Raw genomic sequence first — 42,811 nt, forward strand, 5'->3', positions numbered from 1 at the left:
AAACAGGCCTAGCCGCTGGCGGCCCGCGCGGCTGCGCCCTATACAGTGCCCATGTCCGATCTGTTCGCTGCCACGCAAAGCTCCGCCGATTATGATGCCAGCCATATCGAGGTGCTGGAGGGGCTCGAGCCCGTCCGCCGCCGCCCCGGCATGTATATCGGCGGCACCGACGAACGCGCGCTTCACCATCTCGCCGCCGAAGTGCTCGACAACGCCATGGACGAAGCGGTGGCCGGCCATGCCAGCCGGATCGAGGTGACGCTCGAGGCCGACAACAGCCTGACCATCACCGACAATGGCCGCGGCATCCCGGTCGATCCGCACCCGCGCTTTCCCGACAAATCGGCACTGGAAGTGATTCTGACCATGCTGCATTCCGGCGGAAAGTTCAGTGGCAAGGCCTATGCCACATCAGGCGGGCTGCACGGCGTGGGCATCAGCGTCGTCAACGCGCTATCGGACGATACGGAGGTGGAAGTCGCCCGCAACAAGCTGCTGTATCGCCAGCGTTATTCACGCGGGATCCCGCAAGGGCCGATCGAGGAACTGGGCGCCACCCAGAACCGCCGCGGCACCAGCGTCAAGTTCCACCCGGATGCCGAGATTTTTGGCGAGGATGCCCGCTTCAAGCCGGCGCGCCTGTACAAGCTGGCCCGGTCCAAGGCCTATCTGTTCGGCGGCGTCGAGATCCGCTGGCGCTGTGCACCGGAACTGGCGACGCCCGATGTGCCGGAAACGGCGGTGTTCACCTTCCCCGGCGGCCTGGCCGATCATCTGAAGGAACGGCTCGACAATCGCCCGCTGGTGGTGCCCGATCTGTTTGCCGGCCGCACCGATCTGCCGGCCGGTCCGGATGGCAAGCCGATGGGCGCAGTGGAATGGGCCTGCGCCTGGCCGCAATATGGCGAAGGTTCAGCCAGCTTCTATTGCAACACTATTCCCACCCCCGATGGCGGCACGCATGAGGCGGGCCTGCGGCTGGCGCTGACCCGCAGCCTGAAGAATTATGCCGGGCTGACCGGCAACAAGAAGGCCAGTGATCTGTCCGGCGAAGACGTGTTTGCCGGGGCTGAGATCATGCTCTCCCTGTTCATCCGCGATCCGCAGTTCCAGAGCCAGACCAAGGACCGGCTGACCAGCCCGGAAGCCACCCGCCTGGTGGAAGGCGCCATCAAGGATCATTTCGATCACTGGCTGGTGGCCAATGGTGAACGCGGCAAGGCGCTGCTCGCCTTCGTGGTGGAGCGCATGGAAGACCGGCTGCGCCGCCGCCAGGAAATGATGGTGAAGCGCAAGACCGCGACCAGCAAATCCAGTCTGCGCCTGCCCGGCAAACTCACCGATTGCGCCCGCAATGACGCGGTCGGCACGGAATTGTTCATCGTGGAAGGTGATTCGGCCGGCGGCAGCGCCAAACAAGCACGCGATCGCAACACCCAGGCGATCCTGCCCATCCGTGGCAAGATCCTCAACGTCGCTTCGGCCAACATGGCCAAGATCGGCGCCAACAATGAAATCGCCGATCTCACGCTCGCCATGGGCTGCGGCACGCGCGACAAATACAGCCCGGAAAATCTGCGCTACGAACGCATCGTCATCATGACCGATGCCGATGTCGACGGCGCCCATATCGCCACCCTGCTGATGACCTTCTTCTTCCGCGAGATGCCGGGCCTGGTGCGTGATGGCCGGCTTTATCTCGCGCAGCCGCCGCTCTATCGCTTGGCGGCTGGCGGCACGGTTGCCTATGCCCGCGATGATGCCCACCGCGCCGAGCTGATGAAGACGGTGTTCAGCGGCAAGTCTAAGGTGGAGGTGAGCCGCTTCAAGGGCCTGGGGGAAATGAACCCGTCGCAGTTGAAGGAAACCACCATGGATCCGGCCCGCCGCAGCCTGATCCGGGTGAAGCTGCCCGAGGATGTGGATGGCCGGGCCGATGTCGCCGATTTGGTGGAGCGACTGATGGGCCGCAACCCCGAACATCGTTTCCACTTCATCCAGAGCCACGCCACCTCGATCGAGGCCGACGCCATCGATGCCTGACGGACCGCCTTCGGGCTGGCGGGCGAACATCGCGCCGCTTCGCGCTCGATGCCGTCACTTTCAGCCAGCAGGCCTGCTCCTCACCGCTGGCGCTGTTCTGGCGCGGTGATGCTGCCAACGTGACCGCCGCGCAGGTGACCTTCTGGCCGCTGGTGGAATCCGCCATCGCCGCCGCTGGCGAGCCCTTCGCCGCCCGCGCCGCTGTGGACAAACTGGTCGCCGAACAGATGCTCGACGCCGCCGGCGCCGTGCATCACCGCGACACCAGCGATTATCGCCTGCGCGTGACCGAAACGCCCGACATGACACGCCTCACCCGGCTGGCCAGCGACGGCTTCTTCGTCGAACGCCGCATCGATCGCCTCGAAGACCTCGCCCCGCTTGTGCAGCGCGACTGGCAGACCATCGCCAGCCTTGGCGTCAGCGGCGGCGACTGGCGCACCATGCTGGCAGCCACCCGCCCGCACGGTATCGATCGCATCGTGCCCTTCGGTCAGGCGCTGGCGTTCGGCAATGTGTGGGACGGGGTGAACCTGCTCACCGAGCTCACCCGTATCGTTTCCATCGAGGTTTAAGGCGCCGCCACTGCCACGTCATAGGCCTCACTGGCCGCGGCCCACGCGTCCTCAGCGGCCGCAATACCGGCATCGAGCACGCCGCGCTTCTGCATAAGGGCAGTAATGTCGGCCGGCGCCTGGGTCATCTGCTCGTCCACCGCCTCGCGTTCGGCAATCAGCCTGTTCATCTGCGCTTCGGCCGCCAGCATCGCCTGGCGCAGCGGCTTGGCAGCTTCCCGGCGGGCCGCGGCCTGGCGCCGGGCTTCCTTGGGATCGATGCGTTGTGCCTTGGCGGCGGCAGGCGCAGCGGCGTTGGCGTTGGAGCCGGCCAGAATCAGCGTTTCATAATCGTCGATACTGCCGTCAAACGTGCCGGCACGACCAGCATCAACCAGCACAAGCCGATCGGCGCTGGCTTCGATCACGTGCCGATCGTGGCTGACCACCACCACAGCGCCTTCATAGCCGGCCAGCGCCTGCACCAGGGCTTCGCGGCAATCGATGTCGAGGTGGTTGGTCGGTTCATCGAGCACGATCAGGTGCGGCGCATCGCGGGTGACGAGCGCCAGCGCCAATCGCGCCTTTTCCCCGCCGCTCATCGTGCCGATGCGCTGTTCCGCGGTCGGGCCAGTAAAGCCGAAGCGGCCCAGTTGCGCCCGTACGGCGCTGGGGCTGGAGCCCTTCATGGCGCGGCCCATCATCAACACCGGCGTGGCGTCACCATCCAGTTCCTCGACCTGATACTGGGTGAAATAGCCCACTTTCAGCTTGCCCGATGCAAAGCGCGTGCCCGCCATGGTCGGCAACTGGCCGATCAACAGCCGGGCCAGCGTTGTCTTGCCGTTGCCGTTGCGGCCCACCAGCGCCAATCGGTCATCGGGATCCAGGCGGATATCGAGATTGTTCAGGATCGCGCGGCCGTCATAGCCGACATCGGCATGATCCAGCGTCACCAGCGGCGGGCGCAGCGGTTCCGGGCTGGGGAAATCGAACTTCATCGTCGGATCATTGGCCGCTTCGGCAACCGGCTGCATCTTGGCCAGCGCCTTCTGCCGGCTCTGCGCCTGCTTGGCGGTGGAGGCGCGGGCGCTGTTGCGCGCGATATAATCCTGCAGCTTGGCGCGCTGCGTGGCCTGGGCGGTGCGGGCGGCCTCCAGTTGCGCCAGCCGTTCGGCACGCTGCCGTTCGAAACTGTCGTAATTGCCGGTGTAAAGCTGCACCTTGCCGCCTTCGAGGTGCAGGATCATGCCCGCCACTCGGTTCAGCAGATCACGCTCGTGGCTGATCAGTACGATCAGGCCGGGATAGGATTTCAGGAAATTTTCCAGCCACAGGGCCGATTCCAGATCGAGATGGTTCGACGGTTCGTCGAGCAGCAGCACATCGGGCCGGGTGAACAGCAGCGCCGCCAGCGCCACACGCATGCGCCAACCACCGGAATAGCTGTCGAGCGGACGGCCCTGCATGTCCTCGTCAAAACCCAGGCCCACCAGGATTCGCGCAGCGCGAGCGGGGGCGGTGTGAGCATCAATAGCGATCAACCGCTCGTGAATATCGGCCACACGTTCCGGCGAAGCGCCGGCGTCTTCCTCGGCGATCAGCGCAGCGCGTTCGGTATCGGCGGCCAGCACGGTTTCAAACGGCGTGCCCTGCCCCATTGGGGCTTCCTGCTTCAGCCAGCCCAGCCTTGTGCCGCGCGGCCGTTCAATGCTGCCGCCATCCGGATCGATGGTGCCGGCCATCACCTTCATCATCGTGGATTTGCCAGCGCCGTTGCGGCCGATCAGGCCAACACAGCCGCGCGGCGGCAGCGTAGCGCTGGCGCCGTCGATGATGGCGCGCCCGCCAAGGCGAACGGTGAGGTTTTGAACAGACAACATGATGCGCGCCGCCTAGCAGGATAGGGCCGAGCCGGCTAGGCTGCTGGCATGATCAATCGCCGTATCCTGCTGGCCCTGCCGCTGTTGCTCGCCAACCCAGCGCGGGCAGAGCCTGCCGATCCGCTGGTGGCGGCGCTCATCACCTGCTGGCAAGCGCGCGGCGTGCGCTTCACGCCCGAACAGGTGGCGGCCCGCATCGGCGCCCGCACCGGCCGCGACGCGCTGCTGGCCGTTGCAGGCGCGTGGACCGATGCCAACGACGATGATCAGGAAACAATGGTTGAAATCGTCTGGGAAGCAGGCGCGCCACCTTCGCCGGCAGAGCCGCTGTTGACCGTCGATCTGGTGGCGGGCAGGCCGGCGCTGCTGCTCACCCGCGACGGCGAGTGGTGGCTGCTGCACGCGCGCAACCAGAATATGCTCGCCGTTCACCACCCGCTTACCGGACAAGCGCAGATGCTGGCGCCGGATGCGGCGGCGTTGATCGGTCGCCCGGTTATAGCCGGAGCTTGACCCATCACCTCACCCCGGCTTTCGCCGGGGTGACGGGAACAGCTTCAGGGCCGCGGTTGCGGCGACGGGAACGGCGGGTTGCTGATGAAGTTGCCGGCGTCGCCCGGATAGGCGATCGGGCTTTCGCTGCCATCGGCGGCCACGGCGGCAACGCCAAACAGCCAATCATCGATCGACACATGTTCCAGCACCAGCGACGTGGCAGCGGCCGCGGCGGTGCGGCTATATTGCCATTGCGGTGCGGTGGTGTCGCGCCACCAGATCTTGTAGCCGGCAGCGCCCTTCACCGGAGCCCAGCTCACCTTGGTATTGGAACCGGCGTCGCGCTGGATGGTGACGGCCGGCGGCATCGGCGCACGCGCCAGCGAGGCCAGGCCGGCCACGTTCAACCTGGTCACCTTGGCAAGATACTGGAAATCGACGCCGGGGATGAGATCACCATAGGCGCGGCCGTTTTCCACCCGAATATTCTGGTGCTGCCGGTCATAATGTTCCACGGACTCGGTTATGCGCACCGCCGGATAGCCGGCTTCGAGGAGGCGGGTCTGATCGCCGCCGCGGCCGAACCTGTCGGTGCGATAGATCATCTTCACATCCAGGCCATCGATGTTGTGGTCGGCAAGGCGGTCGAGGAAGCGCGCCACGTTACGGCTGGGCGAATCATTCTCACCCCCGTTGTAGCGGCGGCGGTTGGCCTGAGCGGCGCTTTCCACGGCCTTGGTGCCTTCCGAAAACACGCGGACATGGCCCGAATCCTTCATGCCGCCAATGCCGGTGCTGTTCCCAATGATGTCGTTGTTCAGGTCAGCTTCAACCACCCAGCCCTTAGCGCGGGCGTAATCGGCCAGCACCTTGCCGCCGTTCAGTCCCTGCTCCTCACCCGACAGCACAGCATAGACGACGGTGGCAGGGAACTTGTGCTGCGAAAGCACGCGCGCCGCTTCGATCACGGCGGCGGTGCCGCTGCCATCATCATTGGCGCCCGGCGCATCGCCCTTGGCATCGTTGGGATCGCTGTTGCGGCTGTCGATATGAGCGGAAATGATGATGAACCGGTCCGGATCGGTGGTGCCGCGCTGGATGGCCAGCACGTCCACGATCTCGGTCGGATTGGGCAGGCGATCACCGGTGAACACCTGTGCTGGCTTTTCAATAGTCAGGCAATTGCCACAGGCGGCGCTGAACGCCTGAAAGCGGCTCTCGGTCCAGCGGCGGGCGGCGCCAATGCCGCGGGTCGGGCTGGTGGTGTCGCTGGCCGAATGGCGGGTGCCGAAACCCACCAACGCGGTGATGCTGGCCTTCAATTCGGCCTCGCTCACGCCGGCGGCAAGCGCAGTGAGCGGCGCTTCGGCAGCCAGCACGGGCGACGTGCCCGCCAGCAAAGCCGCCACTGCCACCATCGATCGCACCGTCACCATCGCATCGCCCCTGTTTGTGCGTAGATCTGCTGCGATGGCGCGAGGCTGCCGCTTTGGCAAGACCTGCGCGTGCATGCCGCGCCCGAAGGCGGCAAGCCGCGACCACGAAAAAGGCCGGCCCCCGATTGGAGACCGGCCATTATTCGGTCAGCGCTTGATCAGGCCGAAACGCTCAGCGCGCCGCGACGACGGCGGGCGACAGCGCCCACCAAGCCGAAGCCGGCGATCAGCATGGCCCAAGTTGCCGGTTCCGGCACCTCGCCACCGCCTGGATCAAAGCCGCCGTCACCGGTGCCCATGCCGATGCCGGAGGTGCCCTGGAAATTACCGGCTACCGACTGCCAACGGAGAATGAAGTTGTTGATGGGGCTATTTCGGAGGGATGAGCGGGCCGTTTCCACCCGTTACGGATTACCGCAATCGCGCGTGCGAAACCGCCGCTGCCGGGCGGCGCGACGTGATCGAAAACCGCTGACGCGGCTTATTCAGTTGATCAGGAAGGCCACCAGCGCCCGCACCTTGGCCTGGCGCCATTGCGGCGTGGGCGCGGTGAGCCACCATGCGCCGGCGGCAGGCACACCCGCATCGAGCGCGATGATACGCCCCGAGGCGAGATCTGCGGCGGCCAGCAAGGCTGGCACCCGCGTCTTGCCCAGCCCGGCTGCGGCCGCATCGATAGCAAGGCCAGGGTCTGCCACCGTCAGCGCGCTTTCAACGCAGGGCGTTTCGGGATCGAGCGGGTGTGCGATGCACGACAAGATATTGGGCGCGTCTGGCCCGGTGCTGAGCGCCGCCACCGTGATCAAAAGTTCATCGCCCATGGTGCGGCCATGAATGCCCTCGGCCTGCGGCTCACCGCCGAAATGGATGGCCAGATCGTGATTGGCCTGGGTGAAATCCATCTCGCCGTCTTCATGGGCGGCGATGGAAAAGCGCAGTTCCGGGTGCTGCCGGCCATAGTCGGCCAGCCGGGCGGTGAGCCACTTGGCCACCAGTGCGCGCGGCGCCGCGATGGAGAGCACACGGCTGGATTGCCCGGCCTGCATCACCCGCACGGCCTCTTCAAAGGCCAGGAAGCCTTGTTGCAGCGCCGGCAGCGCCTGTTCGGCTTCGTGGGTGAGTTCAAGATTGCGGGTCAGCCGGCGAAACAGCACGACGCCCAGCGTTTCTTCCAGCGCGCGGATCTGCTGGCCCACGGCGGCCGGTGTGACCGCCAGTTCATCGGCAGCGCGGGTGAACGACAGGTGGCGCGCGGCTGCTTCGAACACGCGCAGGGCATTCATGGGCAGATGGGTGCGCTTCATGGGGAGAGAATGGCTGGCCTGCGCGCCGCAATCAATGCACTGGCGGGCGGCCGACTGGCACGTCCAGCGCAAAGGCCGGGATAACGACCGTGTAGCGCACGCCGTCTTCGCCCATCATCACATAACGGCCCTGCATGCGGCCCGACGCGGTGGCCAGCGGACAGCCCGAGACATAATCATAGGCGCCGCCCGGCGCGATCAGCGGCTGCACGCCCACAACGCCATCGCCTTCCACCTGTTCGGTGCGGCCATCGCCATCGGTGATCAGCCAGCGCCGCGCCATCAGCCGCACCGGCACCAGGCCGGCATTTTCCACCCGCACATGATAGGCCCAGACATAATAGCCGCGTTCGGGATCGGATTGATCGGGGAGATAATGGGGAGCGACACGCACGGTAATGCCGCCGGTGGTTTCGGCGTAGGGGAAGATCTGGCCGATCATCCCCGTCATAGGCCAGCCGATTTCAGCGCCTGATCAAGATCATCGATCAGATCGTCCACGTCTTCCAGGCCCACGCTCAGCCGCAACATGCCTTCGGTGATGCCCATTTCGGCACGCACCGCTTCCGAAACGCTGGCATGGGTGGTGCTGGCCGGATGCGTCATCAGGGTGCGGGAATCACCCAGATTGTTGGAAATATCGATGATGGTGAGCGCATCGAGCAGCGCCTGCGCCTGGGGCCGGCCGCCATCAAGATGCATGGCGACGATGGTGCCGCCCGCTGTCATCTGGCGCAGCGCCAGGGCGTGCTGCGGATGGCTGGGCAGGCCGGGATAGACCAGGCGCGGCACCCGGCTTTCCAGCCAGGCGGCCAGTTTCAGCGCATTGTCACACTGGCGGCGCACGCGCAGATCCAGCGTTTCAAGGCTCTTCAGTACCACCCAGGCGTTGAACGGGGACAGATTGGGCCCGGTGTGGCGCGCGAACGCCAGATAGGTGTCGTTGATCCACTTTTCGCTGCCGACCACGGCACCGGCCAGCACGCGGCCCTGCCCGTCCATCAACTTGGTGGCGCTGTAGGCGACGATATCGGCGCCATGCTCCAGCGGCTTCTGCACGATCGGCGAGGCAAAGGCATTGTCCACCATCACCAGGGCGCCGGCATCATGGGCAACATCGGCAATCGCGCGGATATCGCACAGGTCCAGCCCCGGATTGGTGGGCGTTTCGAGGAAGAACGCCTTGGTGTTCGGCCGCCGCGCCTTTGCCCACGCATCCACGTCGCGGGCGTCCACCGTGGTGGTTTCGATGCCGAAGCGCGGCAGGATGCTATCCACCAGCACCCGGCACGACCCAAACAGTGCACGCCCCGCGACCAGATGATCCCCGGCCGAAAGGGTGGAAAGCAACATGCCGCTCATCGCCGCCATGCCGGTGGCGGTGGCCCGCGCGGCTTCGGCACCTTCGATCAGGGCGATGCGCTTTTCCAGCATCTCCACCGTAGGGTTCTGCAGCCGGCTGTAGGTCATGCCCGGGCGCTCACCGCGGAAGCGCGCGGCGGCTTCTTCGGCATTGTCATAGCAATAGCCTGACGTCATGAAGATGGCTTCGGAGGTTTCGCCCACCTCTGTGCGCATGGTGCCGCCGCGCACCATCTGCGTGGCGGGCCGCCACTGCTTCACGAGCTCCAAGTCTTGTCCGGTGTTACGCTTCATGGCTCCCGCCATAAACCTGTGATGGCCCGGGCGCAATGAAGCGCTGCTTCAAATTGCCACAGTGTCACATGATCTTTGCCGTGACTGTCAATCTGGAATGGCCGTGCTGGCCTTGTCGCCCTGCACGATGAGCAGATACATCACCGGTGTGACAACGCGGGAGAGGACGGTGGATGATACCAGCCCGCCGATAATCACCCAGGCCAGCGGCGAATAGAGGCCGGAGCCGGACAAGGCCAGCGGCAGCAGGCCGCCGATCGCCGTCACGCTGGTCAACAACACAGGCAGGAAACGCACTTCGCCGGCTTCTTCGATGGCTTCGCGCAGCGGCCGGCCGGCTTCGCGCAGCTGGGTGGTGAAATCGACCAGCAGCAGGCTGTTCTTGATCTCAATACCAATCAGCGCGACGAAACCGATGACGGCGGTGTAGCTGAGACTGTTCCCGGTGAGAAACAGCGCCACCAGCCCGCCGAACAGACCGAGGGGGATGACGCCGGCCACCACGAGTGTTTCGCGGAAGCGGCCAAATTCGATCACCAGCACTGCCAAGATGCCGAACACAGCCAGCGCGATGATCGGACCCAGTCCGCCAAAGCTCTTCGCCGCCGTTTCCGCTTCGCCGCCAATGTCGAAACTATAGCCTTCGGGCAGCTTCACCTGGTCCTGCACGGCCTTCACCACCGCCGCATTCACCTTGGCCGTGAGATAACCCTCTGCGATCTGGGCATCGATATAGACAACGCGGCTCTGGCGTTCACGGCTGATGCGAGGCGGCGCGGAATCGAGATAGGGTTGGGCAATCTCGCGCAACGGCACTGCACCCCGGCTGCCCGGCATATAGATATCATCCAGTACCGTCACGTTATGGCGTTCGTCCAACGGCAGGCGCACGACAACATTATAGCTGTCGCCTTCCACATCGCGGAATCGCCCGGCATTCTCTCCGGCCAGCGCCAGCCGCAGGGCGCGGCGCGGCGCGCCTGGCGCGACACCCAGCAGGGCGGCCTTATCACTGTCCAACCCAAGGTTAAGACGCGGCGTGTTCACGGCCACCGGATTGCGCACATCGCGCGTGCCAGGCACGTTACGCATCACGGCTTCCGTTTCGGCGGCCAGACGTTTCAGCACATCCAGTTCCGGGCCAATGATGCGCATCTGGATCGGCGCGTCGATGGGCGGGCCGTTCTGGAAGATTTTCACCACATATTGCGCGTCAGGTGCTGCCGCCAACTTGGCCCGCAGTCGCTCCACCAGCGCCGGACCGCCCTTCTCGTCCCAACGCTTCAGCACCACCAACACTTCGCCGATGTTGCTGCGCTGATCGAAACTGCGCTGGTTATAGAAGATCTGCGGGTTACCGCGGCCGATGTTGCTCATCACCGCCTGCACCTCGGCTTCGCCTTTCAGGGCATTTTCAACCACGTCAACGGCGCGGGTGGTCGCGGGAATTGCGGTGCCTTCGCTCGCCGTCACCTGCACCAGGAAAGAGGGCGTTTCCGCCGGCGGAAACAGGCTGGAGCCAATCAGCGGCACCAAGCCAAAACCAGAGACGATCAAAAGTGTCGAAACGCCCATCGCCCGCCACGGATGGGTGAGGCCCCAGTGCAGCACCGGCTGATAGAAGCGGTGGATGCCCTTGTTCACTGCCTGCAGGAAGGCATTGCCGTGCTCGCTTTCCTCGCGCGGCAGGATGCGGCTGGCCAGGAACGGCACGATGGTGAGCGACACGAGCAGCGACGCAGCCACCGTGCCCAGCACGGCCACAGGCAGGCTGCGTGTGAACTTGCCAGCGCCTTCAGGGAGCATGGTCAGCGGCAGAAAAGCAAACAGCAGCACGAAGGTACAGCCGATCACGGCCACCGCAATCTGGCTGGTGCCGTCGATGGCGGCCTGTTGCCGAGGTTTGCCCATGCGCAGATGGCGGGCGATATTCTCCGTGACCACGATGCTGTCGTCCACCAGCAGGCCAAGCGCGATGATGAAGCCGGAAATCGCCAACTGGTTGAGCGTGAACCCGCTCCAGCCCAGCACGGCCACACCCATGGCGAGGCTCAACGGCACCGAGACCATCACCACGATGCTCGCCCTCCAACCAAGCGGCAGCAAAGTGATCAGCACCAAGCCCAGCGCGATGGCGAAATCCTGGCCCAATTGGCTCAGCTTGCGGGCGATGTCATCGCTTTGATCAAAGCCCACCACCATCTGCACATCGGGCGGCAACTGGCCGCGGTACGCGTCCGCCGCCTTTACTGCCGCATCGCGGATATCGAGCACATTGAGCCCATCCTTCTGGGTCAACGTCACCCACACCGCGCGCTTGTCATTGTAACGGCCGAAGTGCGGCTGCTCCTCATAGGCCCAGCCGACTTGTGCAACATCCTTCACCCGCACGATGCGGCCATCCTGCGCACGCACCGGTTCATCCGCCAGTTCGTCGATCGACTTGTAGGCGCCGCCGGCCTGCACGTTCAGCCGAGCATCGCCCGATTGCACTGCACCGGGCGGCAGATCCTGGCCGCCGCTGCGCAACGCATCCGTAACGGCAGTAACGGGAATGCCCAGTTGCGCCATGCGCCCGGTATCCAGCGCCACCCGCATCTCGGGCTGCGGCAGCGCCCACACCCGCGTTGCCCGCACGCCCGGCACCCGGATCAGCCGCTCGCGCAGGTCCTTGGCAATCTTTTCCAGCCGGCGATAGCTCGCTGTGTCCGAGACCAGGGCGAATTGCAGAACGGCCGCTTCGGTGGTGCGGGTCTTCTGAAATTCCAGGCGCGTCAACGCTGATGGCAGACTGGAACGGATAGCGTTCACCTCGCGCACCACCTCGTCGTAATTCTTCTCGGCATCGCCATCCCAGCTGAATTCGGCAGTGATCACGGCGGTTGAATCGGTAGAGCGCGATTGCACCTTCACGATGCCATCCAACCCCTGCACCACGTCCTCGATCGGCTTGGCGATGGTCGATTCCATGTCGGCCGGCTCGGCGCCCGGCACGGTGGCAACGATGTTGACGAACGGCGACGGGAAGTGCGGATCAACCGATCGCGGAATGGTGAAGAAGGCCGAAAGCCCCATCGCCGCCAGCGCCAGAAACACCACCAGGGTGATCTGCCAGCGCTGAATGGCAAAACGGATGATGCCGTTCACTTGGCGGTTGCCTGCGCCAGTTCGATCACCTGGCCATCACGCAGCCGGTCCACCCCGGTGGTCACCACCTGCTCGCCGGGCAGCAGGCCACCAGTCACCACCACGCCTTGCGGCCCGACAGCGCCCAGCGCCACCTGCCGCTGCCGCACCCGGCGCGTCACAGGTTCAAGGACATAAACAAACCCTTCATCGGCCCGGGCCGAAAACACCGCCGTTGTCGGCACACTGATCGGCGCACCGGGCTCGGTCGGGCCGAGCACCAGCCGGGCGCTGCCTATCTGGCCGGAGGCGAGGCGCCCATTGGCCGGCAACTTCACTTCCACCCGGAAGGTGCCGGTGCCATCATCGCCGCGCGCGCCCACTTCGCTGATCTGGCCTTGCAACGTGCCCGCCCCCAGCGCCGGGATACGCACAGTGGCGGGCATGCCCTGCCGCACCCGTGCCGCATCGCGATCTGCCAGCGGCAAGCGCAGCACAAAGCCTTGATTCATTTCACCTATCGTCAATATCGCCTGGCCTGGCTGGGCAATCTGGCCCGGTTCCCCCGGCCGCGCCAGCACGACACCGCTGGCGGGTGCGCGCAAACTGGCCAATGTCACGTCAAACCCGGCGGCCCGCGCCCGCGCTTGCGCCGCCGCCATCGTCGCCCGCGCCTGCTCAACGCGGGGCGCCGTCACCCAGCCCTTGGCAAACAGATCCTCAGCGCGCTTCACGTCCGCCCGCGCCCGCACCACGTCCGCCGCTGCAGCGTATTGGTTCGCCCCCAGCGCCGTGGTGTCGAGCCGCGCCAGCAACTGCCCGGCCTGCACCCGATCACCTTCGCGCACCAGGATCGCCGCGATGCGCCCCGGCGTGTTGAAGGCCAGCGGCGTTTCGCGCTTCAGCCGCACAGTGCCGGCCACATCAAGCTCGGTCACGCCGCTCACCGGCGCCACGCTCACCACCCGCACCGGTACGGCCGGCGCAGGGGCTGGCGGCGGCGTTTTGGTTTCGCCACAGGCCGCCAGCGTTGCGGCCATGCCCAGAATGGGGCCAAGAATGAAGATCGTGGATGCGCCGGCACTAGGCGCTGGCTGAACGGCCCTGTTGACCCTGTTCTTCACCATGTGCGTGCCTGCCGACCCTGTTGCTGCCAGTGGCGTCCGGCAGTTTTGATTGCTACTCACATCCTGCCCACGTCGGCTCGGGCTGGCAAGTGTTTTTGAGCGGCGCTCAAGTTTGTCGCAGGGGGGGGGCTGCCCGCCGTCAGCCAGCACTCCCCCCGGGTGCTGGCGCGACAGGCGATCGCCCGCTTGGTTCAGTCGTTGATCACCAGGGCACAGATGGTCATTGCCACTCCCTCGTCATCGGCGGTGCCGGGTTCCACCAAGGCTTCGGCCAGGATCTGCCCGGCAATGGTGATGGTTTCGTGGGCCAAGCGTTCACCCAGCGCGGCCAGCGCGGCTGCTGCACCCACCCCATCCAGCCGCACATCGAGTTCATGGCGCGTGCCGGTCAACGTCAGGCTCGCCCAATCGCGAGCACGCAGTCCCTCGATCACCACCCGCGCCCCGAACGGCGCCGCGATGGCAGCGCCATCCACATCATCGGACGCGTCGTCTGGGTGGGGCGCAAACTGACTTGATCACAGGCAAATTCCTTTCCTGAGATAGGAAGAATCGGGCCTCCGGCAGGCAGGGGATCGTCCCTGCACCCGTTTGTTTGGAGCGCCCCTCGCCAAAAAGCCGTCGTCATGCTGGCGTAGGCCAGAATCCACAGCACTGCTGGGGTCAACTTCGCTGCAGCGGGCGCACCGACCCACAAAGAAAAGCGGCGCGCCGAGGGCCGGCGCGCCGCTTGTTCGATCAGGTGGTAAATCCGGCGCTTACTCCGCGGCCACTCCGAGCAGCCCGCCCAGGGCGTCATCGGTGTTGGCCGGCTGGGCTTCGCTGGCAATCTTGGCGGCCTTGCGGCTGTCAAAGGCGGTCCACACTTCGTTCCAGTCGCCCTTGGTCGCGGCCTTGCTATACTCGGTCGAGCGGGCTTCGAAGAAGTTGGCGTGCTCCACCCCATTGAGCAGCGGCGTCAGCCACGGCAGCGGGTGTTCCTCGATCATATAGATCGGCTGCAGGCCGAGTTGCTTCAGGCGCCAATCGGCGATGTAACGGACGTAGCGCTTGATATCCTTGGGCGCCATGCCGGAAACCGGGCCCTGTTCGAAGGCAAGATCGATGAACGCATCTTCCAGGCGCACGGTACGCTGGCACACATCGGCGATATCGTCGCGGATTCGGCTGTTGAGCACGCCGGTTTCGGCGCAGAAAGCGTGGAACAGCTTCACGATGCCTTCGCAGTGCAGCGATTCATCGCGCACGCTCCACGAAACGATCTGGCCCATGCCCTTCATCTTGTTGAAGCGCGGGAAGTTCATCAGCATCGCGAACGAGGCGAATAGCTGCAGGCCCTCGGTGAAGCCGCCGAACATCGCCAGCGTCTTGGCAATATCCTCGTTGTTGCTCACGCCGAACGTGCTCATGTAATCATGCTTGTCGCGCATTTCCTTATAGTTGAGGAAGGCGCTGTATTCGCTTTCGGGCATCCCGATCGTGTCGAGCAGGTGGCTATAGGCGGCGATGTGGATCGTTTCCATGTTGGAGAACGACGTCAGCATCATCTTGACTTCGGTCGGCTTGAACACGCTGCCATATTTGTCGTGGTAGCAATCCTGCACCTCGACATCGGCCTGCGTGAAGAAACGGAAGATCTGGGTGAGCAGGTTGCGCTCGTGATCGGTCAGCTTCTGCGCCCAGTCACGGCAATCCTCACCCAACGGCACCTCTTCCGGCATCCAGTGGATCTGTTGTTGACGTTTCCAGAAGTCATATGCCCAAGGATATTCAAAGGGCTTGTACGACTTGGATGCCTGAAGCAACGGCATGGTTCAAAATCCTGCACTAATGATTGAAGAAACAACGGGATTACTGGGAGAAAAACTAGGCCTTCGGCGGACAAGGGCCAAACCCCTGCACCCGCCCTTCGCTTGCCTCCGGGCCATCAGTGGGTCGGCCCCGAACGCCTGCGAAAGCGAGGACAATGTTGCACGGCTGGTGCGCCTTGCACCCGCACCAGCCGTGGAACACGAGAACTTTGCCTGCAGCGCCGCGACACCCGTCGGCACCGTCGAACATCCACTGGAGGCGATACGCATCCCGACGAAGGCACGCCCACTCGCAACAACGGCCCCGGCTTGAACAACCATTTGGCCTACGGTTGGGAGGGGGTCGTGGCCACACGTCGTGGAATGCATCGCCACGACCCCCTCACCATCCAGCCGGGAAGCATCCCGGCCGGTGGATCGCCCCGCGGTATGGCAGGGCAAGCTGAAACGCTTCACTGACAAGCGATACACTCGTCGTAATCACGCCGCTCGACTTGGATGACCGGGGCTTCGCTCGTGTTGTCGGCTTCAACGCCGCCGCCGGCGAACCCAGCCCGCTGTACACTCATCGAACGCAGATAATAAAGCGATTTGATGCCCAGTTCCCAGGCGCGATAGTGGAGCATAAGCAAATCCCACTTTTCGACATCGGCCGGGATGAACAGGTTCAGCGATTGCGCCTGATCGATGAACGGCGTGCGATCGGCCGACAGCTCGATCAGCCAGCGCTGGTCGATCTCGAAGGCGGTGCGATAGGTGGCCTTTTCATCGGGAGTCAGGAACTCCAGGTGCTGCACCGAACCGCCGTGCTCTAGCATCGAATTCCACACCGCGTCGCTGCTCTTCGCCTTGTAAATCAGCAGCTTCTCAAGATATGGATTCTTGACGACAAAGCTGCCCGACAGCGTCTTGTGGGTATAGACGTTGGCCGGGATCGGCTCGACGCAGGCCGAGGTGCCGCCGCAGATGATGGAAATGCTAGCCGTCGGCGCGATCGCCATCTTGCAGCTGAACCGCTCCATCACGCCCATGTCGGCGGCGTCCGGGCACGGCCCGCGTTCAACCGCCAAGTTCATCGATGCCTGATCGACCTGGGCGCGGATATGCTTGAAGATCTTCTTGTTCCAGCTCTTGGCCAGCGCGCTTTCGAACGGCAGGCCGCGCGCCTGGAAGAAGCTGTGCAGGCCCATCACGCCCAAGCCCACAGACCGTTCGCGCATGGCTGCATAGGCGGCCCGCGCCATCGCCGGTTCGGACCGATCAATATAATCCTGCAGCACGTTATCAAGGAAGCGCATGCAATCCTCGATGAACTGCGGCTGGTCGTGCCACTGGTCCCAGGTTTCGATATTCAGCGACGACAGGCAGCACACCGCGGTGCGATCATTGCCCAGATGGTCCGGCCCGGTGGGCAGGGTGATTTCGGAACACAGGTTCGACGTCGACACCTTCAGCCCCAGATCACGCTGGTGCTTGGGCATGGTGCGGTTCACTTCATCGATGAAGATGATGTAGGGCTCACCGGTGGCCAGCCGTGTTTCCACAAGCTTGGTGAACAGCGCGCGGGCATCGACTTCTGCGCGCTTCTCGCCAGTCTTGGGGCTAACCAGATCGAACTTGTCGCCGTCGCGCACCGCTTCCATGAATTTGTCGGTGATCAGAACGCCATGGTGCAGGTTCAGCGCCTTGCGGTTGAAATCGCCCGACGGCTTGCGGATTTCGAGGAACTCCTCGATCTCCGGGTGCGACACGTCGAGATAGACCGCCGCCGAACCACGGCGCAGCGAACCCTGCGAAATGGCCAGCGTCAGGCTGTCCATCACGCGCACGAACGGGATGATGCCGCTGGTCTTGCCGTTGAGGCCAACCGGCTCGCCGATGCCGCGCACATTGCCCCAATAGGTGCCGATGCCGCCGCCGCGCGAGGCCAGCCATACATTCTCGTTCCAGGTGCCAACGATGCCATCCAGGCTGTCAGATACGCTGTTCAGATAGCAGCTGATCGGCAGGCCGCGCCCGGTGCCACCGTTGGACAGCACCGGAGTCGCAGGCATGAACCAGAGCCGACTGATGTAGTCATAGACGCGCTGGGCATGTTCGGCGTTGTCGGAATAGGCGGCCGCCACGCGGGCAAAAAGATCCTGATAGGATTCGCCCGGCAGCAGATAACGGTCGTCCAGCGTATCTTTGCCGAAATCAGTGAGCAGCGCGTCGCGGCTGCGATCCACCGTCACCGGGAATCGCCACGGCAGGACTTCGCTGCTGCCCAGCCGCGTGGTGGCTGCCGCCGCCGCAGAGGCCTGCGCCAGCACGCCAGCCGCCATGCTCGCGGCCAGCGCGGCGCCGGCATCGGCGGTGTGATCAGCTGTGGTCAAGCCGGCGCTGCTGTCTGTCATGCGAAACTCACTCATCTCTACTCGTGCCCCTCAATCATACGAGGGGAACAAATCGGGGTCACGCGCCTTCTTTGCCGCAGCAACACTTGTCCCCGATATCCACAGGCTGGCTCGCCCTGCCGCCCGGGAGTCCCCCGCCCGGAACTACCACGAATTGTGTCTGGCTGGTCCCGATACGCTACTGATAGTGCCACAGATGGATCGCGGCGCAAGCCCCATTGTTTGCTTGACGGCCCGAAACGCCATCCGAACCGGTTGAATCGGCAGCGATTCATCCACAGGCCACCGCCCTGTCCACCCCAGCGAGATTCGTTTCCTCAAGGGCTTGTGCAAGATTGCTGCAACAATCCGGGAAGCGCCCGCTGCGGCAAACTAGACGCGAAAGCCACCGCCGCCTATCGTTTCCCCATCAACACGTGACCAAAACGCAACAGGATTTGCCCCATGACCGTGATCCGCGAAGAGGATGTCATCACCTCCGTGGCCGATGCGCTGCAGTACATCAGCTATTTCCACCCGATGGATTATATTCGCGCCCTGGGCCGCGCCTATGAACTGGAAGAATCGCCGGCCGCGAAGGATGCCATCGCCCAGATCCTCACCAACAGCCGCATGTGCGCCGAAGGCCACCGCCCGATCTGCCAAGATACCGGAATCGTGGTGGCCTTCGTAAAAGTTGGCATGAACGTGTCCTGGCAAGCCACGAAAACCGTTCAGGAAATGGTGAACGAAGGCGTGCGCCGCGCCTATCTGCACCCCGAAAACAAGCTGCGCGCCTCCATCGTCGCCGATCCTGCCTTCACCCGGGTGAACACCCGCGACAACACGCCTGCCGTGGTCCACATCGAGCTGGTGCCGGGCGATCATGTCGAGATCACCGTGGCGGCCAAAGGCGGCGGCAGCGAGAACAAGGCCAAGTTCGCTATGCTCAACCCCAGCGATTCGATCCGCGATTGGGTGGTGAACACCGTGCCATTGATGGGCGCCGGCTGGTGCCCGCCTGGCATGCTGGGCATCGGCATCGGCGGCACGGCCGAGAAGGCGATGATCCTGGCCAAGGAAGCGCTCATGGAGCCGATCGACATGGCCGAACTGAAAGCGCGCGGGCCGAAGTCTTCGATCGAGGAACTGCGCATCGAACTGTATGATGCCGTCAATGATCTCGGCATCGGCGCACAGGGCCTGGGCGGGCTTTCGACCATCCTGGATGTGAAGATCCTCGAAACGCCAACGCACGCCGCCTCAAAACCCATCGGCATGATTCCCAATTGCGCCGCCACCCGCCACGCCCATATTACCCTCACCGGCAGTGGCCCGGCCTATATGGAACCGCCGAATCTTGCCGAATGGCCGCAGGTGCACTGGACGCCGGACAAGGCATCAAAGCCGGTCAATCTGGACGCGCTCACCCCGGCCGAAGTGGCGAGCTGGCAGCCGGGTGACCGATTGCTGCTCAGCGGCAAGATGCTCACCGGCCGCGATGCCGCCCACAAGCGGATGGCAGACATGCTGGCCCGCGGGGAAGCGCTGCCGGTCGAATTCACCAACCGCGTGATCTATTATGTCGGCCCGGTCGATCCGGTTGGCGATGAAGTGGTCGGCCCCGCCGGCCCGACCACGGCAACGCGCATGGACAAGTTCACCGAAACGATGCTGGCGCAGACCGGCCTGATCGCCATGATCGGCAAGGCCGAACGTGGACCGATGGGCATCGAGGCGATCCGGCGCCACAGGGCCGCCTATCTGATGGCGGTGGGCGGCGCCGCCTATCTGGTGGCCAAGGGGATCAAGGCCAGTCGCGTCGTGGCCTTCGAGGATCTGGGCATGGAAGCCATTTACGAGTTTGAGGTCAAGGACATGCCGGTGACTGTTGCGGTCGATTCCGAAGGCACCAGCGTCCATCAGACTGGCCCGGCCGACTGGAAAGCCCGCATCGCCCGCGCCAAACAGCCGACCTGACGGTCCAAAAATGATCAACGCCCGCCCGGCGGCCGTCCTCTTCGATATGGACGGCCTGCTGCTCGACACCGAACGACTGATCCGTGATGCCATGATCGCGGTGATCGCGGATTTCGGCTTTGCCATGAGCCGCGCCGATTATGCAGAACTGATCGGCCGGCCGGAACCGGCGAGCCGGGCCATCATTCAGGGGCGCTTTGGTACCGAGCTGGATTATGATGTGATGCGCGCCGAGGTGCGGCAGCGCATTCGCAGCGAATGGGGACCGATCCGGCCGCTAAAGCCGAGCGCGGCAGACCTTCTGGCCCAAGTGAACGCGGCTGGCATCCCGGCTGCCGTCGTCACCTCGTCCGAACAGGCGCTGGCCCGCGCGCATCTGGGCCAAGTCGGGCTGCTAGATGGGTTTGCCACCATCGTTGGCTGCGACGACGTTGCCAACGGCAAGCCACATCCCGAACCCTATCGCACCGCCGCCGCCCGCCTTGGCATCGCGCCCGGCGCCGCGCTGGCACTGGAAGACAGCTACAATGGCATCATCGCTGCGCACATGGCCGGAGTGCCCGTGATCATGGTGCCCGATCTGTTGCCCGCCACGCCCGAAATTACGCCGCGCCTGCTGGCCGTGGCCGATGATCTGCACCAGGTGAACCGCTGGCTGGCTGCGACGGGCTGACGCAGCCAGGGCCGTTCAGGCTGGTGAAAGCCGGTCTCGGTTGTATCGGCAGCAGGCAAGATCACGATACCGGGAGAGGGAATCATTAAGGGGATCAAGGCGCTGGCGGCGCTGCCAGCGCGGGGGACACGTGCAGCCAGCGTGCTGGCGATGATGGGCCTGGCGGCATGCAGCACCAGCGAACGGCCGCCCCGCCCGGTGGCGATGGTGCCGGCCGCGCCTGTGCAGGCCATCGAGCCCGCCGCCGTCACCCGGCTGGTGCCTGACAATGTGGCGGCCAGCGCCGAAGTGGTATGGGCCTTGCGTGGCGGGCTGAACGTTGCGGCGCTGCTGTGCGGCAGCCAAGCCTTGCGCGATGATTACAACCGCATCCTCAAAACCCACCGTAACCTGTTGAATGAAGTCTATTCCACCGAACAGGCCCGTTATCGCCAACAGCATGGTACGGCCGGCCAGGCGCGCCATGATGTGGCGATGACCCGGCTGTACAATGGCTTTTCCAGCGTGCCCGATCGCCGCCGTTTCTGCACGCAGGCCAGCCGCGTTGCAGATGAACTGCTGGCCCTGCCTTCAGCCGACGTGCCGCGCATCGCCGCCCGCGCGCTCACCGCCATGGAACCCGGCGCGATGCGGTTGGTGAGCAGCGCCTATTGAAGCGCAGCCACGATGGCATCATAGGCCGGCGTGGTCACCGCGGCATTGCCGCGGTTGCTCGCCACCGGGTGGCTTCCCAGCCGGGCGATCACCACGCCGGCGCCGCGATCGACATAAATGCCCTGCCCGTGCACGCCCATCGCCATCAATTGCCCGCCGGCGCGGTGCCACCATTGGCTGCCATAATTACCATCCAGGTTGCCGGTGTATTGGCAGGCGACAAACGCGGCCGGATCGCCGCCGGCAAAGATGCGCTCTACCACAGCGGCCGGCACGATTTGCTTGCCATTCCAGTGCCCGTCCAGCCGCATCATCTCACCCACCCGGGCGATATCGCGCACGTTGGCCATCAGGCCGCCGCCGCCAAAGCCGGTGCCCAGCCGGTCCACACCCAACGCCGCATCGCGTTGCATACCCATTGGTGCCCAGAATCGGGTGTGGATCTGCTCCGCCAGGCTGGCACCCGCCACCCGTTCGATGATCCATTGTAGGGCGCTGGTGTTGGGGGTGCGATAGACGAAATCACCGCCGTGCGGGGCGTTCTTGCCCAGGCTGGCGGTGAAGGCGAAATTGCCATCCGGCCCCTCATAATCCACCAGACGCGGCACCCAGCCCGTGGAAATGCTCATGCGCTGCACGTCGGTCAGGCCGGTCTGGCCGGGCACATAATCTTCGCTGAACGCCAGGCCGGTGCGCATGTCCAGAATCTCGCGGATCGTCGCGTCGCCTAAGCCAGAGCCTGCAAGTTCAGCGACGTACTCCGCTGCCTTCGCATCCGACTTTATCCGGCCTTCCTCGATAAGCATTTCGGCGATGGTGCCGACAAAGCTTTTTGTTACCGAAAACAGGATATGCTGTGTCGCCGGCGTGGTCGCGCCGAAGTGGCGTTCATAAACCACCCCCCCCTTCTTCATCACCAGGATGGCATCGGTATAGGTCGCGGCCAGCGAGTCCCGCCAGGTCATCGCCTGCCCGTCGAGCGTCGTCAGCCGCACATCATCAAGGTCATCGCGCAGCGCCACGGGCAGCACACTCACCGCCCCTTCGCGCCCGATATTCACCGTCGGCACCAGTTCGCGCATGTGCGAAAAAGCCCAGCGCTGCTGCGGGAAGCGCCACATCGAACCATCGGTCCAGCGCACCTGTTTGTCGGCCGGCACCGGCGCGCCCTGCATCAGGCCCAATGTGGCCGGATCGGTTTCGGCAGCGCTGCCGTTCTGGCCATGGGCAAAGCCCGGTACGTGATGTGATGCGGCCATGACCGGCCCTCCCCTGTTTGCGGTTGTTTGCCATGATGCTAGGCTGGAGCCATCAACCCGACAAGGAGTCCCCGGATCATGCGCATCGCCCTTCTCGCTCTCGCCGTGATGGCTGCTCCGGCACTTGCCGAAACCCCGGAACAGCGGCTGGCAAAGGCCGGCCTCACCCTGCCGCCGCCCAACGCGCCGATCGGCCTCTATGTTCCGGCGGCGCGGGTCGGCAAATTGCTGTTCCTGGCCGGGCACGGCGAATGCCCGGCGGGCGCAGCCGGCAAGCTCGGCGCCTCCATGGACACGGCCGCCGGCAAGGCCAATGCCGCCAAGGTGGGCCTGTGCGTGCTGGCCACGCTGAAGGCGCAGCTCGGGGATCTGAGCCAGGTGAAGCGGGTGGTGAAGGTGATGGGCCTGGTCAACGCCACGCCCGATTTCACCCAGCATCCCGAAGTGATGAACGGCTTTTCCGAAGTGATGGTCACCGCCTTTGGCGAGGCCGGCAAGGCACCGCGTGTCGCCGCCGGCGCCGGCAGCCTGCCGCGCGGCTGGCCGGTGGAGGTGGATGTGATCGTCGAAGTGAAATGAGGGAGGTAAAATGAGGCCCGACGACGACCTCCCCGCCATGCTCGCGCACGCCTGGACCTTGCTGGTGCGCGGCGGGGCGGACCGGAAAAGCCCCGTCCACACGCCGGTGATCGCCAGCGTGGATGAACACGGACTGCCGCACGCCCGCGTGATGGTGCTGCGCAAGGCTGATCCGGCGGCCGCAACCTTGCGCCTCCACACCGACGCGCGCAGCCCCAAGGTGGCGCAGCTGAATGGCATGCCGGTTGCCGTGCTGGCCTATCTTCCGGCCGAGCAGGTGCAGTTGCGCATCACCGGCACTGCGCGGATTTTGACGGACGACGAGGTGGTTGAGGACATCTGGAACCAGTCCACCCTCTTCGCCCGCCGCTGCTACCTCGCCGAACACCCGCCCGGCACCCCGCTGCCAGGGCCCTCGTCGGGCCTGCCGGCGTGGATCGAAGGCCAACAGCCGACCGCCGAGCAGATCGGGCCGGCGCGAGCGAATTTCGCGACGCTGTGGATCGAGGTGACGGCAATTGATTGGCTGCACCTGGCCAACAGCGGGCATCGCCGTGCAGTATTCCGCAGCACCAACGACTGGGCGGGGGAATGGGTGGCGCCGTGAGGCAGACCGTCTTCCCGACTGCAGCCGGGAAGACGGCAAGAGCGCTTAGCGCGTGAGTTTCTTGTAGGTCAGCGCATGCGGACGATCTGCCGCGTCGCCCAGGCGCCGCCGCTTGTCTTCCTCATACATCTGGAAATTGCCTTCGAACCATTCGACATGGCTGTCGCCTTCGAACGCCAATATGTGCGTTGCCAGGCGATCGAGGAAGAAGCGATCGTGGCTGATGACCACGGCGCAGCCGGCAAAGCTTTCCAGGGCTTCTTCCAGCGCCCGCAGGGTTTCCACGTCCAGATCGTTGGTCGGTTCGTCGAGCAGCAGCACGTTGCCGCCCTTCACCAGCATCTTGGCCATGTGCACGCGGTTGCGCTCACCGCCTGAAAGCAGGCCAACCTTCTTCTGCTGGTCCGGCCCCTTGAAGTTGAACGCGCCCACATAAGCGCGTGTCAGCACCTCGTTCTTGCCGAAATAGAATTTGTCGTTCCCGCCGGAAATCTCTTCCCAGACATTCTTGTCGGATGCCAGCGCATCGCGGCTCTGGTCGACATAGGCCATCTTCACGGTCTCGCCGATGACGATCTCGCCGCTGTCGGGCACTTCCTGGCCGGTGATGATGCGGAACAACGTGGTCTTTCCGGCGCCATTTGGGCCGATGATGCCCACGATGCCGCCCGGCGGCAGGCTGAACGACAGATTTTCGAACAGCAATTTGTCGCCATAGCTCTTGGTGAGGTTGTGGGCCTCGATCACCTTGTTGCCCAGGCGTTCCGGTATCTGGATCAGGATCTGGGCTTCGCCCAGGCGGCGGTTGGCCTGTTTTTCCACCAGTTCGTCAAACGCCTTGATGCGGGCCTTGCTCTTGGTCTGGCGGGCCTTCGGGCTGGCGCGGATCCACTCCAGCTCCTGCTTGATGGCCTTTTCGCGGCTGGCGTCTTCACGCTCTTCCTGGCCCAAGCGCTTCTGCTTGGCTTCCAGCCAGTCGCTGTAATTGCCTTCGAACGGAATGGCGCGGCCGCGATCCAGTTCCAATACCCATTTCACCACGTTATCAAGGAAGTAGCGATCGTGGGTAACCAGGATCACCATGCCCTTATATTCTTTCAGGTGGTTTTCCAGCCACGACACGGATTCCGCGTCAAGGTGGTTGGTCGGTTCGTCGAGCAGCAGGATTTCCGGCTTTTCCAGCAGCAGCTTGCACAGCGCCACGCGGCGCTTTTCCCCGCCCGACAATTTCTGCACACCGCTGTCCCCCGGCGGGCAGCGCAGCGCGTCCATGGCGATTTCGAGCTGGTTGTCGAGCGTCCAGCCATCCACGGCGTCGATCTTTTCCTGCAGCGTGCCCATTTCCTCGAGCAGCTTGTCGAAATCGGTATCGTCCTTGGGATCGGCCATTTCCGCGCTGATGGCGTTGAACCGGTCCACCAGATCGGCGACGGGGCGCACCCCGTCCATCACATTGCCCTTCACATCCTTGTTGGGATCCAGGTGCGGTTCCTGCGGCAGATAGCCCACGCGCACGCCTTCGGCAGCCCAGGCTTCACCCACATATTCGGTATCGATGCCGGCGATCACCTTCATCAGGGTCGATTTGCCGGCGCCGTTCGGGCCGATGATGGCGATCTTCGCCCCCGGCAGGAACGACAGGGTGATATCCTTGAAACAGGGCTTGTTGGCGCCGGGATAGGTCTTGGAAAGACCCTTCATCACGAACGCATATTGATAGGCCACGGGGAGGCTCCGGATTCTGGGTGTTGGCAGGGACGCGGCTGCATTAGCCGATGGGCGCGGTGGGCGCAAACCGGCCAATTGACCGGCGGGGTGCGGCGCGTAAAGGGGTTGGCACAAACAGGGGAGCTCACTCATGCGACGTATCACAGTCTCGCTGGCCGCTGCCTGCCTGCTCGCCGTACCCACTATTGCCCAACCAGCGAACAACGACCGGCTGGCCACCGCCGCCCAGCTGCGTGATAGCGCCCTGGTCGGGAACAAGGCATGGGCGCTGCTGTCAAACCTCACCGATACCGTGGGCCAGCGCCTGGCCGGCACGGAGGCCGAAGCGCGCGGCCGGGCCTGGGCCAAGGCGGAAATGCAGAAGCTGGGGCTGGTCAACATCCGTGAGGAGGCCTTCCCGCTGACGCTATGGGAACGCGGGCAGGCCAGCGCCACCATCGTTGGCAGCAATCACCAGCTGGCGCTCGCCGCGCTCGGCACCTCGGGGGCCACGCCAGCCGGCGGCATCACCGCGCCCGTCACCTGTTTCAGCAATCTGGCCGCCTTCCGCGCGGCGGCGGACGCCGCCGTGAAAGGCCGCATCATGTTCGTCGATCACCGCATGGGCGTCACGCAGGATGGCAGCAGCTATGGCGTGAACGGCGCCGTGCGCCGCGCCGCGCCGGCCCTGGGCGCGCAAAAGGGCGCTGCCGCCGTGCTAATCCGCAGCCTGGGCACAGATTATCACCGCAATCCGCACACCGGCGGCACCGTGTTCCCGGCGGGCACCGCCCCGATCCCGGCGCTGGCGCTGGCTCTGCCCGATGCCGAACTGCTGTCGCGCCGCTGCGCTGCGGGGCCGGTGCAAATGCAGCTGGTTTCCACGCCCAGCAGCAAGCCGGGCCAGTCCGCCAACGTGACCGCCGAAATCCCGGGCACCGTGCCCGGTGAGGTGGTGGTGCTGGGCGGGCATCTTGACAGCTGGGATCTGGGCCAGGGCGTGTTCGACGATGGCGCCGGCGTCGCAATCAGCCTGGCGACGGCTGGCGCAATCAAGGCCTACGTGGACCGCTCCGGGCAGCGGCCGCGCCGCACCATCCGCGTGGTGCTGTGGGGTGCTGAGGAGTTCGGGCTGATCGGCGGCCGTGCTTATGCCGCCGCCCACAAGGATGAAGGTATCGTGCTGGCCGGCGAAAGCGATGCCGGGGCGGATCGGATTTATCAGATCGACTCAAAGGTCGCCGATGCTGGTCTGCCGCTGCTCGGCGAAATCGCGGGCGTGCTGGCGCCGCTGGGCATTGATCGCGCCGCCACCAATGCTTCTGGCGGCGGGCCGGACGTGGGGCCGCTGGCCGCCACCGGCGTGGGCGTACTCGATCTGGGGCAGGACATGACGCGCTATTTCGACGTGCACCACACGCCCGATGACACACTCGACAAGGTAGACCGCAAGCAGCTTGACCAGAACGTGGCGGCGTGGACGGCGGCGATCTGGTTGGCAGCCACCGATGATCGGCCACTCCGGACGAAGTGATCAGCGGTTCCCCAGCGGATCAGGGCAATGTGTGATGACCGGGATGCGCGCCGTGCTGCTGGCGCCATCCTTGATGCTGAAGCGCAGCAGCACATCGTCGGGCGCATCGGCGCTGATGGACAGCCGCACCAGCCGGCACTGATGCGCGAAACAGCTCTGGGCTGAAGGGCGCTCGGCCGCTTTGAGGCCCTTGCTCTCCTCGCCCAGCGTTTCAACCTTCACGCCGGGGCTCTCGCTGGCCAGATCGACATCGGCCAAGGCGAGATTGGCCCCCTCCAGTCGCACTACCGTCGTGATTGCACCGCCGGGGCAGCTGCGCGTCGGCCGCCACTGCAGCGTCACTGGCGCCACCGGCCCCAGTGCCAAAGTGGCGCGGCAGGCAGCGCGCGGGTCTCCCGCCACCTGGGCCTGACCGGGACGGGTGCAAACAGGGACACGGGCCGACGCTTCCAGCACGAATCCGGGCGGGCAGATCAGGCTGCGGTCCGCTCGCGGCTTCGCCGCCACGCTTTCGCGGGGCGCGGCGGCGGCCACCGATCCCTTCTCGGGCAGATGCGCACACAAGGAGGGCGCTGCCATCGCTGGCAACGCCCCCAGAAAACAGAGTGCTGAAAATGGCATGGCGCGCATGGCACCAATCTAGTCTGCGTGTCAGGCGATAGCCAGCCCGGCGATGATCAGGAGAAGCGGTTCAACTGGCTGGCCGAAGCCCGAGCCATCGAGCGAGGCAGGCGGCGCGGGAAGGTACGACCCGACCACAACATGCCCAGCAGCACACCGAACAGCATCGACAGCACCATCAAGGCACCATCGGTTGCCAACAGCTGGCCCATGCCCTGTGCGAAACCGGAAAAAACCATACGCCGCCCTCAATCGTTAACACTCGATACACCAACTTTCTAATTTGGAAGTTACTTAATGTAAAGTGATATTGATGCTCGTTAACTATTTTTCCATTAACGAGTATTACGACCCGGCGTCCCCTTCAGGGCTTATCACGCCCGATTGTCTCATTCTGGGAGGTATCGCTCCTGCGTTCGGTCCGAAGGCGTTCTCCAAAAACGCCAAGAGGAACCCCCAGCAGCAATGAAATCCGACCAATATCACATCTGATGCCAGGATTTGTTGCATGTTTCATGCTTCCCCGACCAAAAATTTTGCTGAAATGCTCGCAAAATTATTCTTCGGGGTTTTTAGTCGATATTGAATGAGCGTGGACGCCACAAAATTATGACTGAAGCAATATTTATGATTAACTATCGTAAATCTGTAAAAGTCAGGCGCGTTGCCGCTGCTGGCAATTCATGCTTAAAACATCGGCATAGGGGAGGAACGGATATGAATAAGCGCGTTTTGACTGCCGCCATGATCGGCACTGCACTGGCGGCCAACCTGTCGGCGCCGGCATTGGCAACCGATTTCCGCGTCACCTTGCCAGCCACCGGCATCGACGCCAGCAACGATGGCCGCATCATCCTGGTGATCACGCCCGACGATTCGAAGGAACCGCGCTTCCAGGTCAAATTGGGCGCCGATGCGCCGCAGGTGTTCGGCATCAATGTCGATGGTCTGAAACCCAGCGGCAGCGCCAGCATCGGCCGCGGCGTGCTCGGCTATCCGGCGGAAGACCTCTCCAAGGTGCCAGCCGGCGACTACACAGTGCAGGCGGTCCTCCACAAATACACGACCTACAAGCTTTCCACCGGCCACACGGTGAAGCTGCCGGCTGCGCGCGGCGCTGGGCAGAACTGGCGCGCGGAGCCCGGCAACATCATTTCCGAACCGATGAAGGTGCGCTTCAACCCGGCCACCAAGGATATCGTGACCATCCCGCTCACCAAGGTGATTCCGCCGGTGGAGCAGCCGAAAGACAGCGAGTTCATCCGCCACATCAAGGTGCGATCTGAGCAGCTGTCGAAATTCTGGGGCACCGATGTCTTCCTCACTGCCCACGTGCTGGTACCCAAGGATTTCGACAAGCACCCGGAAGCCCGTTACCCGCTGATCATCAACCACGGCCATTTTCCAGCCGATTTCGGCGGCTTCTCGGTCACGCCTCCCGATCCCGCCATGCCGTGCAAGCCGGAGCCGCGCTTCAACGAGCCCTGCTACAATAAGATCGAGGCCCAGGAAGCCCACGACCTCTACAAGAAATGGACATCAGACAGCTTCCCGCGCATGCTCATCGTCGAGATTGATCACTCCAATCCCTATTATGACGATAGCTATGCGGTGAACTCCGCCAATCTCGGCCCCTATGGCGATTCCATCATGAAGGAGCTGGTGCCGGAAATCGAAAAGCAGTTCCGCGGCCTTGGCCAGGGCTGGGCGCGCTTCACCTACGGCGGTTCCACCGGCGGCTGGGAAGCGCTGGCCGTGCAGATGTTCTACCCGGACGATTTCAACGGCGCCTTCGCCGCCTGCCCCGACCCAATCGATTTCCGCCAATATACCAACATCAACATTTACGAGGACAAGAATGTCTTCTGGAAGGTCGGCCCGTTCGGCAAGGTCGATCGCCCGGCCCACCGCAACTATCTGGGCCACGTTGATTACACGGTGGAACAGGAACAGCGGCTGGAACTGGTGCTAGGCGACAAATCCCGTTCCGGCCAGCAGTGGGACATCTGGGAAGCTGTCTATTCCCCGCAGGGGGCCGACGGCTACCCGCAGCGCATTTTCGACAAGCGCACCGGCGTGATCGATCCCAAGGTTGCCGCCCACTGGCGCGAAAATTACGATCTGCGGCACATCATGCAGCGCGACTGGAAGACGCTGGGTCCCAAGATCCGCGACAAGATCTTCCTCTATGTCGGCGACATGGACAATTATTACCTCAACAACGCCGTCTACCTGACCGAGGATTTCCTAAAGAAAGCCGTTCCGGCATTCACGGGCGAAATCGCCTATGGTGACCGCGCCGAACATTGCTGGAACGGTGATCCCACCCAGCCCAACCACATCAGCCGCCTGCGTTATCACACCATGTATGTGGACAAGATCCTGAAGCGCATCGAAGCCGCCGCGCCAAAGGGGGCTGACCTGAAGAGCTGGCGTTACTGATGAGCAAGCCGCCCACTCGCATCCCCGATGCCGAACTGCCGCTGAAAGGCCTGTTTGCCCTGCAAGCCCGCCTTTTGGCCTTCACAACGCTGCTGCCGCTGGCCGCATGGATCATTCCCTGGCCCGGCCCGCTGGCTCTGCTCGGCTACGTCTTCCCGCTCTTCATCCTCGCCGGCGGCCTGGTGACCATCTTCATCCTGCGCTGCCCGTCCTGCCGCAAAGCCCTGATGGCCAAAGGTCTTTCCATCCTCCCCCGCAAGAAATGCCCGCACTGCCGGGAAACAGTGGCCGGTTAGTCCGGCAGCCAGCAGAAAACCTGGCGCTGGTCCCCACCCGCCGCTTCTGACATGCCGTTCGCGCAAGGATGACGATCATGACAATAGCGGCAGCCACCGCCCGATGACGCCGCGAGAACTGATCGGCGAGGCCGAAGTGCCGGGTGGGCCGCCGCTGCGGCTGTTCCGGCGGGGCAGCGATTTCATGATCGTGCTCGAACGCAACGAACTGATGAGCACGCGCATGCATGGCTCTGAAGTCGCGCTCGGCACCATGGCCTGCGATCGCCTCGCCGGCCACAAGAACCCGCATCTGCTCATCGGCGGCTATGGCATGGGCTACACGCTGCGCGCCGTGCTCGGCCAGTTGGGGCCCACCGCGCGGGTCACCTTCGTCGAACTGGTGCCCGGCATCATCGATTGGGCGCGCGGGCCGATGGCCGCCGTCACCGCCGGCTGCCTCGATGATCCACGCATCACCGTCACCATGGGCGATGTCGGCGCCAGCATGGCCCAAAGCACCGCCCAGTTCGACGCCATCCTGCTCGACGTGGACAACGGCCCCGACGGCCTCACCCGCGCCGCCAATGATGGCCTCTACAGCCCCCGCGGCCTCGCCGACGCGATGAAGGCGCTGCGCCCCGGCGGCGTGCTCGCCGTCTGGTCCGCCGCGCCGGATACCGCCTTCGGCCGCCAGCTGGAACGCAGCGGTTTCACCGTCGAAACGGTGAAGGTCCGCGCCCGCGAAACCGGCAAGGGCGCCACGCACATCATCTGGTTCGCCACCAAACGCTGAGCCGCAGCGCCGTCAGCTGCGCTTCGAGAGGCTGGTCGCGGTAATACCGGCGATGGACGTGATCCCGGTCTGCCGCATGGTCGAGGCCAGTTCCTCGTCGATCAGCCGCAATGCGGCGCTCACGCCCTCCTGACCAAAGGCGCCGAGGCCCCAACAATAGGGACGGCCGACGCACACCGCCGTGGCGCCCAGCGCCAGCGCCTTGAACACGTCCGTCCCGCGCCGGAAGCCGCCGTCGATCAGGATGGGGATCTTGCCCTTCACGGCCGCCACGATCTCCGGCAGCACATCCAGCGTGCCGACCAGGCTTTCTTCCGCCCGGCCGCCATGGTTGGAAACGATGATGCCATCCAAGCCGCGCCGCACGGCAATGGCCGCGTCCTCCGCCGTCATGATGCCCTTGATCAGCAGGCGCTTCTTGGTGACGTCGCGCATGCGGGCGACATAGTCCCAGGTCAGGCTGCTGCTTTGCCCGGCAACCAACCCGGCCATGTCGACGCCATCAAACATCGTCTTGCGCGAGAAATCATAGCCCGGCCCCTGCCGGTGGCACGCCCCACACGCCCGCGTATCGGCCCGCGCTCCGATCGCCTTCGTCTCGCGCCGCATCCCGCCCGCCAAATCAACCGTGAGAACCACGGCGCCGGCGCCCGCCGCATCGGCGCGAGCGGCGATCTTCAGTCCTGCCTCCGGCTTGTTGGTGGTGTAGATCTGCTGCCACACGTCCCCACCATGCGCGGCCATCACGTCTTCCAGCGACACGGTGGTGAGGCCCGAAAGGATCTGCAACGCCTTGCGCTTGCCGGCGGCGCGTGCCGAGGCCGCCTCGCCATCAGGATGGAAGGCGCGCTGGCTCGACACCGGCGACAGCACAACCGGCGAAGCGAGCGTCTTGCCAAACAGCCGGATGGAAAGATCAACCTTGCTGACATCGATCAGCCGCCGCGCGCGCAAGCCCCACGCGTCGAACGCCTGCCGGTTGGACGCAATCGTGCGATCATCGAGCACACCACCCGCAAGATAGGCGAAATGCGCCGGTGGAATGTTGCGCCTGGCGATGGCTTCCAGCTCAAACACGTTCAGCGCGTCGTTCGCCGTCAGCACTTCCGCGGCAATGCGCTGCTGCGCCAGGGCCGGCAGCCCCGCCACCAGCAACGGCGACGCCGCCAGATAGCGCAGAAACTGCCGCCGCGATTCTGCCTGTGTTTCCCCCACGCACCCCTCCCCCCGACGCGCCGCGCGCCCTCTGCGAAGGCTAGGTCATCAGGCGCCAATTGCAACAACATGGGCCGCCACCCGTCAGAAGGAAAGGAAGGGCCTCCGGCAGGCAGGGGCTCGTCCCTGCACCCGTTCGATTCAGGCTGCGTTTGATCCGGTTGAATTTCGTCATGCTGGCGAAGGTCAGCATCCATCGCGGAATAAGGCCATCGGTCTCCATACTGGCACCAGGTGGCACAATGGATGCTGGCCTTCGCCAGCATGACGAGTTTGCATGAAGACGGCCCGAAAACAAATGGGTGCAGGGTCTGCGACCCTGCCCGCCGGAGGCCTCTCTTCTCTCTCTTTCAACCCGGCGACCACCCCGGCGCAGCCAGTCTGAAACCGGCGAAATCGAAGCCGGGTGCCACGATGCAACTGACCAGCGCCCAGCCATCAATCGCCTCGGCAGCCTGCCAGTGGCCGGTGGGGATGGTGAATTGCGGCGATTGGCCCGCCACGATGTCGGGACCCATAGTGATCCACGCCGGCGCATCCTGATCGCGCGCCGCGTGGCCCAGCGCCAGCGGGCTGCCGGCGTGCCAGCACCAAATTTCGGTGGCGTCCACCGTGTGCCAATGGGAACGCTGGCCGGCTTCGAGCAGGAAGTGGATGGCGGTGACGGTGGCACGGTCCGGCCCGGCGACGCGCAGGGTTTCTCGGTACCAGCCACCCTCCGGATGAGGAGAGAGGCGCAGCGCCGTGACCAGACGCTGCGCCTCTCCCGTGTCCATTGCCGGCGGCTCAGGCGGCTTTATCAGCCACCATCAGGCGCGTCGGCTGCTTGGTGCCGGCGACCACGTCCTTGTCCACCTGCACTTCTTCCACGCCTTCCAGGCCGGGCAGATCGAACATGGTATCGAGCAATATGCCTTCCATGATCGAGCGCAGGCCGCGCGCGCCGGTCTTGCGTTCGATGGCGCGCTTGGCGATCGCCGACAGCGCGTCGGTGGTGAAGGTGAGTTTGGCGCCTTCCATTTCGAACAGGCGGGCGTACTGCTTCACCAACGCGTTCTTCGGCTCGGTCAGGATCTTGATCAGCGCCGGTTCGTCGAGGTCTTCGAGCGTCGCGATCACCGGCAGGCGGCCGATGAATTCCGGGATGAGGCCGAAGCGCAGCAGATCTTCCGGTTCGCACTTGCGCAGCAGTTCGCCGACGCGGCGCTCATCCGGTGCCGCCACATGCGCGCCGAAACCGATGGAACGCCCCTGCATGCGATCGCCGATGATGCGATCGAGGCCACTGAAAGCCCCGCCGCAGATGAACAGGATGTTCGTGGTATCGACCTGCAGGAATTCCTGCTGCGGATGCTTGCGGCCGCCCTGCGGGGGCACGGAGGCGGTGGTGCCTTCCATGATCTTAAGAAGGGCCTGCTGCACGCCTTCGCCCGACACGTCGCGGGTGATCGACGGGTTGTCAGACTTGCGGCTGATCTTGTCGATTTCATCGATATACACGATGCCACGCTGGGCGCGTTCGACGTTGTAATCGCTGGCCTGCAGCAATTTCAGGATGATGTTTTCCACATCCTCGCCCACGTAACCGGCTTCGGTCAGCGTGGTGGCATCGGCCATAGTAAAGGGCACATCCAAGATGCGCGCCAGCGTTTGGGCCAGAAGCGTCTTGCCACAGCCGGTCGGGCCAACGAGCAGGATGTTGGACTTGGCCAGTTCCACTTCGGCACCCTTGCCGCCGTGGTTCAGCCGCTTGTAGTGGTTGTGGACGGCAACCGACAGCACGCGCTTGGCGTGGAACTGCCCGATCACATAATCATCCAGCACCTTGCAGATTTCGCGCGGGGTTGGCACGTCGCCAGACTTCTTGACCAGCGCCGTCTTGGTTTCCTCGCGGATGATGTCGTTGCACAGCTCTACGCATTCATCGCAGATGAACACGGTCGGGCCCGCGATGAGCTTCCTCACCTCGTGCTGGCTCTTGCCACAGAAGCTGCAGTAAAGCGTGCCTTTGCTATCGGTGCCGCCCAGCTTCGTCATGACGTTCCTTCCTCACGCCGGCCCGCCATAGCCGACAATATACGCACCGGCATGCCACCGGCTTGACAGTGTAGCGATGAATCACCGCCTGCCGCAAGGGCAGGATTACGCCAAAGCGTCACAATTGCGGCAGGGCAATAGCGCCATTCTGACGCCACGGCCCTGCCCCGATGAAGGTTCAAGCCGCCTGCGCTTCGCTTTCCGGCGCCACGGGGCGCTTTTCCATCACGGCGTCGATGATGCCGAATTCCTGGGCTTCCTCGGCGCTCATGAACTTGTCACGCTCCATGGCGTGTTCGATGGTGGCGAGATCCTTACCCGTGTGCTTCACGTACAAATTGTTGAGAATGCTGCGAATCCGCAGAATTTCACGGGCCTGGATTTCGATATCAGTCGCCTGGCCCTGGGCGCCGCCCGACGGCTGGTGCACCATGATGCGAGCGTTCTTCAGCGCGATGCGCATACCCGGCTCACCGGCGGCGAGCAGGAAGCTGCCCATCGACGCGGCCTGGCCCACGCACACCGTGCCAACCTTGGGCCGGATATACTGCATAGTATCGTAAATCGCCATGCCGGACGTGATCACCCCGCCCGGCGAGTTGATGTACATGTAGATATCTTTTTTCGGATTTTCCGATTCAAGGAACAGCAGCTGTGCCACGATCACCGAGGCCATATGGTCTTCCACCTGGCCGTTCACGAACACGATGCGATCACGCAGCAGCCGCGAATAAATGTCGAAGCTGCGTTCGCCGCGGTTCGAGCTTTCGATGACAATGGGAACCAGGCCGGCAACAGGATCGAACATGGGAATCTCCTTTCCCACTAGTTCGGACGTTTACGGCCTGAGTTCAAGGGGGCAAAGGCAATTGCCGCAGGCGGAATCGGCACCGGATTGCGGAAGTGGGCCCGGCGCCACAGCTCCGCCGGGAGATCGACCCAGCGATGCAGGGCCACGGCGAGCACCGCGGAGATCAGCAGCATGGCCAGCTTCAGCACTAGGCCGCCTGCTGGCATCAGCGCCGCCATGGCGGTGATCACCGGGGTGTGAACGAGATACAGGCTGAACGAGAGGTCACCGGCCCAGCGATCCTGCGCGCTGGAATATTGGTGCACGCTCCACGCTACGGCCGGCAGCAGCAACACAGACCAACCCAGATGGGCAAGCTGCACCGCCATATTGGGTGTTTCGATGCCGTTCTTGAGCAGCACTTCGCGGGCTTGTGGCAGCAGGGCAAGCCCGGCTCCGGCTGCCATGAACAGCAGAACCGAGGCGAGCGCTTGGCCGTCCGTGGCCTTCCAGCGAGATTGCGCCAGCCAGGCACCGCCAGCAAACGCAGGCAGATAGAACAGCGCGGTGACAAGACCCGCCGACATGAGGCCCATGCCGACCACCCAGCCAATCAACGCCAACAGCCATACTTCGGCCCGCCGCAAGTGAATTAGCAGCGGGGCTAGCAACGGGAGCGCCAAATAGAATTGCAGTTCGATATCCAGCGACCATGCCACGCCCAGCAGCGTTTCATCCCGGCTGGCCAGACCAGGCAGCAGCAGCGCCAGGCCAAACTCGTCCGGCACGTGCGCGCCTTCCACGAACAGCAGCAAGGCATTGGCCAGCGCCACAAACAGGAACAGCGGATAGATGCGCAAGAAACGGCTCGCCATGAAACCCGTCGTGCCGCCTGCCCATTCCTGCCAGGCACGCGTTACCCAGAACCCGCTGATCATGAAAAAGATCATCACCGCCGGCCGGCCAAGGTTGATCGCCGAGAGGTGCGACACAACGACAACCGCCGCCAGCAGCAAGCGTACCGCGCCAGAACCCAGACGGAATGACGACGACAGCATGACCTTCTCTCCGTTGGACGCAACTACACAGCCTGAAGAGGCAAGATTGGCTTGGCCTTTACCCCATGTCAAACGTTATTATATATTTCTTAACTATTTGTTCAGGCGGATAGACTGACATATGATCGGTGGCCCGCTTGCACCGTGCGCCAAAGGCACGGCGTCTCCACGCGAACGTCCGTTGAAGTGTGAACTTTAGGAACGCGATCCGCCTGATGCCGCCACATTGACGACTGGCCGGCCGTTTCAGAACCGAAATGGCGTCCGCGGACCGGTGCCCGCAGATCGCATCGAACAACGGCTAACGCTTCTCAGATCAGCAGTTCAGGCCGGCCTGGTCCGGCGCCAAAGGCGCTGGCGGCGGGCTTCCAGTGGGCGATCGACGCCCATGAACAGCGCGATGCTCACCACCAATACGGCAACCGCCGCCACCAGCTTGCCGCCAGCGCCTGTCACCGGCATCACCTCGGCCAGCAGCCGCACCACCGGCAGGTGCACAAGGTAAAGCGGGTAAGACAGATCACCGAGCCACCGATCAAGCCGGTCAGACGGTTGGTTGATGTTCCATGCCACAAACGGCGCCAGCAGCAGGATCCACGCCATGTGCCCCAGATTTTGAGCCAGGCTGTCGGTGAATTGGACCTTGAACAACAGCCCGCCCAACGCTGGCACCATGGTCATGGCCGCGGTGAAGGCCGCCGCAGCCAGCAGGCCGGCGCGCACCTGGCCCGCGCTGGGCTGCCAACGCAGGCGATGGAAGACAAAGCCGGCGAGGAAGGCCGGCAGATAGAAGAGCAAGGTGGGCACAAGCGCGGCAAACAGCGCGATGCCCAGGCCAAAGGCAGCCACGGCCAACGCCAACAAGGCAAGAGGTTGCAAGCGCTGCGCAGCCAGCGTGATCAACGGGATGGCCAGATAGAATTGCAGCTCGATATAGAGCGACCAGGATACGTCGATCACGTCACCGGCGCGCGCCGCCAGCCCGAGCAGGGTAAGCGCCGACCACAGGCTTTCCGGGCGCACCGCTTCTGCGTGGGCGTGGAGCAGCCAAGCCAGCACGGTGACCACCGCATATAGCGGCCAGACCCGCAAGGTGCGGCTGACATAGAAGGGCGGCACGCTGGCCTCCCAGCCGGCAAGCAAGCGCGACACCCAATAGCCGCTGAGCATGAAGAACAGCAGAACGGCTGGCCGGCCGATATTCAGACTGGTGAGGTGCGAAACCACCACCATCGCTGCGAGGATAAATCGCAGCATACCGGGCCCGAGCAGCCGCAGCTGCGGCATTACTCGGCGGCTTTTTTGCCAGCGGCTTTCTTGGGCTTGGCCGCCGGAGCTTCCGCGGCCGGTTCGGCGTCGGCCTTCTTGGCCGCAGCCTTCTTGGCCGCAGCCTTCTTGGCGGGCGCCTTCTTCACCGGTTCGGCCTCAACCACCGGTTCTTCGGCGGCCTTGGCCTTCTTGGCTGCAGGAGCTTTCTTGGGCTTGGCCGGCGCATGGTCATGATCGTGATCATGGCCACAGCCGGGGCCGTGAACGTGGCCGCCCGGAGTCTCGTCTTCGCTCTCGATGGCAGCTTCCAGCTCAGCGCGAGTAACCGCGCGTTCGGTGATTTCGGCCTTCCCAATCAGGAAGTCCACGACCTTGTCTTCATACAGCGGCGCGCGCAGCTGCATGGCGGCCATGGCATTTTCTTGGAAGAACTTCACCACCTTCTGCTGTTCGGCCGGGGCATAGCGCGCAGCTTCCTGGCCGATCAGGCGGTTCATTTCAGCCTGCGAAACGGTCACACCGTTGCGCTGGCCGATTTCGGACAGCAACAGGCCCAGACGCACGCGGCGCACAGCAATCCGGCGATAATCCTCGCGCTCGGCCTCGATCTCGGCGCGGGCTGCTTCGGGATCAGCTTCGCGCGCGACTTCGCCTTCCAGCGTCTGCCAGATCTGTTCGAACTCGGCATCGACCATCGATTCCGGCACGTCAAAATCATGGCGGGCAGCCAACGTGTCGAGCAGCTTGCGCTTGAGATAGGTGCGCGACAGCGTGCCCAATTCGGCGTCGAGCTGATCCTTCAGGATTTCCTTCAGCGCATCAAGGCTATCGAGGCCGAAGCCCTTGGCGAATTCATCATCGATCTTGGTTTCGCCGGGCACTTCGACGCCGGTCACTGTCACGTCGAATTCGGCCGGCTTGCCAGCCAGGTTGGCGGCGCCGTAATCGGCCGGGAAGGTCACCTTAAGGGTGCGCTGTTCGTTGGCCTTGGCGCCGATCAGTTGGTCTTCAAAGCCAGGGATGAGCTGACCCGAGCCGATCTTGACCCGCATGCCTTCGCCCTTGCCGCCATCGAACGGCACGCCATCCACCTTGCCTTCGAAATCGATGACCACTGTGTCACCGGTCTTGGCCTTGTGCTTTGCCGGAGCGGATTCAGTGCGCTGCGCCGATTCGGCGAGACGGGCGATCGCGGCATCCATGGCGACTTCGTCAGCCGGCACAACCAGCTTTTCCAGCGCCAGATCTTCGGCCTTCACATCCTCGATGGTCGGCAGGATTTCCAGGCTGACGGTGAAGCGGGCATCGCCCTCTTCTGGCAGTTCGCCATCCACATCAACCTGCGGCTGGGTCGCCGGGCGCAGGCCGTGGTCGGCAATCACCTTGTTGACGCCATCATTCACAGCCGCCTGCAGCGCTTCACCGCGTAGAGCCGCCCCGTGCATTTTCTTGACGAGGTTGGCCGGCACCTTGCCCGGACGGAAACCCGGCATCTTGATGGTCTTGGACACTTCGGCCAAGCGCGCGTTCAGCCGCGCGGCGATAGCATCGGCCGGGATCACCAGCGAATAAGCGCGGCGCAGGCCCTGGTTGGTGATTTCAGCAATCTGCATCGAAGAACCCATCAAGTTGAATTTGAAAATCGTGTGAAGTCACCCGGACGAGCAGCGGCAGGCTGGTGCGGGCGAAGGGACTCGAACCCCCACGTCTTTCGACACTGGAACCTAAATCCAGCGCGTCTGCCAGTTCCGCCACGCCCGCACCCGAGACGCGAGCGCCCGGCTATAGCAGGGACATTCCGGAGTGCAAGGCAGCAATGCCACGCTGGGACACGCCGTTTGGAACGGCGCCCGGCCGGCCAGCCGGCGCAGCGCGGGATCAGGCGAGGTTGAACGAGACCGCCATAGTAGCAAAGCCGGCGAGGACCAGGGCCGAAACCGAGGCCACAAGGCGGCGACGGCGCTGCGGCGAGCAAATAAAGCGCCGAATCATCGGATGGCTGCTGGTGCCAGACGCTGCCCAGGCCATAAGCGCGATCCACAGGGCGAAGGAAAACAGCGAGATGACGTTGAGAGCGGCGAGCAGATGGCGGTCAGGCAGGTGGCCATGAAATGCAGTTTCTTGCCGACCCGATCGAGACCGAACAGCATGACACCCAGGAAACCGGATCCCAGGAATAAGGGCGACAGCATTTCATAGGCCATCAACGGGCCAATGACGGGGCCAGCCTTGTCCGAAAAGGCCGACCAGTTTTCTCCGAACTGATAGGCCATGACGATACCCAACACGACACCCATGCCTAAGGCGATGGCAAAGATCTTCAGCCAATAATGGAAGATCTGCAGATAGACATCGCGGCCCGACTTCAGCCAAAGCTCTTCCAGAACAGCAAGATAGCTGGCCAACCCGATCGAGAAGGCCGGAAAGATGAAGTGGAATGAGACAGTGAAGACGAACTGGAAGCGGGCCAGCGTTAGAGCAGACACATCGTCAAACATATGGCTCCTTCCCGACGCGCGCGCGACCGTGTAGCCGGAGTGAAAACTTGGTATTTATGGCGGGGAATCATGGCGACAGACATTGAAATTGCGCGGGCAGCGACATTGCGCCCCATCCGGGAGATCGCGGCCGGGTTGGGGCTGGCGGAAACCGACATCGAACCGCACGGGCATTATATTGCCAAAATTGTGGCCAAAGCGCTGCCGGCAGTGGCCGGCCGTGATCCGGTGGCTGGCGGCGGAATGCCGGCGGCTGGCGGCAAGCTAATTCTGGTGACCGCCGTCAATCCAACACCGGCGGGCGAAGGCAAGACCACCACAACTGTTGGCCTTGCCGATGCCCTCAACCGCATTGGACGGCGCGCCGTGATCGCGCTGCGGGAACCCAGCCTGGGCCCTGTGTTCGGCCGCAAGGGCGGCGCCACGGGCGGCGGCCAGGCGCAGTTGCTGCCGATGGAGAAAATCAACCTCCATTTCACCGGCGATTTCCACGCCATCACCTCGGCCCATAATCTGCTCGCCGCGATGATCGACAATGCGGTGCATTTCGGGACACCAATGCCCACCGGCGCCGCCATAAACCCCCGCACCGTCACTTGGCGGCGCGTGTTGGACATGAACGATCGCGCCCTCAGGCAAATCGTGTCCGGCATGGGCACCGGTAACCACCCGCTGCGCGAAACCGGGTTCGACATCACGGTCGCCTCCGAAGTGATGGCGATCCTTTGCCTAGCTGACGACGTGGCCGATCTTCAGGCCCGCCTCGCCCGCATCCGGGTGGCGAAAGACATGGCCGGAAGTCCGGTGACGGCCGGTGACATCGGCGCGGCCGGCGCAATGGCGGCGTTGCTGCTTGATGCCATGCAGCCCAATCTGGTGCAGTCGATCCACGGCTCCCCTGCCCTCATCCACGGCGGGCCGTTCGCCAACATCGCCCATGGCTGCAATTCGGTGATCGCCACCCGCACGGCGTTGGCGCTGGGCGAGTTCGCCGTGACCGAAGCCGGGTTCGGGGCCGATCTGGGGGCGGAGAAATTCGCCCATATCAAGTGCCGCTCCGCCGGACTCGCCCCGGCCGTCGCCGTGTTGGTGGCAACGGTGCGCGCGCTCAAACATCATGGCGGCACTGAGCTGGCCGATTTGGGTACCGCCGATGCGGTCGCCCTTGATCGCGGCCTCGAGGTGCTGGCCCGCCATGTCGAGAATCTGCAAAGCCTTGGCCTGCCGGTCGCCGTGGCCATCAACGCCTTCAGCAACGATCGGCCAAAAGAGCAGCAACAGGTGCTTGCCCACTGCCGCGACGTGCTGGGCGTCGCCGCTCATTTGTGCAGCCACTGGGCCGACGGCCCGGCCGGCGCGGAGGAATTGGCCCGCAGCGTCGCCGCCTTGGCCGACGCCAACACTGACCCGGCCGCCGCTTTCACCCCGCTCTATGCCACCGGCACCGACGTGTATGACGCGCTCACCATCGTGGCCACCCGCATCCACCGCGCCGCCCAGGTTACCCTGTCGCCGGCCGCGCAAAAGCAGCTGGCCGCGCTGCGCCACGAAGGCCTTGCCAATCTACCGGTGTGCCTCGCCAAGACGCCCTACAGCTTCACCGCGGACGAAAAGGTGCGCGGCGCGATGTTCGGGCACGATCTGCCCATCCGCGAACTGCGGCTGGCCGCAGGCGCCGGCTTCATCGTCGCGCTCGCCGGCGAAATCGCCACCATGCCCGGCCTGCCAAAGCTGCCGTCGGCCATCGGCATCCACCTCGATGCGCAAGGCCGGATCCAAGGGCTTAGCTGATAGAGCAGCTCAGCGTATTACGAGATGGATCTCGACCGTCTTCACCGGCTGATCGGGCGCCTACGGCCGCGCCAGCCGGGCGGTGATGCGATAGCGGCCGGCCGGGGCCTTCACTTTAACCTGGCCGCCGGCCGTGACAGAGCGGGTCCTGCGGGCGATGGCGCTTCCGCTGGCTCTAGATAGCTTTCCGCGCGCCGGATCGCGTGTATCACTCTCGGTCAGGCACTATGGTTTGGGGAGAGCCATGCACTACACGGAACTGGCGCAGGCGCGCGACGAACTGACGGGGCCTGGGGGCGCGTTCGAGATCGCTCATGTCAACGTCAATGGCATCCCGGTGCGCGCTTATCGCCATGCGCTGCCCGATGTGCGCACGCTGTGGCAATCAACGCACGCGTTCGCCGACCGCACCTACCTCGTCTATGACGACGAACGGCTGACCTATGCGCAAGGCCACGCCCGTGTGGACGCCATCGCGGCCTGGCTGGCGGCGCAGGGCATCAGGCCCGGCGACAGGGTGGCGATTGCCATGCGCAACTATCCCGAATGGATGCTGATCTATTGGGCCTGCGTGTCTTGCGGCATCGCCGTTGTTGGCATGAATGCGTGGTGGACGCCCGAGGAAATGGCCTATGCGCTGGCGGACTCGGCGCCAAAGGCCGTGTTCCTCGATGCCGAGCGGCTCGACCGCTACAAGGAAATCGCCGCGCCGCCGGCCGGCCTGATGCTCATCGGGGCGCGGCTGCGCGGGCCGGAGCCGGGGGTGACGCCGTTTGCCGATGTTCTGGCGCACGGCGGTGCCATGCCGCAGGTGCAAATCGATCCCGATGCCGATGCCTGCATCTTCTACACATCGGGCACCACCGGCTTTCCCAAGGGCGCGCAGCTCACCCATCGCGGCTGCATCACCAACTTGTTCAACATGCTCTATGCCGGCGCATCGACGGCGCGGGCGGTGCAGCTCGCCACCGGTGTGGAGCCGCCTGCCGTGGCGCCGGTGCCGGTGTCGCTGCTGACGACGCCGCTTTTCCATGTCACCGCCAACAATTGCGGCGCCTATGCGACGACCGCGGGTGGCGGCACCATCGTGCTGATGTACCGCTGGGACGCCGGTGAGGCGCTGCGCATCATCGCCCAGGAACGCGTCACCTCCATCGGCGGCGTGCCGGTGATGGCGCGCGAACTGATCAACCACCCGGATTTCGCCACCACCGAC

Annotated in this window: 36 protein-coding genes, 1 tRNA gene and 1 pseudogene; 14 read left to right on the forward strand and 24 right to left on the reverse strand. The window is 64.2% G+C overall.

The window, feature by feature from the left end:
* Window positions 1-51: 51 nt before the first annotated feature.
* Together parE and Q7O19_RS05950 are read left to right on the forward strand one after the other, a co-directional pair.
* Window positions 52-2,043, forward strand: coding sequence for a DNA topoisomerase IV subunit B (gene parE, locus Q7O19_RS05945; RefSeq protein ID WP_303809260.1), 1,992 nt, complete (start codon window positions 52-54; stop codon window positions 2,041-2,043).
* Complete coding sequence (locus Q7O19_RS05950; protein WP_303809297.1) at window positions 2,040-2,618, forward strand: acyl-CoA reductase; 579 nt, start codon at window positions 2,040-2,042, stop codon at window positions 2,616-2,618. The genes parE and Q7O19_RS05950 overlap by 4 nt, the downstream gene beginning before the upstream one ends.
* On the opposite strand, the gene Q7O19_RS05955 is transcribed toward Q7O19_RS05950, so the two are convergent.
* On the reverse strand, window positions 2,615-4,480 hold the full coding sequence (locus Q7O19_RS05955) for an ABC-F family ATP-binding cassette domain-containing protein (RefSeq protein ID WP_303809262.1): 1,866 nt from the start codon (window positions 4,478-4,480) through the stop codon (window positions 2,615-2,617). The two genes, Q7O19_RS05950 and Q7O19_RS05955, sit on opposite strands and share 4 nt — an antisense overlap.
* A 48-nt stretch (window positions 4,481-4,528) precedes the next feature.
* Here Q7O19_RS05955 and Q7O19_RS05960 point away from each other — a divergent pair, with 48 nt between their 5' ends.
* The gene (locus tag Q7O19_RS05960; protein WP_303795056.1) at window positions 4,529-4,993 is read left to right on the forward strand and encodes a hypothetical protein; all 465 of its coding nucleotides are present in this window, start codon (window positions 4,529-4,531) and stop codon (window positions 4,991-4,993) included.
* Window positions 4,994-5,037: 44 nt separating this feature from the next.
* On the opposite strand, the gene Q7O19_RS05965 is transcribed toward Q7O19_RS05960, so the two are convergent.
* The 10 genes from Q7O19_RS05965 to Q7O19_RS06010 form a co-directional block, all read right to left on the reverse strand.
* Complete coding sequence (locus Q7O19_RS05965; protein WP_303795055.1) at window positions 5,038-6,411, reverse strand: M20/M25/M40 family metallo-hydrolase; 1,374 nt, start codon at window positions 6,409-6,411, stop codon at window positions 5,038-5,040.
* A 158-nt stretch (window positions 6,412-6,569) separates the two neighbouring features.
* On the reverse strand, window positions 6,570-6,710 hold the full coding sequence (locus tag Q7O19_RS05970; RefSeq protein ID WP_207789923.1) for a PEPxxWA-CTERM sorting domain-containing protein: 141 nt from the start codon (window positions 6,708-6,710) through the stop codon (window positions 6,570-6,572).
* Between the two features lie 186 nt (window positions 6,711-6,896).
* Window positions 6,897-7,715: a LysR family transcriptional regulator gene (locus Q7O19_RS05975; RefSeq protein ID WP_303795054.1), complete on the reverse strand. Its 819-nt coding sequence runs from the start codon at window positions 7,713-7,715 to the stop codon at window positions 6,897-6,899.
* Between the two features lie 31 nt (window positions 7,716-7,746).
* Window positions 7,747-8,166, reverse strand: coding sequence for a Co2+/Mg2+ efflux protein ApaG (apaG, locus tag Q7O19_RS05980; protein ID WP_051136018.1), 420 nt, complete (start codon window positions 8,164-8,166; stop codon window positions 7,747-7,749).
* Complete coding sequence (gene metZ / locus Q7O19_RS05985; RefSeq protein ID WP_273461861.1) at window positions 8,163-9,371, reverse strand: O-succinylhomoserine sulfhydrylase; 1,209 nt, start codon at window positions 9,369-9,371, stop codon at window positions 8,163-8,165. The genes apaG and metZ overlap by 4 nt, the downstream gene beginning before the upstream one ends.
* Before the next feature lie 87 nt (window positions 9,372-9,458).
* Entirely contained in the window at window positions 9,459-12,518 is a 3,060-nt protein-coding gene (locus Q7O19_RS05990; protein ID WP_303794765.1) for an efflux RND transporter permease subunit, read from the reverse strand.
* Complete coding sequence (locus tag Q7O19_RS05995) at window positions 12,515-13,537, reverse strand: efflux RND transporter periplasmic adaptor subunit (RefSeq protein WP_273461857.1); 1,023 nt, start codon at window positions 13,535-13,537, stop codon at window positions 12,515-12,517. Before Q7O19_RS05995 ends, Q7O19_RS05990 begins: the two co-directional genes overlap by 4 nt.
* A gap of 278 nt (window positions 13,538-13,815) precedes the next feature.
* The gene (locus Q7O19_RS06000; RefSeq protein ID WP_273461855.1) at window positions 13,816-14,100 is read right to left on the reverse strand and encodes a hypothetical protein; all 285 of its coding nucleotides are present in this window, start codon (window positions 14,098-14,100) and stop codon (window positions 13,816-13,818) included.
* Between the two features lie 282 nt (window positions 14,101-14,382).
* Complete coding sequence (locus Q7O19_RS06005; RefSeq protein ID WP_303809263.1) at window positions 14,383-15,435, reverse strand: ribonucleotide-diphosphate reductase subunit beta; 1,053 nt, start codon at window positions 15,433-15,435, stop codon at window positions 14,383-14,385.
* Between the two features lie 452 nt (window positions 15,436-15,887).
* A complete protein-coding gene (locus Q7O19_RS06010; protein ID WP_303809265.1) occupies window positions 15,888-17,831 on the reverse strand; it encodes a ribonucleoside-diphosphate reductase subunit alpha in 1,944 nt (647 codons plus the stop codon).
* 444 nt (window positions 17,832-18,275) lie between these two features.
* On the opposite strand from Q7O19_RS06010, the gene Q7O19_RS06015 reads away from it, so the two are divergent.
* The 3 genes from Q7O19_RS06015 (at window position 18,276) to Q7O19_RS06025 (ending at window position 21,117) form a co-directional block, all read left to right on the forward strand.
* Window positions 18,276-19,790, forward strand: coding sequence for a fumarate hydratase (locus Q7O19_RS06015; protein ID WP_303809267.1), 1,515 nt, complete (start codon window positions 18,276-18,278; stop codon window positions 19,788-19,790).
* A 10-nt stretch (window positions 19,791-19,800) separates the two neighbouring features.
* Entirely contained in the window at window positions 19,801-20,463 is a 663-nt protein-coding gene (locus Q7O19_RS06020; protein WP_303809268.1) for an HAD family phosphatase, read from the forward strand.
* A 141-nt stretch (window positions 20,464-20,604) separates the two neighbouring features.
* Complete coding sequence (locus tag Q7O19_RS06025) at window positions 20,605-21,117, forward strand: hypothetical protein (RefSeq protein WP_273461849.1); 513 nt, start codon at window positions 20,605-20,607, stop codon at window positions 21,115-21,117.
* Here the strand turns inward: Q7O19_RS06025 and Q7O19_RS06030 are convergent.
* The gene (locus Q7O19_RS06030) at window positions 21,111-22,376 is read right to left on the reverse strand and encodes a serine hydrolase (RefSeq protein ID WP_303809271.1); all 1,266 of its coding nucleotides are present in this window, start codon (window positions 22,374-22,376) and stop codon (window positions 21,111-21,113) included. The two genes, Q7O19_RS06025 and Q7O19_RS06030, sit on opposite strands and share 7 nt — an antisense overlap.
* A 78-nt stretch (window positions 22,377-22,454) precedes the next feature.
* Between Q7O19_RS06030 and Q7O19_RS06035 the strand changes: the two genes are divergently transcribed.
* A complete protein-coding gene (locus Q7O19_RS06035; protein WP_303809273.1) occupies window positions 22,455-22,955 on the forward strand; it encodes a RidA family protein in 501 nt (166 codons plus the stop codon).
* Between the two features lie 10 nt (window positions 22,956-22,965).
* Window positions 22,966-23,562: a pyridoxamine 5'-phosphate oxidase family protein gene (locus Q7O19_RS06040; RefSeq protein ID WP_303809275.1), complete on the forward strand. Its 597-nt coding sequence runs from the start codon at window positions 22,966-22,968 to the stop codon at window positions 23,560-23,562.
* Window positions 23,563-23,607: 45 nt separating this feature from the next.
* On the opposite strand, the gene ettA is transcribed toward Q7O19_RS06040, so the two are convergent.
* On the reverse strand, window positions 23,608-25,287 hold the full coding sequence (ettA, locus tag Q7O19_RS06045) for an energy-dependent translational throttle protein EttA (RefSeq protein WP_022680534.1): 1,680 nt from the start codon (window positions 25,285-25,287) through the stop codon (window positions 23,608-23,610).
* Between the two features lie 133 nt (window positions 25,288-25,420).
* Here ettA and Q7O19_RS06050 point away from each other — a divergent pair, with 133 nt between their 5' ends.
* Complete coding sequence (locus tag Q7O19_RS06050; protein WP_303809278.1) at window positions 25,421-26,803, forward strand: M28 family peptidase; 1,383 nt, start codon at window positions 25,421-25,423, stop codon at window positions 26,801-26,803.
* Here Q7O19_RS06050 and Q7O19_RS06055 read toward each other — a convergent pair whose 3' ends face one another.
* Together Q7O19_RS06055 and Q7O19_RS06060 are read right to left on the reverse strand one after the other, a co-directional pair.
* A complete protein-coding gene (locus Q7O19_RS06055; RefSeq protein WP_303809280.1) occupies window positions 26,804-27,382 on the reverse strand; it encodes a hypothetical protein in 579 nt (192 codons plus the stop codon).
* A gap of 98 nt (window positions 27,383-27,480) precedes the next feature.
* Entirely contained in the window at window positions 27,481-27,636 is a 156-nt protein-coding gene (locus Q7O19_RS06060) for a hypothetical protein (RefSeq protein WP_273463759.1), read from the reverse strand.
* Between the two features lie 505 nt (window positions 27,637-28,141).
* On the opposite strand from Q7O19_RS06060, the gene Q7O19_RS06065 reads away from it, so the two are divergent.
* The 3 genes from Q7O19_RS06065 to Q7O19_RS06075 all read left to right on the forward strand — a co-directional run bounded on the left by Q7O19_RS06065 (window position 28,142) and on the right by Q7O19_RS06075 (window position 30,937).
* Window positions 28,142-29,866: a hypothetical protein gene (locus Q7O19_RS06065; RefSeq protein WP_303809282.1), complete on the forward strand. Its 1,725-nt coding sequence runs from the start codon at window positions 28,142-28,144 to the stop codon at window positions 29,864-29,866.
* Complete coding sequence (locus Q7O19_RS06070) at window positions 29,866-30,162, forward strand: hypothetical protein (protein WP_303809284.1); 297 nt, start codon at window positions 29,866-29,868, stop codon at window positions 30,160-30,162. Before Q7O19_RS06065 ends, Q7O19_RS06070 begins: the two co-directional genes overlap by 1 nt.
* A gap of 103 nt (window positions 30,163-30,265) precedes the next feature.
* On the forward strand, window positions 30,266-30,937 hold the full coding sequence (locus Q7O19_RS06075) for a spermidine synthase (protein ID WP_303809285.1): 672 nt from the start codon (window positions 30,266-30,268) through the stop codon (window positions 30,935-30,937).
* Window positions 30,938-30,949: 12 nt separating this feature from the next.
* Here Q7O19_RS06075 and Q7O19_RS06080 read toward each other — a convergent pair whose 3' ends face one another.
* The 9 genes and pseudogenes from Q7O19_RS06080 to Q7O19_RS06120 all read right to left on the reverse strand — a co-directional run.
* Entirely contained in the window at window positions 30,950-32,152 is a 1,203-nt protein-coding gene (locus Q7O19_RS06080; RefSeq protein ID WP_303809287.1) for an alpha-hydroxy acid oxidase, read from the reverse strand.
* Window positions 32,153-32,502: 350 nt separating this feature from the next.
* Window positions 32,503-32,928 (reverse strand): cupin domain-containing protein, encoded by a 426-nt coding sequence (locus tag Q7O19_RS06085; protein ID WP_303809288.1) that lies wholly within the window; start codon window positions 32,926-32,928, stop codon window positions 32,503-32,505.
* 10 nt (window positions 32,929-32,938) lie between these two features.
* Window positions 32,939-34,189 (reverse strand): ATP-dependent Clp protease ATP-binding subunit ClpX, encoded by a 1,251-nt coding sequence (clpX, locus tag Q7O19_RS06090; RefSeq protein ID WP_303795383.1) that lies wholly within the window; start codon window positions 34,187-34,189, stop codon window positions 32,939-32,941.
* A gap of 178 nt (window positions 34,190-34,367) precedes the next feature.
* Entirely contained in the window at window positions 34,368-34,997 is a 630-nt protein-coding gene (clpP, locus tag Q7O19_RS06095) for an ATP-dependent Clp endopeptidase proteolytic subunit ClpP (RefSeq protein WP_029131524.1), read from the reverse strand.
* Between the two features lie 17 nt (window positions 34,998-35,014).
* Window positions 35,015-36,037, reverse strand: coding sequence for an acyltransferase (locus Q7O19_RS06100; protein WP_303809289.1), 1,023 nt, complete (start codon window positions 36,035-36,037; stop codon window positions 35,015-35,017).
* A 324-nt stretch (window positions 36,038-36,361) separates the two neighbouring features.
* Window positions 36,362-37,294 (reverse strand): acyltransferase, encoded by a 933-nt coding sequence (locus Q7O19_RS06105; protein WP_303809291.1) that lies wholly within the window; start codon window positions 37,292-37,294, stop codon window positions 36,362-36,364.
* 29 nt (window positions 37,295-37,323) lie between these two features.
* The gene (tig, locus tag Q7O19_RS06110) at window positions 37,324-38,919 is read right to left on the reverse strand and encodes a trigger factor (protein ID WP_303809293.1); all 1,596 of its coding nucleotides are present in this window, start codon (window positions 38,917-38,919) and stop codon (window positions 37,324-37,326) included.
* 63 nt (window positions 38,920-38,982) lie between these two features.
* A tRNA-Leu gene (locus tag Q7O19_RS06115) sits at window positions 38,983-39,067 on the reverse strand.
* A 308-nt stretch (window positions 39,068-39,375) separates the two neighbouring features.
* Window positions 39,376-39,804: pseudogene (locus Q7O19_RS06120) on the reverse strand (cytochrome ubiquinol oxidase subunit I); the annotation flags it as partial.
* 69 nt (window positions 39,805-39,873) lie between these two features.
* On the opposite strand from Q7O19_RS06120, the gene Q7O19_RS06125 reads away from it, so the two are divergent.
* Together Q7O19_RS06125 and Q7O19_RS06130 are read left to right on the forward strand one after the other, a co-directional pair.
* Entirely contained in the window at window positions 39,874-41,595 is a 1,722-nt protein-coding gene (locus Q7O19_RS06125) for a formate--tetrahydrofolate ligase (protein WP_303809294.1), read from the forward strand.
* A gap of 244 nt (window positions 41,596-41,839) precedes the next feature.
* On the forward strand, window positions 41,840-42,811 hold a 972-nt coding region (locus Q7O19_RS06130), incomplete at its 3' end, for a class I adenylate-forming enzyme family protein (RefSeq protein WP_303809295.1).

The sequence above is a fragment of the Sandarakinorhabdus limnophila DSM 17366 genome (genome assembly GCF_945882885.1).
Classification (GTDB): Bacteria; Pseudomonadota; Alphaproteobacteria; order Sphingomonadales; family Sphingomonadaceae; genus Sandarakinorhabdus; species Sandarakinorhabdus limnophila_A.

What these genes read in the sequence shown, in the direction of transcription:
- Q7O19_RS06040 (WP_303809275.1), top strand. Translation starts at nt 22,966, where the DNA reads ATGAGGCCCGACGACGACCTCCCCGCCATGCTCGCGCACGCCTGGACC.
- Q7O19_RS06035 (WP_303809273.1), top strand. Translation starts at nt 22,455, where the DNA reads ATGCGCATCGCCCTTCTCGCTCTCGCCGTGATGGCTGCTCCGGCACTT.
- parE (WP_303809260.1), top strand. Translation starts at nt 52, where the DNA reads ATGTCCGATCTGTTCGCTGCCACGCAAAGCTCCGCCGATTATGATGCC.
- Q7O19_RS06005 (WP_303809263.1), bottom strand. Translation starts at nt 15,435, where the DNA reads ATGCCGTTGCTTCAGGCATCCAAGTCGTACAAGCCCTTTGAATATCCT.
- Q7O19_RS06075 (WP_303809285.1), top strand. Translation starts at nt 30,266, where the DNA reads ATGACGCCGCGAGAACTGATCGGCGAGGCCGAAGTGCCGGGTGGGCCG.
- Q7O19_RS06030 (WP_303809271.1), bottom strand. Translation starts at nt 22,376, where the DNA reads ATGGCCGCATCACATCACGTACCGGGCTTTGCCCATGGCCAGAACGGC.
- Q7O19_RS06085 (WP_303809288.1), bottom strand. Translation starts at nt 32,928, where the DNA reads ATGGACACGGGAGAGGCGCAGCGTCTGGTCACGGCGCTGCGCCTCTCT.
- Q7O19_RS06020 (WP_303809268.1), top strand. Translation starts at nt 19,801, where the DNA reads ATGATCAACGCCCGCCCGGCGGCCGTCCTCTTCGATATGGACGGCCTG.
- Q7O19_RS06055 (WP_303809280.1), bottom strand. Translation starts at nt 27,382, where the DNA reads ATGGCAGCGCCCTCCTTGTGTGCGCATCTGCCCGAGAAGGGATCGGTG.
- Q7O19_RS05995 (WP_273461857.1), bottom strand. Translation starts at nt 13,537, where the DNA reads ATGGCCGCAACGCTGGCGGCCTGTGGCGAAACCAAAACGCCGCCGCCA.
- apaG (WP_051136018.1), bottom strand. Translation starts at nt 8,166, where the DNA reads ATGACGGGGATGATCGGCCAGATCTTCCCCTACGCCGAAACCACCGGC.
- Q7O19_RS06100 (WP_303809289.1), bottom strand. Translation starts at nt 36,037, where the DNA reads ATGCTGTCGTCGTCATTCCGTCTGGGTTCTGGCGCGGTACGCTTGCTG.
- Q7O19_RS06015 (WP_303809267.1), top strand. Translation starts at nt 18,276, where the DNA reads ATGACCGTGATCCGCGAAGAGGATGTCATCACCTCCGTGGCCGATGCG.
- Q7O19_RS06010 (WP_303809265.1), bottom strand. Translation starts at nt 17,831, where the DNA reads ATGACAGACAGCAGCGCCGGCTTGACCACAGCTGATCACACCGCCGAT.
- Q7O19_RS05960 (WP_303795056.1), top strand. Translation starts at nt 4,529, where the DNA reads ATGATCAATCGCCGTATCCTGCTGGCCCTGCCGCTGTTGCTCGCCAAC.
- Q7O19_RS06065 (WP_303809282.1), top strand. Translation starts at nt 28,142, where the DNA reads ATGAATAAGCGCGTTTTGACTGCCGCCATGATCGGCACTGCACTGGCG.
- Q7O19_RS06050 (WP_303809278.1), top strand. Translation starts at nt 25,421, where the DNA reads ATGCGACGTATCACAGTCTCGCTGGCCGCTGCCTGCCTGCTCGCCGTA.
- Q7O19_RS05965 (WP_303795055.1), bottom strand. Translation starts at nt 6,411, where the DNA reads ATGGTGACGGTGCGATCGATGGTGGCAGTGGCGGCTTTGCTGGCGGGC.
- Q7O19_RS06125 (WP_303809294.1), top strand. Translation starts at nt 39,874, where the DNA reads ATGGCGACAGACATTGAAATTGCGCGGGCAGCGACATTGCGCCCCATC.
- Q7O19_RS05955 (WP_303809262.1), bottom strand. Translation starts at nt 4,480, where the DNA reads ATGTTGTCTGTTCAAAACCTCACCGTTCGCCTTGGCGGGCGCGCCATC.
- Q7O19_RS05970 (WP_207789923.1), bottom strand. Translation starts at nt 6,710, where the DNA reads ATGGGCACCGGTGACGGCGGCTTTGATCCAGGCGGTGGCGAGGTGCCG.
- Q7O19_RS06105 (WP_303809291.1), bottom strand. Translation starts at nt 37,294, where the DNA reads ATGCTGCGATTTATCCTCGCAGCGATGGTGGTGGTTTCGCACCTCACC.
- clpP (WP_029131524.1), bottom strand. Translation starts at nt 34,997, where the DNA reads ATGTTCGATCCTGTTGCCGGCCTGGTTCCCATTGTCATCGAAAGCTCG.
- Q7O19_RS06070 (WP_303809284.1), top strand. Translation starts at nt 29,866, where the DNA reads ATGAGCAAGCCGCCCACTCGCATCCCCGATGCCGAACTGCCGCTGAAA.
- Q7O19_RS05975 (WP_303795054.1), bottom strand. Translation starts at nt 7,715, where the DNA reads ATGAAGCGCACCCATCTGCCCATGAATGCCCTGCGCGTGTTCGAAGCA.
- tig (WP_303809293.1), bottom strand. Translation starts at nt 38,919, where the DNA reads ATGCAGATTGCTGAAATCACCAACCAGGGCCTGCGCCGCGCTTATTCG.
- clpX (WP_303795383.1), bottom strand. Translation starts at nt 34,189, where the DNA reads ATGACGAAGCTGGGCGGCACCGATAGCAAAGGCACGCTTTACTGCAGC.
- metZ (WP_273461861.1), bottom strand. Translation starts at nt 9,371, where the DNA reads ATGAAGCGTAACACCGGACAAGACTTGGAGCTCGTGAAGCAGTGGCGG.
- Q7O19_RS06060 (WP_273463759.1), bottom strand. Translation starts at nt 27,636, where the DNA reads ATGGGCCAGCTGTTGGCAACCGATGGTGCCTTGATGGTGCTGTCGATG.